The sequence below is a fragment of the Brachybacterium sp. GCM10030268 genome, from assembly GCF_042666305.1.
GTDB lineage: Bacteria > Actinomycetota > Actinomycetes > Actinomycetales > Dermabacteraceae > Brachybacterium.
Genome location: NZ_JBHTCW010000005.1, coordinates 170,585 through 212,907 on the forward strand (window position 1 = coordinate 170,585; position 42,323 = coordinate 212,907).

General features: G+C 71.4%; 43 protein-coding genes and 1 riboswitch (1 of these 44 cut by a window edge). Of the genes, 25 read left to right on the plus strand and 18 right to left on the minus strand.

Translation table 11 applies throughout. From position 1 onward, the window contains the following. On the plus strand, positions 1-823 hold the 3' portion of the coding sequence (locus ACFQRD_RS09780) for an aldo/keto reductase (RefSeq protein WP_377804093.1). The gene continues 173 nt to the left of window position 1, outside the view; only the last 823 of its 996 coding nucleotides appear in the window; its start codon lies beyond the left edge, outside the window; the stop codon is at positions 821-823. 4 nt (positions 824-827) lie between these two features. On the opposite strand, the gene ACFQRD_RS09785 is transcribed toward ACFQRD_RS09780, so the two are convergent. Then, positions 828-1,724 carry an aminodeoxychorismate lyase gene (locus tag ACFQRD_RS09785; RefSeq protein ID WP_377018858.1) on the minus strand — a complete coding sequence of 299 codons (897 nt, stop codon included), beginning with the start codon at positions 1,722-1,724 and terminating at the stop codon, positions 828-830. 56 nt (positions 1,725-1,780) lie between these two features. Next, entirely contained in the window at positions 1,781-2,881 is a 1,101-nt protein-coding gene (locus ACFQRD_RS09790; protein ID WP_377804024.1) for a WXG100 family type VII secretion target, read from the minus strand. Between the two features lie 156 nt (positions 2,882-3,037). On the opposite strand from ACFQRD_RS09790, the gene ACFQRD_RS09795 reads away from it, so the two are divergent. Continuing rightward, a complete protein-coding gene (locus ACFQRD_RS09795) occupies positions 3,038-3,994 on the plus strand; it encodes a DMT family transporter (RefSeq protein ID WP_377804025.1) in 957 nt (318 codons plus the stop codon). 18 nt (positions 3,995-4,012) lie between these two features. Here ACFQRD_RS09795 and ACFQRD_RS09800 read toward each other — a convergent pair whose 3' ends face one another. Genes ACFQRD_RS09800 through ACFQRD_RS09810 form a run of 3 tightly spaced genes read right to left on the minus strand, consistent with a single transcriptional unit; the run spans position 4,013 to position 6,892 of the window. Continuing rightward, positions 4,013-4,792, minus strand: coding sequence for a hypothetical protein (locus ACFQRD_RS09800; RefSeq protein WP_377804026.1), 780 nt, complete (start codon positions 4,790-4,792; stop codon positions 4,013-4,015). 4 nt (positions 4,793-4,796) lie between these two features. Then, the gene (locus tag ACFQRD_RS09805) at positions 4,797-6,059 is read right to left on the minus strand and encodes a galactokinase family protein (protein ID WP_377804027.1); all 1,263 of its coding nucleotides are present in this window, start codon (positions 6,057-6,059) and stop codon (positions 4,797-4,799) included. Then, a complete protein-coding gene (locus ACFQRD_RS09810) occupies positions 6,056-6,892 on the minus strand; it encodes a nucleotidyltransferase family protein (RefSeq protein WP_377804028.1) in 837 nt (278 codons plus the stop codon). The genes ACFQRD_RS09805 and ACFQRD_RS09810 overlap by 4 nt, the downstream gene beginning before the upstream one ends. A 120-nt stretch (positions 6,893-7,012) precedes the next feature. On the opposite strand from ACFQRD_RS09810, the gene ACFQRD_RS09815 reads away from it, so the two are divergent. Beyond that, positions 7,013-8,308: an MFS transporter gene (locus tag ACFQRD_RS09815; protein ID WP_377804030.1), complete on the plus strand. Its 1,296-nt coding sequence runs from the start codon at positions 7,013-7,015 to the stop codon at positions 8,306-8,308. A gap of 94 nt (positions 8,309-8,402) precedes the next feature. Beyond that, a complete protein-coding gene (locus ACFQRD_RS09820; RefSeq protein WP_377804032.1) occupies positions 8,403-9,941 on the plus strand; it encodes an OFA family MFS transporter in 1,539 nt (512 codons plus the stop codon). A gap of 9 nt (positions 9,942-9,950) precedes the next feature. On the opposite strand, the gene ACFQRD_RS09825 is transcribed toward ACFQRD_RS09820, so the two are convergent. Further along, positions 9,951-10,808 carry an alpha/beta fold hydrolase gene (locus tag ACFQRD_RS09825; protein ID WP_377804034.1) on the minus strand — a complete coding sequence of 286 codons (858 nt, stop codon included), beginning with the start codon at positions 10,806-10,808 and terminating at the stop codon, positions 9,951-9,953. A 224-nt stretch (positions 10,809-11,032) separates the two neighbouring features. Between ACFQRD_RS09825 and ACFQRD_RS09830 the strand changes: the two genes are divergently transcribed. Both ACFQRD_RS09830 and ACFQRD_RS09835 read left to right on the plus strand, forming a co-directional pair. Then, positions 11,033-12,529 (plus strand): glutamate-cysteine ligase family protein, encoded by a 1,497-nt coding sequence (locus ACFQRD_RS09830; protein WP_377792316.1) that lies wholly within the window; start codon positions 11,033-11,035, stop codon positions 12,527-12,529. Positions 12,530-12,610: 81 nt separating this feature from the next. Further along, complete coding sequence (locus ACFQRD_RS09835) at positions 12,611-13,603, plus strand: bile acid:sodium symporter family protein (RefSeq protein WP_377804036.1); 993 nt, start codon at positions 12,611-12,613, stop codon at positions 13,601-13,603. Between the two features lie 69 nt (positions 13,604-13,672). On the opposite strand, the gene ACFQRD_RS09840 is transcribed toward ACFQRD_RS09835, so the two are convergent. Beyond that, a complete protein-coding gene (locus ACFQRD_RS09840; RefSeq protein WP_377804038.1) occupies positions 13,673-15,475 on the minus strand; it encodes a BCCT family transporter in 1,803 nt (600 codons plus the stop codon). Between the two features lie 266 nt (positions 15,476-15,741). Between ACFQRD_RS09840 and ACFQRD_RS09845 the strand changes: the two genes are divergently transcribed. Next, entirely contained in the window at positions 15,742-16,374 is a 633-nt protein-coding gene (locus ACFQRD_RS09845) for a hypothetical protein (protein ID WP_377804040.1), read from the plus strand. 30 nt (positions 16,375-16,404) lie between these two features. Here the strand turns inward: ACFQRD_RS09845 and ACFQRD_RS09850 are convergent, their stop codons facing one another. Further along, positions 16,405-16,893, minus strand: a complete 489-nt coding sequence (locus ACFQRD_RS09850) for a DUF2306 domain-containing protein (protein WP_377804042.1) — start codon at positions 16,891-16,893, stop codon at positions 16,405-16,407. 107 nt (positions 16,894-17,000) lie between these two features. On the opposite strand from ACFQRD_RS09850, the gene ACFQRD_RS09855 reads away from it, so the two are divergent. Next, a complete protein-coding gene (locus ACFQRD_RS09855; RefSeq protein WP_377018843.1) occupies positions 17,001-17,630 on the plus strand; it encodes a MerR family transcriptional regulator in 630 nt (209 codons plus the stop codon). 180 nt (positions 17,631-17,810) lie between these two features. Here the strand turns inward: ACFQRD_RS09855 and ACFQRD_RS09860 are convergent, their stop codons facing one another. Beyond that, positions 17,811-18,575, minus strand: a complete 765-nt coding sequence (locus ACFQRD_RS09860) for a hypothetical protein (protein ID WP_377804044.1) — start codon at positions 18,573-18,575, stop codon at positions 17,811-17,813. 140 nt (positions 18,576-18,715) lie between these two features. Here ACFQRD_RS09860 and ACFQRD_RS09865 point away from each other — a divergent pair, with 140 nt between their 5' ends. The 3 genes from ACFQRD_RS09865 (at position 18,716) to ACFQRD_RS09875 (ending at position 22,601) form a co-directional block, all read left to right on the plus strand. Continuing rightward, positions 18,716-19,258: a hypothetical protein gene (locus ACFQRD_RS09865; RefSeq protein ID WP_377804046.1), complete on the plus strand. Its 543-nt coding sequence runs from the start codon at positions 18,716-18,718 to the stop codon at positions 19,256-19,258. A gap of 8 nt (positions 19,259-19,266) precedes the next feature. Further along, a complete protein-coding gene (hrpB, locus tag ACFQRD_RS09870) occupies positions 19,267-21,846 on the plus strand; it encodes an ATP-dependent helicase HrpB (RefSeq protein ID WP_377804048.1) in 2,580 nt (859 codons plus the stop codon). Between the two features lie 137 nt (positions 21,847-21,983). Then, a complete protein-coding gene (locus ACFQRD_RS09875; protein WP_377792323.1) occupies positions 21,984-22,601 on the plus strand; it encodes a flavodoxin family protein in 618 nt (205 codons plus the stop codon). A 33-nt stretch (positions 22,602-22,634) separates the two neighbouring features. On the opposite strand, the gene ACFQRD_RS09880 is transcribed toward ACFQRD_RS09875, so the two are convergent. Then, the gene (locus tag ACFQRD_RS09880; RefSeq protein WP_377804051.1) at positions 22,635-23,288 is read right to left on the minus strand and encodes a GPP34 family phosphoprotein; all 654 of its coding nucleotides are present in this window, start codon (positions 23,286-23,288) and stop codon (positions 22,635-22,637) included. Positions 23,289-23,391: 103 nt separating this feature from the next. Between ACFQRD_RS09880 and ACFQRD_RS09885 the strand changes: the two genes are divergently transcribed. Further along, complete coding sequence (locus ACFQRD_RS09885; protein WP_377018835.1) at positions 23,392-23,871, plus strand: DUF3817 domain-containing protein; 480 nt, start codon at positions 23,392-23,394, stop codon at positions 23,869-23,871. 27 nt (positions 23,872-23,898) lie between these two features. Here the strand turns inward: ACFQRD_RS09885 and ACFQRD_RS09890 are convergent, their stop codons facing one another. Then, the gene (locus tag ACFQRD_RS09890) at positions 23,899-24,903 is read right to left on the minus strand and encodes a hypothetical protein (RefSeq protein ID WP_377804053.1); all 1,005 of its coding nucleotides are present in this window, start codon (positions 24,901-24,903) and stop codon (positions 23,899-23,901) included. A gap of 27 nt (positions 24,904-24,930) precedes the next feature. Continuing rightward, positions 24,931-25,048, minus strand: a riboswitch (SAM riboswitch). Positions 25,049-25,109: 61 nt separating this feature from the next. Here ACFQRD_RS09890 and ACFQRD_RS09895 point away from each other — a divergent pair. The 6 genes from ACFQRD_RS09895 (at position 25,110) to ACFQRD_RS09920 (ending at position 30,175) form a co-directional block, all read left to right on the plus strand. After that, positions 25,110-26,279 (plus strand): methyltransferase domain-containing protein, encoded by a 1,170-nt coding sequence (locus ACFQRD_RS09895; RefSeq protein ID WP_377804055.1) that lies wholly within the window; start codon positions 25,110-25,112, stop codon positions 26,277-26,279. A gap of 38 nt (positions 26,280-26,317) precedes the next feature. Then, the gene (locus ACFQRD_RS09900; protein ID WP_377792328.1) at positions 26,318-26,956 is read left to right on the plus strand and encodes an SRPBCC domain-containing protein; all 639 of its coding nucleotides are present in this window, start codon (positions 26,318-26,320) and stop codon (positions 26,954-26,956) included. Then, a complete protein-coding gene (locus tag ACFQRD_RS09905) occupies positions 26,953-27,939 on the plus strand; it encodes an asparaginase (protein ID WP_377792329.1) in 987 nt (328 codons plus the stop codon). The genes ACFQRD_RS09900 and ACFQRD_RS09905 overlap by 4 nt, the downstream gene beginning before the upstream one ends. Before the next feature lie 573 nt (positions 27,940-28,512). Then, entirely contained in the window at positions 28,513-28,893 is a 381-nt protein-coding gene (locus tag ACFQRD_RS09910; protein WP_377792330.1) for a TIR domain-containing protein, read from the plus strand. Continuing rightward, the gene (locus ACFQRD_RS09915; RefSeq protein ID WP_377792331.1) at positions 28,884-29,177 is read left to right on the plus strand and encodes a hypothetical protein; all 294 of its coding nucleotides are present in this window, start codon (positions 28,884-28,886) and stop codon (positions 29,175-29,177) included. The genes ACFQRD_RS09910 and ACFQRD_RS09915 overlap by 10 nt, the downstream gene beginning before the upstream one ends. 590 nt (positions 29,178-29,767) lie before the next feature. Then, positions 29,768-30,175 carry a (deoxy)nucleoside triphosphate pyrophosphohydrolase gene (locus tag ACFQRD_RS09920; protein WP_377804057.1) on the plus strand — a complete coding sequence of 136 codons (408 nt, stop codon included), beginning with the start codon at positions 29,768-29,770 and terminating at the stop codon, positions 30,173-30,175. On the opposite strand, the gene ACFQRD_RS09925 is transcribed toward ACFQRD_RS09920, so the two are convergent. The 3 genes from ACFQRD_RS09925 to ACFQRD_RS09935 all read right to left on the minus strand — a co-directional run bounded on the left by ACFQRD_RS09925 (position 30,144) and on the right by ACFQRD_RS09935 (position 33,009). Then, the gene (locus ACFQRD_RS09925) at positions 30,144-31,127 is read right to left on the minus strand and encodes an HNH endonuclease (protein ID WP_377804059.1); all 984 of its coding nucleotides are present in this window, start codon (positions 31,125-31,127) and stop codon (positions 30,144-30,146) included. The two genes, ACFQRD_RS09920 and ACFQRD_RS09925, sit on opposite strands and share 32 nt — an antisense overlap. A gap of 21 nt (positions 31,128-31,148) precedes the next feature. Beyond that, positions 31,149-32,462: an alkaline phosphatase family protein gene (locus ACFQRD_RS09930; protein WP_377804061.1), complete on the minus strand. Its 1,314-nt coding sequence runs from the start codon at positions 32,460-32,462 to the stop codon at positions 31,149-31,151. 124 nt (positions 32,463-32,586) lie between these two features. Continuing rightward, positions 32,587-33,009 carry a VOC family protein gene (locus tag ACFQRD_RS09935; RefSeq protein ID WP_377804063.1) on the minus strand — a complete coding sequence of 141 codons (423 nt, stop codon included), beginning with the start codon at positions 33,007-33,009 and terminating at the stop codon, positions 32,587-32,589. A 128-nt stretch (positions 33,010-33,137) separates the two neighbouring features. Between ACFQRD_RS09935 and ACFQRD_RS09940 the strand changes: the two genes are divergently transcribed. Then, the gene (locus ACFQRD_RS09940) at positions 33,138-34,049 is read left to right on the plus strand and encodes a sulfurtransferase (protein WP_377804065.1); all 912 of its coding nucleotides are present in this window, start codon (positions 33,138-33,140) and stop codon (positions 34,047-34,049) included. Further along, positions 34,046-34,507, plus strand: coding sequence for a SufE family protein (locus tag ACFQRD_RS09945; protein WP_377804067.1), 462 nt, complete (start codon positions 34,046-34,048; stop codon positions 34,505-34,507). Before ACFQRD_RS09940 ends, ACFQRD_RS09945 begins: the two co-directional genes overlap by 4 nt. Before the next feature lie 6 nt (positions 34,508-34,513). Here ACFQRD_RS09945 and ACFQRD_RS09950 read toward each other — a convergent pair whose 3' ends face one another. Next, positions 34,514-35,431 (minus strand): hypothetical protein, encoded by a 918-nt coding sequence (locus tag ACFQRD_RS09950; protein WP_377804069.1) that lies wholly within the window; start codon positions 35,429-35,431, stop codon positions 34,514-34,516. A gap of 127 nt (positions 35,432-35,558) precedes the next feature. Between ACFQRD_RS09950 and dps the strand changes: the two genes are divergently transcribed. Continuing rightward, positions 35,559-36,050 (plus strand): DNA starvation/stationary phase protection protein Dps, encoded by a 492-nt coding sequence (gene dps / locus ACFQRD_RS09955; RefSeq protein WP_377804071.1) that lies wholly within the window; start codon positions 35,559-35,561, stop codon positions 36,048-36,050. A gap of 72 nt (positions 36,051-36,122) precedes the next feature. Then, the gene (locus ACFQRD_RS09960) at positions 36,123-37,484 is read left to right on the plus strand and encodes a M20/M25/M40 family metallo-hydrolase (protein ID WP_377804073.1); all 1,362 of its coding nucleotides are present in this window, start codon (positions 36,123-36,125) and stop codon (positions 37,482-37,484) included. Here the strand turns inward: ACFQRD_RS09960 and ACFQRD_RS09965 are convergent, their stop codons facing one another. Continuing rightward, complete coding sequence (locus tag ACFQRD_RS09965; protein ID WP_377804075.1) at positions 37,485-38,165, minus strand: TetR/AcrR family transcriptional regulator; 681 nt, start codon at positions 38,163-38,165, stop codon at positions 37,485-37,487. A gap of 49 nt (positions 38,166-38,214) precedes the next feature. Between ACFQRD_RS09965 and ACFQRD_RS09970 the strand changes: the two genes are divergently transcribed. The 3 genes from ACFQRD_RS09970 to ACFQRD_RS09980 all read left to right on the plus strand — a co-directional run bounded on the left by ACFQRD_RS09970 (position 38,215) and on the right by ACFQRD_RS09980 (position 40,486). Beyond that, the gene (locus ACFQRD_RS09970; protein WP_377804077.1) at positions 38,215-39,051 is read left to right on the plus strand and encodes a hypothetical protein; all 837 of its coding nucleotides are present in this window, start codon (positions 38,215-38,217) and stop codon (positions 39,049-39,051) included. A gap of 241 nt (positions 39,052-39,292) precedes the next feature. Beyond that, positions 39,293-39,565: an HPr family phosphocarrier protein gene (locus ACFQRD_RS09975; RefSeq protein ID WP_377804079.1), complete on the plus strand. Its 273-nt coding sequence runs from the start codon at positions 39,293-39,295 to the stop codon at positions 39,563-39,565. Between the two features lie 57 nt (positions 39,566-39,622). Further along, entirely contained in the window at positions 39,623-40,486 is an 864-nt protein-coding gene (locus ACFQRD_RS09980; RefSeq protein WP_377804081.1) for a helix-turn-helix transcriptional regulator, read from the plus strand. Here ACFQRD_RS09980 and ACFQRD_RS09985 read toward each other — a convergent pair. Beyond that, a complete protein-coding gene (locus ACFQRD_RS09985) occupies positions 40,387-41,601 on the minus strand; it encodes an MFS transporter (protein WP_377804083.1) in 1,215 nt (404 codons plus the stop codon). The two genes, ACFQRD_RS09980 and ACFQRD_RS09985, sit on opposite strands and share 100 nt — an antisense overlap. 108 nt (positions 41,602-41,709) lie before the next feature. Further along, complete coding sequence (locus ACFQRD_RS09990) at positions 41,710-42,096, minus strand: hypothetical protein (protein ID WP_377804085.1); 387 nt, start codon at positions 42,094-42,096, stop codon at positions 41,710-41,712. Between the last annotated feature and the right edge of the window lie 227 nt (positions 42,097-42,323).

Here is a 42,323-nt window from a genome sequence, read left to right on the forward strand (position 1 = left end):
CCCGTTCACCAACGAGAAGCTCGTGGGCGAGGCCATCGCCTCCGCCCCTCTGGCCCGCGATCGGATCCAGCTGGCCACGAAGTTCGGCAACGAACGACGGGCCGACGGCTCCATGGTCGGCATCAACGGCCGTCCCGAGTACGTCCGCGCCGCCTGCGACGCCTCGCTGCAGCGGCTCGGCCTGGACCACATCGACCTGTACTACCAGCACCGGGTGGATCCGCAGGTCCCGATCGAGGAGACCGTCGGAGCGATGAAGGAGCTGGTCGAGGCCGGGAAGGTCCGCCATCTCGGGCTGTCGGAGGCCTCCGCGGCGACGATCCGCCGCGCCCACGCCGTCCACCCCATCACGGCCCTGCAGACCGAATACTCCCTGTTCACCCGCGACATCGAGGACGAGATCCTGCCGACCCTCCGCGACCTCGGGATCGGACTGGTCCCCTACTCCCCGCTGGGCCGCGGCATCCTCACCGGCGCCATCGATCGCTCGACGCTCAAGGACGGCGACAGCCGCGCCGCCGGCCGGTTCCCGCGCTTCGAGGGCTCGGCGCTCGATGCCAACCTGGAGCTGGTCGCGCGAGTGCGGGCGATCGCCGAGCGCGTGGGCTGCACCCCGGGCCAGCTCGCCCTGGCCTGGGTCCTCGCCCAGGGCGAGGACGTGACGCCGATCCCGGGCACGAAGCGTGTGCGCTACCTCGAGGAGAATGTCGGCGCGGCCGACGTGACGCTGGATGCCGCCACGCTGAGGGAGCTCGTCGAGGCCGTGCCGCGGGACGCCGTGGCGGGCGAGCGCTACGGCGACATGTCGACCATCGACCGCTGAGCTCTCAGGCCTGCCCCTTCAGCACCTGCTGGAAGCGGGCGGTGAGCTCGAGATCCACGGGCAGCTGCTGGTCGTCGAGGTGGGAGATCGGCGCGGCCAGGCGGGTGGAGGACAGCAGCCACGCGCCGTCGGCCGAGGTCACGTCGGCAGGGGCCATCAGCTGCTCGCGGGTCTGCGTGCCCTCGCGTTGCAGGACGTCGAAGAGGCTGGTCACGCTGGTGCCGGGCAGCACGCCCGCGCTGACGGGAGTGGTGCTGTAGGTGTCGCCGTGGCGCACCAGCAGCGTGGACGTCGGCCCTTCGAGGACGTAGCCGTCGGTGGAGACGAACAGGACGTCGTCGGCGCCGCGGCGCCGGGCCTCGCGGGTCGCGGCCATATTCACGGCGTAGCTGAGGGTCTTCACGCCCGGCAGCAGCCAGGGACTGGTCTCGGTGACGGTGGTGGACAGGCCGCGGTCCAGCGCGGCGACGCGGATGCCGGCGCGGTACGGCGTCCAGTCGTCCGAGACGCGGGCGTGGATCCAGCAGGTGGGGGTGCCCGTGCCCTCGATGCCGCGCGTGAGCATCACGCGAACGGTCAGCTCGGGCACCGCCGGGTGCTCCGCGATCGCCGCGTCGATCGCCTGGGCGATGGTCTGCTGGTCCGGCTCCGGCAGTTCGGCCAGGGACGCGCTGCGTGCCAGTCGCTCCAGGTGGGGGCCGACGTTGACGGCCTTGCCGTCGAACACGCCGATCGTCTCGAAGACGCCGTCGCCGCGGGTGGCGACCAGGTCCGTGACCGAGAGCTGAGGGGCGTCGGGGTCGGCGAGGACGAAGAGATCGCCGCCGTCGGTCGGGGCCCCGGCGGCGCCGGGAACGAGGACGAGGACCGGGGCGGGAGTGTCCGTGCTGGACGAGGTCATGGCGCTGCTCCTGAGGTGAGGCGACCGGACCTCTCAGGATAGACCCTGCCGGCCCGTCAGCCGCGATGCTCCTGCGTGGAGTGGCCGATGCTCTCGCCGATGGCCGGGCCGCTGCCTTCGCCCGGTCCCATGACGTCGCCGATCATCTCGAGGATCCGGTCCAGGAGGGAGCCGCCCTCGTCGCCACCGGCGATCTCGATGCGTCCGCCCATGGTGGTGGCGCCGCTGGACTCCCCGCCGTCGACGAGACCCTGCATCCCGATCGGCATGCCACCACCGCCCGACGGGCCTCCGCCCTCGGTGCCTGCGGCTTCGGAGCCGAGCGCCTCCCCGGCGCCGCCTCCGGATTCGCCGCCGCCGGCGCCGCCACCGGAGCTTGAGCCGCCGCCGCTGCCTCCGGCTGAGCCGCCGCCCCCGCTGCCGTCGCCCGCGCCGCTGGAGTCGCTGCCGCTGGTGCCGGAGCTGTCGCTGCCGCCCGAAGTGCTGTCGGCAGAGGTGCCGTCGGTGAGCGGGCCGTTGCCGATCACGTTGCCCAGGCCTCCGCCGAGGCCGAGGCCGGTCAGCAGATCCTGCAGACCCATTCCGGAATCGAGAGCGCGATCCAGGATGCCGGACAGCATTCCGCCGGTCAGGCTGCCCAGCAGCCCGCCCTGGAACGCGGCCCGGCCCTCCGGGGTGCTGAGTGCTTCGCGCAGCATCCCCGCCATGCCGTCGTCGCCTCCGAACACGCCTTCTGCCAGGCCCACGCCGGCGCCACCTGGGCCGCCAGAACTGCCGCCGGTCGAGCCGCCCGGACTGCCCGCGCCCGCACCGCCGCCGCTGCCGCCGCCGCTGCCGCTGCCACCCGAACCTCCGGCGCCGCCTCCGCCGCCGCTGGACGTCGGGCCGTCGACAGTGGAGGCTGCCTCCTGCTCGTCGGCATGACCCATCAGACGGCGCGCGTGGTGGCGCAGCTCGACGGAGCAGTCCTGCAGGCCCGGCCGGACCTTGCCGGTCCAGTCGGCGCGGAACGCGTCGGCGTCCTCGCCCACCCACTCGATGGTGTCGATGGTCGAGGACAGCCTCGCCTCCAGATCGGCCAGGAGCTCCGCTCTGCGCACGTAGATGGACCCGACCGACCGCAAGGCCTCGGTGTCCGCCCCCCAGAAGTGATTCATCGGCCCCTCGTCTCCCTCATCCCCACACCACGCCCCGTGATGCTCCCCGTGTGATGGCTCCACCGTATGGCCGTCGCACGATGGCGGCCATGGGGAGGACTACCCATGCCATCGGCAGTTCTCGCGGATCCGCCCGCGGTCGTACAGTGAGCGATCGTGACCGGCACTTCCCCGCAGACCCCCTCCGCGTCCCACGCCCCGTGGTGGGCCGTCCCGGCCGCCGTCGTCGGCGGCGTCATGGGCGCCACCCAGGCACGCATCAACTCCGACCTCGCCGCCGAGCTCGAGGACGGCTTCGTCGCCTCCGTCATCTCCTTCGGCTCCGGTCTCGTGCTGATCCTGGTGCTGGTGGCCCTGATGCCGCGCCTGCGGCGGCTCTCCGGCACGTTCTGGCGGGACCTGCGCACCGGGGCCTTCCCCTGGTACCTCGCGATCGGCGGTCTGGGCGGGGCGACGTACGTGCTGGGACAGTCGTTCTCCGTGGCGCTGCTCGGGGTGGCGCTGTTCATCGTCTGCGTGGTCGCCGGTCAGACGGTGACCGGGCTGGTCGTGGACCGGGTGGGGCTCGGCCCCGGCGGCGTGCGCCACCTGACCCCGATGCGCCTGATCGGTGCCGGCCTGATGGTGGTCTCCGTGATCCTGGCGATGTCGCGCGGGATCAGCACCGAGGCGCCCTGGTATCTGCTCGCGCTGCCGATGGTGGCCGGCGTCGCCATGGGCCTGCAGCAGGCCACCAACGGTCGCGTCACCCAGCACAGCGGCCATTTCATGGTCGCCACGCTGGGCAACTTCGTGGTCGGCACGGCGGCACTGGGTCTGGCCGCGCTGGCGCACGTGCTCGTCGCCGGGCCGCCCGAGGCGCTGCCGGCGAACCCGCTGCTCTACCTGGGCGGCCCGATCGGCGTCGTGTTCATCGCCATGGCGGCCTATCTGGCGGGCCCGCTGGGCGTGCTGACCCTGGCGATGTCGACCATCGCCGGCCAGATCGTGGCCTCGGTCGTCATCGACGCCATCGCCGCGCCCGGGCACCTCACACCGCTGACGATCACCGGCGCCGTGCTGACCCTGGTCGCCGCCGCGGTCACGGCCTCGGCCCGCCGGCCCCGAGCCTGAGGACCGCGCGCCCGCGGGTCAGCCGGCGAGGACCACGATCCGGCCGCGTTCGCGCCAGATGACGTGGAGGTCCAGCGGGTCGCCGGGGACATCGGCGTCGATGAGGTCGACGCGGGCGCCGCGGGGTGCCTCGCGCAGATCCGCCACGGCGACGGCATGTCCGGGCAGGTCGACGATGTCCGTGGTGGCCGGGGCCTGCAAAGGCACCTCGACCGGGTCGGCCGTCTCGTCCATGCCCAGGATCTCGGCGAACAGGTGGCCCTCCATGAGCTGCTCGGCGGCCTCCGTACGGGCCTCGCCCTCGTCGTCGCGCTCGGCGAGGGCGTTCAGCGTGGCCTCGAGGGCATCGGCGAAACGCTCCAGATAGCCGCCCAGGTTCGGTGCGGCCAGGTACAGGGCGAGGTCCTCGCCGATGCCGTAGACGGCGCCGGGCGCTCCGTCGGGATCGATCGTGAGGATCACCGCGGCATCGGGCGTCTCGTACAGCGGGTAGAACGAGGTGGCCTCGCCCAGCAGCGTGTAGGGGCCGACGTCGGTGCGGTCCTCGATCTGCAGGGTCAGGACCCTCTGGCCGCACAGCTCGATGCCGCCGAGCTCATCGGCGACCTGCTCGAGCGCGGGCGGCGGGTCCGCGGCGACCTCCTCCTCGGTCATGGCGAGACCCGGGATCAGGGTGACGTCCTGCTCATGGGTGCGGGCGAGGGAATCGATCCGATCCAGCACCGGCCGTACCGACAGCACGGGCAGGACAGGGGCCTCGGTGGGCCAGGGCAGGGAGTTGTTCATCGGCGTGCTCACGGCCTCAGTCTGTCACCCGATGGGCCGCCGCGCCGGGGCGCGTGATGGCGGCCGACGCCGTCCCGGCCCGCTCGAGGTGCCTCGCCCGGTAGGCCTCCAGCCAGCGACCGGCGAACTGCTCCGCCTCCACGGCGTCGACCAGGGCCCAGACACTCCCGCCGAAGCCCGCTCCGAAGGCGCTCGCGGCGTGGGCACCCAGCTCCCGGGCCAGTCTCTGCAGGGTGATCGTCTCGGGTACCTGGTTGCGCAGGCCCCTCTCGGCGCCGGCCTGGGAGTCGTCGGCCAGGCGCCCGAACTCGGCGAGGTCGCCCTCCTCGAGGGCGAGTGCTGCGGCGGGGACGATCCGCTCGGACTCGGCGAGGAACTGCTCGAGGCGCCCGGCGAGGTAGCCGTCGTCGGCCGCGAGCTCCCGCAGGCGCTGAACGCTCGCGGGCCCGCTGCCGATCGCAGCCGCAAGGGAAGCGTCGTGCCTGCCGGTGTCCTCCTGCCAGCGACGCAGGATCTCGCCCACGGCGAGAGAGACCCGGTTGTAGTCCTCGCGGGCGGCGCCGGTCTTGGCGGCCTCCACCCCGCTGACGGCGATCACCAGGGCGAGCTCGTCCCCCAGAGCCACCGTGCGTTCGTGGCGGACGGGGCAGAAGGAGTACTGGACCAGGGCGCCGGGGACCCCGCAGAGCATCGCGGTGTGGTCCTCGCTGCCGCCGAACGTCCCCACCCCGCGGTGGCCGCTCAGCTCCCCGAAGCTCTGCCCGTTCTCGACCGTGCCGAGGTACTCGCCGAGCTGCTCGGGCGTGGTGATCGCGGTGGCGAAGGCCGGCTCGGCGGCGAGGCCGGAGAGGTCGATCAGCGCGAGGGCGAGGCCGACGACGAGCGCGGAGGAGCTGGACATGCCCGCGGCCAGCGGCAGTGTGGTGGTCACGGTGAGGTCGGCGCCGCGCAGGCGGCCGCGAAAATTCGCCGCGAGCCGGGCGGCGACCGTGCGGACGTAGCCGCCCCAGTGCCCGTCGGCCTCGCCGGTCGGCTCCTCGAGGCGATCGAGATCGAGGGTGACGTTCTCACCGGCCTCCTCGGAGCGCACCCGCAGCAGGCGGTCCGCGCGGGCCGCGGCGGTGACGGTGTGCCCGGCATCGACCGCGGCGAGCAGGGAGCGGCCGCCGGCGTAGTCGGTGTGCTTGCCGAGCACCTCGATGCGGCCGGGCACGAACCAGCGGGTCCGCTGCGGTGCATCGCGGGCGGCTCGAGTCAGCGCGGTCAGCGCGTCGGTCACAGCCGCACCTCGATCCCGGCGAGGGCTTCCTGCATGGAGGCGATGTCGCCGCGGGAGGACATGTCCAGCACCCCGGCGGCCGACGGGACGACGGTGACGCTCTCGCCCTCGCTCACCAGCAGCCGCACGGCGTCGATGATCTCGTACTCCCCGCGCACGGACCGCTCGATGCGCGCGCAGGCGTCGAAGATCGCGGGGGTGAACAGCCAGGCGTTCATGGACACGGGCGCATCCTCACCGTAGGCGGCGAGGGTCTGCTCGTCGGGTTTCTCGACGATGTCGCGCAGGTGGCCGTGCTCGTCGGTGGCGACGAGGGCGAAGGCGCGCACGCGGTCGGCGGGGATGTTGGAGCGCTCGACCATGGCGGCACGATCGAAGCCCACCAGGGCGGTGCCCGGGGCGGCGGCGAGCGCGGCGAGGGCCTCGCGCGGATAGTAGTTGTCGGAGTTGACGACGATGACCCGCTCGTCGCCGGCGAAGCCGCGGGCGGCTGCGACGGCGTCGGCGGTGCCGCGCGGTTCGGCCTGGATGGCGGTGGTCACGGTGACCCGGCCACCGCTGACCGCCGCGGCGTACTCGCGCAGCGCATCGTGCTCGGGGCCGATGACCAGACACACCTCGGTGACGCCGACGTCGGCGAGCGCAGAGATGACGTAGTCGAGGAAGGGGCGGCCCACGTCGATGAGTGCCTTGACGCCGCTGGCGGCCACGGCGGCCTGGGCCGGGTCGAGCTGCGCGGCGTTGTCGGCCCTGCGCATGCGGGTACCGAGGCCGCGCGCGAGGATCACGGCCCGACGGACGGGTGCGGGAACGGTGGTGTCGGTGGCGCTCACCCGGGTGAGTCTAGAGAGCCGATACCGGAGTGTGAGCCCTATCGCGAAGGCGACCACGGAGCCTGCAGGGTTTCTAGGCTGGTCAGCGCCGCGTCCGGTCGCGGCAGGAAGCGAGACCTCATGACCACCACGGCTGCCCCGCAGTCCTCCGCCGCGCGCTCCCCGTGGCGCATCGCCTGGGCCTCCATGGTCGGCACCTCGCTCGAACAGTTCGACTTCTATCTCTACGCCTACTTCTCGGCGTTCTTCGTCGGCCCGCTGTTCTTCGAGCCCCTGGGCCCGGCCGGCTCGACGCTGGCGTCGTTCAGCACCATCGCGGTCTCCTTCGTGATCCGGCCCGTCGGGGCGCTCATCTTCGGGCACCTCGGTGACCGGATCGGGCGGCGCGCCACTCTGCTGTGGACCGTCTCGCTGATGGGCGTGGCCACCGGGCTCATCGGGCTGCTGCCCACGTACGCCCAGGCTGGCTGGTTCGGTGCGATCGGCCTGGTGCTGATGCGCCTGGTCCAGGGCATCTCGCTCGGCGGCGAGTGGGGCGGCTCGGTGCTGCTGGCGACCGAGCACTCCCGCCCGCTGAAGCGCGCCTTCTACGCGGCGATCCCGCAGCTCGGCTCCCCCATCGGCTCGATCCTCTCGGCGGCGGTGTTCATCGTGCTCTCGGTGACGCTGCCCGAATCGGCGATGAGCAGCTGGGGCTGGCGCGTGCCCTTCCTGCTGGCGATCCCGCTGCTGCTGGTCTCGGTCTACCTGCGGCGCCGGGTCGAGGAGACGCCGGTGTTCATGCGGCTGGCGCGGGAGGGCGGCCGCGAACGGATCCCGCTGGCCGAGATGTTCCGCTCCCGGCCGCTGGCCCTGGTCATCGCGATCGGCGCCGCCCAGCTGGGCATCGGCTCCTATGCGCTGATGAACACCTACACGATGAACTACGGCTCGGCAGTGCTGGGCTACCCGTATCTGCAACTGCTGACCGCGGCCACCATCGGAGCCCTCCTGCAGCTGGTGACGATCCCGCTGTTCGGGGCGCTCGCGGCGCGCATCGGCTCGGCGCTGGTGGTGGGCCTCGGAGCGGCCGGCACGGCGCTGATCGCCTTCCCGATGTACCTCCTGCTGCAGTCGGCCGGATTCGGGGTGCTGGTGGCGATGATGGTCATCGGCGGCATTCTGCCCACCATGTCCTGGGCGGCGCTCGGCGGGCTCATGAGCGACCTCTTCCCGGCCCGGTTCCGCCTGTCGGCGCTGTCGCTGAGCTACGCCGCGGCCGCGACGGTCAGCGGGCTCGTGCCGCTGGCGACCGCGGGCCTGGGCGCCTGGACGGCGCAGGCGTGGTGGCATCCCGGCGTCGTGCTGGTGGCGCTGTCCGCGGTCACGCTGGTCGCGGCGATCGCGGCGGGCCGTCACGCCGCGCGGTCCGACTGACCGGTCCCGGGGACGTATCGTGGGCGCCGCGTCAGGCAGCACCTCAGCCGCGCGGCATCACCGCTGATGCCGGCCCTGTCCCCGGAGGCTCCTCATGTCCGTTCTCGATCGCAGCGCGATCATCGCGCCCGTCCGCTTCAATCGCTGGCTGATCCCGCCGGCGGCGCTGGCCATCCACCTCTCGATCGGCCAGGTCTATGCCTTCAGCGTCTTCAAGTCGCCGCTGCAGGGCCGCTTCGACGTCGGCGAGGTCGCCGTCGGCTGGATCTTCTCCCTGGCCATCGCGATGCTCGGCATCTCCTCGGCGGTGCTGGGCACGTGGGTCGAGCGCGTCGGCCCGCGCATGGCGATGGTCGCCGCGGGCGGGTTCTGGGTCGCCGGTTTCCTGGTCTCCTCCCTCGGCATCTCCACCGGCCAGCTGTGGCTGGTCTACCTCGGGTACGGGGTGATCGGCGGGATCGGCCTGGGCATCGGGTACATCGCGCCGGTCTCGACGCTGATGAAGTGGTTCCCCGACCGGCCCGGCCTGGCCACCGGACTGGCGATCATGGGATTCGGCGGCGGCGCGCTCATCGCCAGCCCCGCCTCGAACCGGCTGATGGCGCTGTACGGGGGCGGCCCCGAGGCCGAGAACCTCGTCGCGGGACTCACGCCGACCTTCGTGACCCTGGCCGTGTGCTACCTGATCGTCATCGCGGCCGGGGCCTACGTGGTCCGCCTGCCCCACCCGGACTGGAAGCCGACGGGCTGGAGCCCCGAGCAGGCCAGCGCCCATGCGGCGCAGACCCGCGGCGCGGTCTCGGCGAAGCAGGCCATCCGCACCCCGCAGTTCTGGTTCCTGTGGATCGTGCTGTTCACCAACGTCACCGCCGGCATCGGCATCCTCGAGAACGCCTCGCCCATGGTCCAGGACGGGTTCGGCATCGGTGCCGCGGCGGCGGCCGGGTTCGTCGGCCTGCTGTCGATCGCCAACATGGCCGGCCGGTTCATCTGGTCCACCACCTCGGACTATCTGGGACGCAAGGTCAACTACGCCCTGTACCTCTCCGTCGGCGCCGCGCTGTACCTGGTGCTGGCGACCGTCGGCTCGACCTCGCTGGCGATCTTCGTGATCTCGGCGCTGGTGATCATCTCCTTCTACGGCGGCGGCTTCGCCACGGTCCCCGCGTATCTCAAGGACCTGTTCGGTGTGTACCAGGTCGGCGCGATCCACGGCCGGCTGCTGACGGCATGGTCCGCGGCCGGCATCGCCGGGCCGCTGATCGTCAACAGCATCGTCGAATCGCAGGCCGCCGCCGGCCACGACGGCATGGACCTGTACCGCCTGTCCATGTGGGTCATGGTGGGCGTGCTGGTGGTGGGCTTCGTGGCGAACCTGCTGATCCGCGCCATGAGCTCCACGCACTTCGAGGACGAGAGCGTGGTCGCCGAGAAGGCCCGCGCCGACCGCGCCGGAGCCACGGAGGCGAAGACCGGCAGCGGCGCCGGTGGGGCGAGCGGAGGCGCCGCACGCGAGTCCAGCACTCCGGCGGAGACCGCGGCGGCCGTGTTCCTCGCCGTCGCCGTGGTGATCGCCCTGGCCTACGGCCTGTTCCAGACCGCCATCCGCGCCGCGGAGCTGTTCACCGGCTGACCGGGCCGGTCACCGGCAGCTGCCGGGGTAGCGGGCGAGGAAGTCCAGCAGCGCGCCGTTGAACGCGGCGGCGTGGCTGAGGTGGATGCCGTGGGGTCCGCCGCGGATCACGTGGATCTCGCTGTGGGCGACGGCGTCGTACGTGCGCTTCGCGGAACCGTCGCAGGGGACGGTCCGGTCGCCGTCCCCGTGCAGGATGAGGGTGGGCACGGTGACCTGCTCGAGGTCCTTGCGGAAGTCCGTGCGCCCGAAGGCGTCCATGGTCGCCAGCGCGGCCGGCCGGGTCGCCTGGTGGCACATCGCCAGCGCATCGGCCAGCTGCTGCTCGGTGACCTGAAGTCCGTCGGCCGTGGAGAAGACCTCGCGCAGGAACGAGTCGTAGAAGCCGGGCGGGTCCAGTGCGAGATCCTTGGCCATCCCGGCGGCCTGCGCCGGGGGCAGCGGCCCGTCGGGATTGCCGGGGGTGCGAAGCATCATCGGCGTCACCGCGGAGGCCAGCACGATGCTGCGCAGGCGGTCCCCCCCGTGCCGGCGGATGTAGCGGACCACCTCTCCCCCGCCCATGGAGAACCCCACCAGGCTGACCTCGCGCAGGTCGAGCTCCTCCAGGACCGCCGCCAGGTCGTCGGCGAGCGTGTCGTAGCCGTAGCCGGTGGCCGGCTTGCTGCTGCGCCCGAACCCGCGGCGGTCGTAGGCGATCACGCGGTAGCCGGCCCGTCGCAGGATGGGCACCTGCCGGACCCAGGAGGCCGAGGACAGCGGCCAGCCGTGCAGCAGCACGACGGGTCTGCCATGGTCCCCGGTGTCCTCCACGTGCAGCGAGACCTCCCCGAGCAGCTTCCCCGGGGTGGAGATCGTGCCGGCCATGGGAGTTCCTCCTTCAGCGCCCGCCACCGGGACTGTGACGGCGACCACTATCCGGCGGCTCGGTCTCCACCGCAAGCACAGGATTCCGGCCCCCAGCGTTCGCCCAGGCCCGTCCGTCGCCGCCCCGCTGACCGCTCGGTCTCGATCCGCGTCGGCGACCGCGCACCGCGCACGCGGCCATGCTTGGATGAGCCGCAGCATCCACCCCCGGCCGGGAGGTCACCATGGGACGCGAAGTCGGCTCGACCGAGTTCACGCGCAGTCAGCGCACCTTCTACCGGCGCGTCCTGCGCCGCAACCTCGACGTCTTCGAGTCCTTCCTGGACTCGGCGGAGTTCATCGACGAGGGCACCGTCGGCGTCGAGCTCGAGATGAACCTCGCCGACGCCGAGGACTTCAGCCCCGCGCTGCTCGCGGACACCGTGCTCGAGGAGCTCGGCGACGAGGACTTCGTCCACGAGGTGGGCCGGTTCAACGTCGAGACGAACCTGCCCGTCACCCACCCCGGCGGCCCGGGCCTGCGCGAGCTCGAGGAGGCGCTGTCCGCCCGCATCGAGCGCGCGGATCGCACCGCGACCGCCCACGGCGCGCGCATCGTGCCGATCGGGCACCTGCCCACGATCACCGAGGATCTGTTCGCCGACGACTCCTGGCGCGCCCCCGGGGCCCGGTACGAGGTGCTCGAGGCGAGCGTCATGGAGGCGCGCGGCGAGGAGATCCAGCTGCGCATCGAGGGCGAGGGCAAGGGGCTGGACGCCACCTTCGACTCCGTCGGCCCCGAGGCGGCGTGCACCTCCCTGCAGCTGCACCTGCAGATCCCGCCGGAGGATTTCGCCGACGCCTGGAACGCGGCCCAGGCCGTGGCCGGCCCGCAGGTGGCGCTGGCGGCGAACTCGCCGTTCCTGATGGGCAAGCGGCTGTGGCACGAGACCCGCATCCCGGTGTTCATGCAGTCGATGGACACGCGCCCGCCGGAGTACGCGGACCAGGGCGTGCGCCCGCGCGTGTGGTTCGGCGAGCGCTGGATCACCTCGATGTTCGACCTGTTCGAGGAGAACGTGCGCCTGTTCCCGGCGCTGATCCCGGAATCGCGCGACATGGCCGACGAACCGCTGCTGACCGAGGGCTCCTCGCCGCGCCTGCACGAGCTGATGCTGCACAACAGCACGGTGTGGCGCTGGAACCGCCCCATCTACGACCCCGGCACGGACGTCCCCCACCTGCGGCTGGAGAACCGCATCCTGCCGGCGGGGCCGACGGCCGCGGACATGGCCGCCAATGCCGCCTTCTTCTACGGGCTCATGCACGCTCTCGTCCACGAGCGCCGGCCGCTGTGGTCGCGGATGAGCTTCGAGCAGGCCGACGAGACCTTCCAGCAGTGCGCCCGCTGGGGTCTGGAGGCGCGCGTGCGCTGGCCCAAGGTGGGCCGGGTCCGGGTCGCCGATCTGCTGCAGGAGCACCTGATCCCCCAGGCCATGGACGGGCTGCGCGACCTCGGGGCCGACGGGGACGTGGTCGACCACTACGGCGAGCTGCTCGCCGCGCGCGCCCGCACCGGCCGCAACGGCGCCCGCTGGCAGATCGACACCGTCACCTCGCTCGAGGTGCGCGGAGCGAGCCGCCCCGAGGCGCTCTCGGAGATGACGCGCCTGTACCGAAAGGCCGTGGAGACCGGGGAGCCGGTGCACGCCTGGCCGGTGCCGGCGCGGCAGCGGACCTGAGCCGGGCCTCCGCCGGGGGCACGCGACCACCTGACGTCCACATCTCAGGATGACGTCTCACTGGGCGGTACATTGCCTCGCATGAGTACCAAGATCCCGAACTCTCCCCCCGCGGACGCCGCCCGCACCTCCGAGGACCGCTCCGCACGCCTCGCGGTCACCGTCTTCCCCGCCCTCGTCGTCCTCGCCGCGCTGTTCGCCTTCCTCGTGCCCAGCGCGGGCCAGGCGATCGCGCCGCTGATCAGCTTGTTCCTGGGCATCATCATGTTCGCGATGGGGCTGACCCTCACGATCCCCGATTTCACGCTGGTCGCCCGGCGGCCGCTGCCCATCCTGATCGGCATCCTCGCCCAGTTCGTGATCATGCCGCTGGTGGGGCTGGGGATCGCGCTGCTGCTGCAGCTGCCGCCCGAGCTCGCCGTCGGCGTCATCCTGGTCGGCTGCGCACCGGGCGGGACCAGCTCGAACGTGATCGCCTACCTCTCCAAGGCGGACACCGCCCTCTCGGTCACGATGACCTCGATCTCCACGCTGCTCGCGCCGGTCTTCACCCCACTGCTGACGCTGTGGCTGGCCGGCTCGTACCTGCCGGTCGCCGCGGGGGACATGGCGCTGTCCATCGTCCAGATCGTGCTGATCCCCGTCGTCGCCGGCGTCGTGATCCGGCTGCTGCTGAGCCGCCTCGTGGACCGGGTGCTGCCGGCGCTGCCGTGGGTGAGCGTCGCCGGCATCTCCGTGGTGGTCCTGGCCGTGGTCAGCGGCAGCACCGAGACGATCATCTCCGCGGGCGCGCTGGTGCTGCTCGCCGTCGTGCTGCACAACGCCGTCGGCTACCTCGCCGGGTACTGGCTGGCCCGCGCCCTGAAGCAGGGAGAGCGCGCCGCGCGGACCACCTCCATCGAGGTGGGGATGCAGAACTCCGGGCTGGCTGCAACGCTCGCCGCGAGCGCCTTCAGCCCGGCCGCGGCCCTGCCCGGCGCGGTGTTCTCGATCTGGCACAACCTCTCGGGCGCGCTGCTGGCGGTCTACTACCGCCGCAGCGCCGAGAGGAAGGCCCCGGCCACGGAGCGCTGACCCCTCCCCGAGCAACGTTCGCCCTCGCTCCGGTCTCGAACCAGGGCGGGGGCGAACAGTGTTATGGGCTCAGCGACCCTCGGGCCGGCCGTGCTCGGGCAGCTCGGCCCGGCCGCTGCCGGTGCGGGCCGGCAGGGTGGCGGGGCCGTCGACCGGCTCGACGTCCTCGCCGTTGCCGTCCTCCTCGTAGGGATCGCGCATGACCGGGGCCTCGCCCATCGCCTCGGGCTCGACCACCATCTCGTCGGTGTCGTAGTCGTCGTCGTCCTCGCGACGCTCGTACTCCTCCGGCGGCAGCACCTGCTTCCATTCGCGGGTGCGCATCCGCGGCAGCTCGCCGGCGTCCTCCTGCAGCGCTCGGTACAGGGCGTACATCTGGAAGTAGCCCATGACGAAGAACGGCAGGCCGACAAGGATGATCGTGGACTGCAGGGCCTCGAGGCCCCCGGTGCCGGAGAAGACCAGCAGCGTCGCGGTGACCAGGCCGATCGCCACGCCCCAGAAGATGCGCTGGCCGAGCGGGTTGTAGTCCTCGTGGCCGTTGGCCATCGAGTCCGTGATCAGTGCGGCGGAGTCCACCGAGGTCACGAAGAAGACGATCACCAGCACGATGGCGACGGCGGAGACGAAGGTCGCCAGCGGGTAGTGGCTGAGGAAGGAGAACAGCGCGCCGGGCACGTCGCCGTTGTCCACCACGGTCTCGACCAGGCCGCCGTCACCGTTGAGCTCGATGTTGAACGAGGAGAAGCCGAAGATGCCGAACCAGACGACCGAGAAGGCGGAGGGCACGGCGAGCACGCCGGAGACGAATTGGCGGATGGTGCGGCCCTTGGAGATGCGGGCGATGAAGATGCCCACGAACGGCGACCAGGTGATGGTCCAGGCCCAGTAGAAGACCGTCCAGGTGTTCTGCCAGCCGGTGTTGGCGAAGGTGTCGTTCCACAGGGCCAGCTCGGGCAGGGCGACGAGGTAATTGCCGAACGACTCGATGGTCCCCTTGAGCACGAACAGGGTCGCGCCGCCGGCGAACAGCACGAAGATCAGCAGCAGCACGGCGGTGACGATGTTGATGTTCGAGAGGATCTTGATGCCCCGGTCCAGGCCGAGGGAGACGGAGATGAGGGCCAGGCCGCTGACGACGCCGATGATGATCAGCTGCCAGCCGGCGTTCTCCGGCATCCCGAACAGCTGGTGCAGGCCGCCATTGATCTGCAGGGTGCCCAGACCGATGGAGACGGCGATGCCGAACACGGTGCCGATGATCGCGACGATGTCGATGAGCTTGCCGATGGGGCCGTGGATGCCCTCGCCCAGGACGGGCTGGAAGATCGAGCTCACGCGCGGCGGCAGGTTGCGCTTGTGGATGAAGTACGCGAAGCACAGGGCCGGCAGCGTGAAGATCGTCCAGGTGTGCAGCGTGAAGTGGTAGTACGTGAAGTTCATGGCGTCACGGGCGGCCTCGACGGTGCCGCCCTCGATGCCGAGGTCCGAGGCGCGCGGCGGGTCGCCGAAGTGGCTGATCGGCTCCGCGACGCCCCAGAACATGAGGATCGAGCCGATGCCGGCGGCGAACAGCATCGCGAACCAGGCGCCTCCGGAGTGCTCCGGCGGCTCCTCGTCCGGGCCCAGCTTGACGCGGCCGAAGCGGCCCAGGGCGATGAAGATCAGGAACGCCAGGAAGACGCTGACGCCGAGGATGTAGAACCAGCCGAGGTTCGTCATCAGCCACGTCGAGGCCGCGGAGGTCGCAGCACCGAGCGGATCGGTGAAGAAGATCGTCCCCAGCACGAAGGCGATGATGATCGCCGCCGAGCTGAAGAAGATCACCGGCGATGTGCGCAGGTGCAGGGCGTCGTGCAATCGATTGAGCAATGCTCTCGACTCCTCATGGTCCCGACCTGCGGATCGATGTCGGGGACGTCTCGGTCCGCCCGGCGGGGCGTCGTCTCGATGGTGATGCGTGGCGACAGTCAACCACGCGTTCCGCGCACGGGTGCATATTTCCCCGCGACGACCCGCCCCGATTCGGTCTGCGGCGCCTCCCGGTGGGGACTCCTCCCCATGGCCCCGGTGGTGCCGGCCAGATAGCGTGAGCCCGAGTCGCCCGATTCCTCACGCCCCACACCGGAGGTCCTCCGTTGAGCAGCCCCTACGGCATGCCGAGCTCGCCGCACGCCAAGAGACGCACCCCGCTGTACATCGCGCTCGGGTGCGGCTGCCTGCTGCTCGCGCTCGTGCTGATCGCCCTCGCCGGAGGTGGGTTCTGGCTGCTCCAGCGCGAGCCGGACGATCCGGCGACGGACGAGCCGACGACCGCCACCGAGTCGACCGACGAGCCCACGGATGAGCCCTCCGTGGATTCGACGACCGAGCCGACGGAGGACCAGACCACCGAACCGTCGGAGGAGCCCAGTGCCGAGCCCACCGTCTCGCTGAGCGTCACAAACAGCGGAGAGGTGCCCGACATCCAGACCGACGCGGGAACCGAGGAACCGGTCAACGGCGTGTTCTTCGGGGTCACGGTCGAGATCGCCAATGAGGCCGACGAGGACCTCGACCTCAGCACCACCGACTTCACGCTCTACGACGACGTGGGCACCCCCAACCACGTCGCCGTGGGCAGCACGCCCGATGGCACCAACACGGTCCCCGCAGGCGGGAGCCTCGCGGTCACCTTGTACGCCGACGTCGCCGAGGGCACGGAAATCACCTCCGTCGGCTACATGGACTACACCGCGACCGGCGGCGAGGAGATGGAGGTCGAGGTCTGACTGGACCGGCCGGGCGACCGGTCCGGGGCCTCAGGCTGCGGTGACCTTCGGGCGCGGCGTCGGCTTCGCCGGCGCACTGCGGATCGTCAGCGCCGCGAACAGGGCGACCGCCGCGGCGACCGCGAGCACCGTCGCGGCGACCACGAGCGGTTCACTGCGCAGCAGGTGCGGGATCAGCCGGCTGGGCACCAGGGCCGCGAAAGCGAATGCGCCGAGTGTGCCCAGGTAGGAGCCGACCATGAACCCGCGGTGGGTGGGGACGTTGTGCAGGCGGATCGCGCCGATCGCCAGCACCAGGCAGATGAGCGTCCAGATCGACAGCCCGTGCAGCCACGAGAAGCCGTCGTGCATGATGCCGAAGCTGGAGACGCACACGACCACCATCGCGACCACCCAGGACGTGCCGAGCATGCGGTGGGCCCGGTCGCGGCGCCGTCGCAGGATCTGCAGCGGGCCGAGCAGGAGCACGTACAGGGCGGCGACGGCGTGCACGGCGATGACCGGGGTGAGAGTGTCCACGACGCTCACGATAGTGTGGCTATCCAACGCGGCGCCATCAAGATAGTCGGCGCTGATCCCACTATCCATAGGCGGGCGGAGGAATGTTCCTGCAGGAGCTCGCGGCCGTGAGCGGCTGCAGCGCGGCGTCGATCAAGTACTACCGGCGCGAGGGCCTGCTGCCCGCCGGCGAGCGCGTGACCGCCACCCGGCAGGAGTACGGCCCCCGCCACCTCGAGCGTCTGCAGCTGATCCAGGTGCTCCGCGAGGTGGCCGATGCGCCCATCGCCCGCATCCGCCGGCTGACCGCGATGCTCGATGACCCCGATCGCCCGCTGCTCGACGCCCTCGAGGAGGCCCAGGCGATCGCCCTCGGCGCCGCCCCGGAGGCGCTGGAGGCGGCGTCGCAGCGTCCCGAGCACCCGTCGGTGGCCGTCGTGCTGGAGCGTCTGGGCTGGCCGGATGTCGATTCGATCCCCCGGCGCGCCCTGGACGATCTGCTGCGCACCCTGGAGGGATGGGAGATGCCGACCGACGTGGATCTGCTGATGCGCTACGCCGAGCCGATGGCGCAGATCGCGCGGGAGGACGTGATCTCCATGCGCGGCGCGGAGGACGGCGAGGACGCCCCCTCCCACGACGTGGTGGTGCTGCGTGTGGTGGCCGGCACGATCGGCTTCGATCGGCTGGTCCGGCTGCTGCGCGCCCTCGGTCACGTCTCCCTGAGTGTGCAGGCCAGCGCCCCTCCCAGGGAATGAACAGCGCTGTTGCAGTGCATTTTCCAGGAGAGCGTGTGTACTCGTTCCCAACGCGTCACCGGAGGAACCGCTGACTGAGGAGGAGGCGGATTCCGCTCGTCCGGGACGCGGGGGAAAGGGATGGCCCCGGCCCGTGGGGACGGGCCGGGGCACTTTCTTCTCCGGGATCCCTGCAGAGACCTAGCGCCGCAGGTCGATCCCGAACACGCGCCGGATCTGGGCCACGGCGTGCCGCGTGAAGCGGCGGTCCGACGGGGTCGAGGCGAAGGGGACGAACAGGCCCGGATGATCCGGATGGCTCACCCGCCCGTGCCCCGCGCCGGGCGTGACCACGAATCCGGCCGCTTCCATCCGCCGCAGCAGCTCCCGCCGCGTCGTGGGGTGGCGCGTGCCCTTGCCGCCGCGCGCGCCGGGACCGGCGGCCTCCTCGGCGATGTCCAGGGCCGGCTCGTAGTCCTCGGGCCGCACCGAGAGCGCGTACCGGGCGCTGAACACGCCGATCACGGCGTTGTCGGCGCGCCGCACCTGGACCACCAGGTCCCCGCGCAGGAAGTGGTCGCTGGTGCCGGCGTCGGCCGTCCAGGCGTCCTCGGGATCGGCGACCACGTGGACGATGCGTTCCGTGGTGATGTCCCGGATGCCGACGCTGCGGATGTCCTCCTCCGCGATCCGCAGCGGGCGCGGCAGCGGCCGCGGGTCCTCGGCCCGGAGGGTGTGGACGGCGTCCGGTGGCGGCGGAGGGGCCTGGCGGGGCGGCTCGATGGTCCGGGGCCTGCGGCGGGGCTCGGGGGCCCGGCGCGGTGCAGGGTCGCGGCGAGGCTCGGGGGCGCGGCGACCGGTGGCGGTGTAGTCGACGGGCCGCACCGTGCGGGCGGGGTCCTTCAACCCGCGCAGCGCCTTCGGGGTCGGCGCCTTCGGGGTCGGCGGCCTCTTCTTCTGCCCCATGTCTGCTGTCCTCCTCTCCGGTGACCGTGTCGGGCGCCTGCCCCGGTCAGCGGCGCTTCCCACCCCCAGATGGTGGCATGCGCTGGGCGGTCCAGTAGCGTGGGCGCCGTCAGCCAGGATCGCTCCCCGGAGGTGCACGCGTGCCCACCAGCGCCACGTCGTCCCGTTCGTCCCGCGCCCGTCTCGCCGGGGCCCTGCTCGCCTTCTCGCTGTTCGCGGCGGGATGCAGCGGTGGGGAGAGCCCGGCACCCGAGGATCCTCCGGCGGCGTCCGACGGCGGCGGCTCCGCCTCCGATGGCGGTTCGGTGTCCGACGGCGGCTCCGAGGCCCCCGACGGCGGCGGGCAGACGGAAGCCGCCATCCCCGTCGAGGCCTACCCCGTCACCCCGGCCCCGGACGGCTTCGAGCCGCCCGCGGCCTGCAACGGCGAGGGCACCTACCTCGCAGAGGTCGGCACCGCCGCCACGCCCGAGCTGCCCGAGCGGGCCGGTGAATCCGTGACCATCGAGCTCACCGGGATCGAGGGGGACGACGCCCAGCTCACCGCGGCCGTCGGCGACGGAGAGCCGCGACCCGTCGAGGACATCGCCCTCGGCGAGACCGTCACGATCGACCTGTGGACGATCGCGGTGACCAGCGTCTGCAGCGACACGGAGCAGGTCGAGTTCGACCTCATCGACTGACCGCCCACGTGACGCCCTCCCCGCACCGCTTCGACCTCCAGAGCATCGGCGCCGGCCTCCCGGTCACCGGGGCCCGGGACCAGCTCGAGGCGGCCGCACGCACCGGGGCGATGGTCGTCACCGCCCCGCCGGGCACCGGCAAGACGACGCTGGTTCCGCCGCTGGTGGCGAACCTGTCCGGCGGCCTCACCCTGGTCACCCAGCCGCGGCGGGTCGCCGTGCGCGCCGCGGCCCGGCGGATCGCGTCGCTGGACGGCAGCGCACCGGGCGGACCCGTCGGCTTCACCGTGCGCGGCCAGCGGCAGGTGGGCGAGGCGACCCGGCTGGAGCTGCTGACCCCGGGCGTGCTGCTGCGGCGCCTGCTGGCCGAGCCGGAGCTGCCCGGGGTCGCCGCCGTCGTGCTCGACGAGGTCCACGAGCGCTCCCTGGAGACCGACCTGCTGCTGGGCATGCTCTCCGAGGCCCGGCAGCTGCGGGAGGATCTGCTGGTCGGCGCGATGTCCGCGACGCTCGACGCGCAGGCGGTGGCCGGGGTGCTCGACGGCGCCGCCGTGGTCGACGTCCCCAGCGCCCTGCACCCGCTCAGCGTGGAGTACGCCCCCTCCCCTGCGCCGCGGCTGGACGCGCGCGGCGTCACCCGCGACTACCTCGATCATCTGGCCCGCACGGCCGTGAGAGCCCAGGCCGGTTCCGGGGCCGACGCGCTGGTGTTCGTCCCGGGCGCCCGCGAGGTCGACGAGCTGGTCTCGCGGCTCGAGGGGCTCATCGGCCACGGAGGCGGGGACGAGGTCGAGGTGCTGGCGCTGCACGGTCGGCTGCCGGCCGCCGCGCAGGACCGCGCCACCGGTGGCCGGCGCCCCGGCGAGCCGCCCCGGATCGTGGTCTCCACCTCGATCGCGGAGAGCTCCCTGACCGTGCCGGGCGTCCACCTGGTGGTCGATGCGGGCCTCTCGCGCGAGGTGCGCCGCGACCGGGGCCGGGACATGACGGGCCTGGTCACCGTCAGCGCCTCCCGCGCAGCCGCCGATCAGCGGGCCGGCCGCGCCGCTCGGCTCGGACCGGGACGCGCCGTGCGGGTCTTCGCCGAGTCGGACCTGGTCGGGATGCCTGCCCAGTCCCCGCCGGAGATCACCAGCACCGACCTCACCGACGCCGCCCTGTGGCTGGCCTGCTGGGGCACCCCGCGCGGCAAGGGCCTGCCGCTGCTGACTCCCCCGCCGCCCGCCGAGATCGCCGCCGCGGAGTCGACGCTGCACGCTCTCGGCCTGGTCGAGGAGGACGGCCGCCCGACGGCACGGGGCCGACGGGTGGCGCGGCTGCCGGTCGGGGTGCGCGAGGCGCGGGCACTGCTCGACGGGGCTCGTGCGCTGCCGGGGCGGGAGGCCGCGCGGCAGGCTGCCGAGATCGTCGCCGCGGTCTCCGACGACCACCGTCCCGTCGGCGCGGACCTCCCCCGTCTGCTGCAGGAGCTGCGCTCCGGCCGCGCGCCCGGCGCCGATCGCTGGGCACGGGAACGGGACCGGCTGGCCCGGATCGCCCGCGAGGCGCGCACCCCTGCGGCCGACGGCGAGCCGGTGCCCTCGTTCACGGGCGTCTCGCCCGCCGAGAAGGCCGGCGCAGTGCTGGCCCTCGCCCGTCCCGAGCGCCTTGCCCGCCGGATCGCGGAGGGTTCTCGCTCGTACCTGTTGGCCTCCGGCACTCGCGCCGCACTGCCCGAGGGCAGCGGCCTGCTGGGAAGCGACTGGCTGGCGGTGTGGGAGGTCCAGCGGGCCGACGGCCGCGCGGCCGACGGGACCGGGGCCGTGATCCGCACCGCCGCCCCGCTGACCGAGGAGGATGCCCTCGCCGCCGGAGCGGACTTGCTGGTCACCGAGCGCTCCGCGACCCTCGACTCCGGCACCGTCCGGGCCCGCCGGCGCCGCCGGCTGGGCGCGATCGAGCTGGCCTCCACCCCGGTGACGGCCACGACTGAGGACGCCGTCCCCGCTGTCCTGGACCACGTGCGCTCCAGAGGCCTGGAGGCGCTGGAGGCGTCGGAGTCCGCAGGGCGGCTGCGGGCGCGGCTGGCGCTGGTGCGCCGCGAGCTGGGCGATCCGTGGCCCGCCATGGACGAGAAGTCTCTACTGGCACGGCTGGAGACGTGGCTCGCGCCGCAGGTCTCCGCGCGCACCACCACGCTCTCCGCTGTCGATGCCACCAGTGGCCTGCGGCTGCTGCTGCCGTGGCCGGAGGCCTCCGAGCTCGATGACCTGGCCCCCGAGCGCCTCGCCGTCCCGTCGGGCTCGACCGCCCGGATCGAGTACCCGCCGCCCGAGGCCGAGGACGGCCGTCCCGTGGTCGCGGTGAAGCTGCAGGAGCTGTTCGGGCTGGCCGAGACCCCGCGCCTGGTGCGGGGGCGGGTGCCGGTGCTGTTCCATCTGCTCTCCCCGGCGCGCCGCCCGCTCGCGATCACCGATGACCTGCGCTCCTTCTGGGACGGCCCCTACCGGGAGGTGCGCAAGGAGATGCGCGGGCGCTACCCCAAGCATCCGTGGCCCGAGGATCCGTGGGAGGCCCCGGCCACGGCGCGCACCACGCGGCGCCGGTGAGACCCGACCGACCGACCGATCGGCGCAGCGGACGCGCTCCTGAGCGGGTGCGTAGAGTCCCGGTGTCCGGTGGAGAACACCGGGGACCGACGACCGCCCGCCTCTCGCGAGGCGCACGAGATGAGGAGGGTGCACGCATGAACAGGACACTGGAAGCGATCGCGCTGGTCTGCACGCTGAAGCCGTCCCCGAGCGATTCCAGCAGCGACGTGATGGCCAAGCATGTGCTCGACGAGCTCGGCACCCATGGCGTCACGGGGGACGCCGTGCGCGTAGTCGACTACGACGTCCGTCCCGGCGTCCAGGCCGACATGGGTGAGGGTGATCAGTGGCCGCAGATCCTCGAGCGCATCAAGGCCGCCGACATCCTGGTGCTCTCGACCCCGACGTGGCTGGGCCACATGTCCAGCGTCGCCCAGCGGGTGCTCGAACGGCTCGACGCGGAGCTGTCCGACCTCGACGAGCAGCAGCGGCCGCGGATGTTCGGGAAGGTGGCCGTGACCGCCGTGGTGGGCAACGAGGACGGGGCCCACAAGATCATCGCCGATACGTTCCAGGCCCTGAACGACATCGGGTTCACCATCCCCGCGCAGGGCGGGACGTACTGGAACGGCGAGGCCATGACCCCGGGCGACTACAAGGACCTCGAGAAGGTCCCCGATGCGGTCGCCTCCACCAACAGCACGCTGGCCGCCAACGCGGCCCACCTCGCCCAGCTGCTCAGCGAGAGGCAGTACCCCGGCAGCCGGTCGTGACGCGACCCCACGTCACGGCCCGCCCGAGGCGTCTCAGGTGATCACCGTCGTGGTCGCCGCGGTGGTCGCGATCATCACGGCGGTCATGTCGTCCATGGCCCGCTTCACCGCTCGCGCCGCCGGGTGATCGACCGCCAGGCCCTGGATCGCGCGATCGAGGTCGCGACGGGACATGCCCGCGATGTCGTCCTTCAGGATCCGGTGGGCGATGCCCAGGGCGCGCAGCAGCTCGAGCAGGATCGCGTCCTGCAGGCTGGCCTTCGAGGGGTCGGCCACGGCGGCGCCGAGCCGGGCGCGCAGTCCGGTCTCGAGGGTGTCGTCGTGCGCGGGCCAGGTGGTGGTGAACCAGCCGTCCTTGCGTCGCAGCGCGCCGGCGGCGACGAGCCCTTCGCCGGTGACCTCGGTGAGGTCCATCCACCGGTGCGAGATCACCGATCGCAGCCGGCCGGGTGCCAGCTCGGTGAGGGCGCCGAGGGCCTGGTCGATGACCGGGATCCCCGTGGAGCTGGTGTCCGTGACCTGCACACGCGGCTGCTTCTCCTCGCTGAGCTGGACCCTCTCGCGCAGCATCAGCTCGGCGACCGCCGCGGCGGCCACGGCCTCCTTCCGCGATGAGGTCGCCTCCTGGCGGCCGGCGTCATCGGTGAGCAGGAGGAACAGTTCTCCGGGGATGGTGGTGGTCGTCATGGCCCCAGCCTCGCGGGCGGCGACGCGGTGACGGATCCGCCGAAAGTCGACGGCCGTGCCCGCCTTCGGCGGAGGCTCAGCACCGCCTGGCACCATGTCGGCCATGACCGCCACGACCTCCGCAGCCCCGTCCGTCCTCAGCCCGTCGCGACTGTTCCGCATCGTCGCCGTCGCCGAAGCGGTGACGTGGGCCCTGCTGCTGGCGGGGATGTTCCTGAAGTACGTCGTGCGCAGCACGGAGCTGCTGGTGAGCATCGGCGGCGGCCTGCACGGCTTCGTCTTCCTCGCCTTCCTGCTGACCCTGGTGCTGGTCGCGGTCGATCAGCGCTGGCGGGTGGGGCAGGTCGTGCTCGGTGTCGTCTCGGCCATCATCCCCTTCGCCACCGTGCCCTTCGAGCTGTGGGCGGAGCGCCGCGGGCTGCTGGGGACCACGTGGCGCCTGCGCCAGGAACCCGGCCGGTCCGCGCCGACGAAGCTCATCTCGCTCGCCCTGCGCCGGCCGCTGCCGGCCGCCGTGATCGCGATCGCCGTGGTGGCGGTCGTGTTCGTCGTGCTGCTGATCGTGGGCCCGCCCGTCGGCTGAGCCGCCCGACGGAGCACGGCCGGCGCTCTATCGCAGCGGATCGATCCGCACCTCCTCGCCGCTGCGCAGGTGGAGCCGGTCGATGAACGGGACCGGCGTCCGCAGCGCCAGGCGCGGCAGCTGGGGCTGATCCGGCTCTGGTGGCAGCGCCTCGCCGAAGCAGACCCCGCACTCCTGCACGGCCAGCGCTTGGGACCGCCGCGCTTCCCAGCTCACCTGGGCGCGCTGCGCGGCCTCGATCCACGGGCCGCCGTGGGGCCGGCACGGCTCGGCGTCATCGGTGCCCCGCAGCGGGCACCGGGGCGGCCTCGCCGTGACCAGCACGTCGATCGCCTCCAGGTGCGGCACCCGCGGATCGGCCCCGGTGGGGATCACGTCCAGGCCCGCCGGCCCGAGGCGGATCACGGCGGCCTGGCCGTGCTCGCGCGCCACGTTCAGCGCGACCTCGAGCGCCTGATCGGGGTGGGCGGCCAGCAGGTCCACGCGGGCGGCGACGGCCGGTTCGAACCATTCCCGGCCCGATCCCACGAGAGCGCCGTGCCCGGCCATGGTTCCGCGGACGCGCAGCGCCGCGGCGACTGACGGGACGCGATACCACCAGTGCTCCCGAGAGCTGCGCGCCGGCTTTCTGACCCCGGGCTCGCGACCGGGCACGCCCGGGCGGAGCTCGCCAGGCGACGTGCATCCGCTGAGATCTGCCACGATCATCCCCTCGCTCTGCTGCGTGGGCAGCACCGGGCCGAGCGCCGGGACCACGAGCCAGGTGTGCTCGAGCTCGAGCGGTGGCCTGGCCTGGAGGGTGGCGCGGACCTGCCCGGGATCCGGCGGGGTGGTCGGCTCGCGGCGGCGGAAGCCCTCGTCGGGCTCGGCCCGGGGTTCAGGGTCGGGGTCCTGGAACAGGCGCGGATCCGCGCAGGCGGTGATCGCGCCGACACCGGGCAGGACCAGCTCGATCTGCTGGTCGCGCCAGGTCGCGGCGATGTCCGCGGGCTCATCCTGCGGGTGCGGGCGGTGGGAGTGGTGAGTGTCCATGCCAGTGCCTTCCGAGTCCGGCCCTGGTGGGCCTGCTTGCCGGAGGTGCGGGCGCACTCCGGCCAGGTCTTCCTCGACGGGCACCGGGTTCGGTTCCGGTTGCCGCGCGGCCTCTGCCGAGGAAGTCCGGCCGCGTCTCCTGACCTGACCGTGAGGCTAGTCGCTAGGCCCGACGGACGACGCGCGCCGCCTCGTAGACTTCTGCGGTGCGGTGCCATCATTTCGACTCCGGCGAGTGCCGTTCGTGCACTCTGCTGGACCTCCCCCGCCCTCGGCAGATCACCGAGGGCCGCGCTCGCGTCGAGGCCCTGCTGGCCCCGTATCTCGCATCGGGCGCCGAGTGGGGCGAGCCGATCGTCGGCCCCGAGGCCGGGTTCCGGGCGCGCGGGAAGATGGCCGTGGGCGGCACGGCCCAGGATCCGATCCTCTCCCTGCCCCGCGCGGCCGGCGGCGCCCCGGGCGCCGACCTCTGCGACTGCCCGCTGTATCCCTCCGGGGTCGAGGAGGTGCTCGAGGGGGTCAAGGCGCTGATCCGTCGGGCGCAGGTGCCGCCGTACGACGTCGCCCGTCGCCGCGGCGAGATCAAGAACGTCCTGATCACCGCCTCCCCGGATGGTGAGCACCTGCTGCGCCTGGTGCTGCGCTCCGAACAGGCGCTGGGGCGGATCCGCGAGCACCTTCCGCGACTGCTGCAGGCGCATCCGTCGATCGTCGCGGTCAGCGCGAACATCCATCCCGAGCACACCACCCGTGTCGAGGGCGAGCAGGAGATCCACCTCGCCGGGGCGCCGTCGATCGCCGTGCGCACCGGGGACGTCACGCTGCATGCGGCCCCGCAGTCCTTCCTGCAGACCAACACCGAGGTCGCCGGCCAGCTGTACCGCCAGGGCGCAGCGTGGATCACCGAGATCGCCGCCGAGCACGATGCGGCCCCGCGGATCTGGGACCTGTACTGCGGGCTCGGCGGCTTCGCGCTGCACGCCGCCCGGGCCGTGCCCCATGCCCGCGTCACCGGCGTCGAGGCCTCCGCGCGGGCCATCGACGGGGCTCGGGCCGCGGCGGAGGGCGCCGCGCTGCCGGTCGCCTTCCTCGCCGACGACGCCACCGCCTGGGCCCGGCGCGAGGCCGAGGGTTCCGCCGGCCCGCCCGACGTGGTCATCGTGAACCCGCCCCGCCGCGGCATCGGCCCTGACCTCGCCGCCTGGCTGGAGGGATCGGGTGTGCGCGACGTCGTCTACTCCAGCTGCAATCCCGCCACCCTGGCCACCGACCTCTCCGCGATGAGTTCGCTGCGGATCGTCGCCGGGCGCTGGGTGGACATGTTTCCCCACACCGAGCACGCCGAGGTCATCGTGCGCCTGCGACGCACCACCTGACAGAGTGGACCTCGACGTCCCCCGACGAAGGAGCCCCCATGGCCACCCCCACCCCCCAGAGCCAGCTGACCGAGGTCACCCGCACGGTGATCCCCGCCCCGCACGGGCACGTCATCTCCCTCGCGCAGGACCTCCCCGCGCCGCCCGCCGAGGTGTGGGCCGCCCTCACCAGCGCCGATCGCCTCGCCCTCTGGTTCGGCCGGGCCGACGGGGAGTTGCAGGACGGCGGCCGCTTCGAGCTGCCGGACATGGAGACCCAGGGCACCGTCCTCAGCGCCGAGGAGCCCCACCGGCTCAAGCTGACCTGGGAGTTCGGTGGCTCCACGAGCGAGATGGAACTGCTGATCTCCGAGGCCGAGAGCGGCGGCTCCCGCTTCGAGCTGCGGCACACGGTGCCCGTCGACGCGCACTGGGGCACCTTCGGGCCCGCCGCCACGGGCTGCGGCTGGGACGGCGCGCTGTACGCCCTCGCCCTGCACCTCGAGAACCCCTCGACCGATCTGCTCACGGAGCTGGGCGGCTTCGCCGCCTCCGACGAGGGCGCGGACTTCACCCGAGCCACGGCCGATGCGTGGGCTGCCGCGCACGTCGCCTCCGGCGCGGACCGCAAGCCCGCCCGCAAGGCCGCCGTGCGCACCGCCGCGTTCTACCTGGGTGAGGAGCCGGACCTGTCGTGAGCTCGGTGAGCCTGCTGTCGCTCGGCGGCACCATCTTCATGTCGCAGGATGCGGCCGGGCTGGGCGCCGCCCCGGACGGATCCGCGGGAGCGTCGCTGACACCGTCGGTCATCGACGGCGTGGCCGTCACCCATCGGGAGATCACGAACGTCGGCTCCCCGTCGGTGCGCCCCGAGCACCTGCGCGACGTGCTCCGAAACGCCCGCGAGGCCGTCGATCACGGCGCGACGGGCGTGGTGGTCAGCCACGGCACCGACACCCTCGAGGAATCCGCGTTCCTGCTGAACCTCTACTGGGACCGGGACGCGCCGCTCGTGCTGACCGGCGCCATGCGACCCAGCAACGCCCCGGGGGCCGACGGGCCGGCGAACATCCGCGACGCCGTGCGCACCGCGGTTGCCCCGTCCGCACGAGGACTCGGCGTGCTGGCCGTCTTCGATGCCTCCGTGCACCTCGCCGAGCAGGTCACCAAGACGTCCTCCCGCTCGATCGACGCCTTCACCTCGGAGCCCTCGGGCCCGGTGGCGCTCGTGGGTGAGCATGACGTGCGCCTGCTGTACCGGCCGCTGGAGCGGTCGGCCGCGCGGCATGGCGAGCTGCCGGCCAAGCTGCCGAACGTGCCGATCCTGATGGGCGGCGTCGGCGAGGACTTCACGTTGCTGGACGCACTGCCTGCGGGAACGCTCGACGGGCTCGTCGTCGCCGGCGTCGGGATGGGCCACGTCGCGGCCGACGCGGTGCCGCGCCTGGCGGCACTGGTCGATGCCGGCACGCCCGTCGTGGTCGCGACCCGTATACCCAGTGGCGGCACCTCGGATCGGCACTACGACTACCCCGGCAGCGAGAAGGACCTGATCTCGCGCGGAGTGGTCATGGCCGGGGCGCTGTCGCCGCAGAAGGCTCGGTTGTTGTTGCAGGTGTTGCTCGCCGACGGAGCGCATAGCGACAAGTTTCAATCGACGTTCGCGAGGTACGCGCACTGAGACCGGAGTCGGGCTCGGCTACCCGTGGCGCCCCGCGAAGGATGGGTATGCCGCCACCTCATGAGCAGTCCGGTGGCCGAGAATGTGGTTGCTCGGCCCGTTGTCGCATTATCGTGACGAATGCCGCGTAGGGGAAATACTAGTTGCGGCACTGCGTGTTCATCAACCGGTCGCACGCCAGCATAAGAGTCACTACGAGGCGGCGTGCGGGCCACGCCACCGGGACGGCATTCCCAACGGCGAGCATGTCTCCAGTCAAGGCATCGTGATGGACAAGGACTGGCGCAGGCACCCGGCACGTGCCGGACAGACCCGCCAACGACACTCTGCAGGGGTTGGACACTTCAAGAGTCTCGACGGGCATCTGCTACGACCCCAACACTGCCAGCCAGCCTCGGGGCGGCCGCCACAAGCGCTCAAAACATTCGTAGTCGTGCGATGCAACAAGGATGCGGTGTGTCGAGGGCGCCTGCACGCCCTTCGCTGGCATGATTGGCGATAATGTGTCGTGACTGAGTAGCGAACTGTGCATCTCGACAGGTGTGCCGCTCCTCCACACTGAGAGGAAAAGAGATGGCTCCACGAGCGTTCATCAGTTTCGAGATGGAAGATCGCTGGGCCCGCGACTTCTTAGTTCGGCACGCAAAAGACAGGCGGAATGACATCCAATTTGTCGACTATTCCGTTCAAGACCCTTGGGATAGCTCATGGAAAACAAAGTGTCGCGAACGAATGGGGCTCACTAAGGGGACTATCGTTCTAATCGGCCCAACAACCCATAGGTCGGATGCTGTCCTCTGGGAGATTGCAGAAACCTCCCGCCAGGGCCATTATATTTTCGGGATCCAGATTAGCTCCGAGAACACATACCAGGTTCCTCGCGGCTTGCCAGCGGGGAACGTTGTCCGCTGGGACTTTGCTCAGATTACCAAGTGGCTGGCGACATGGACCTGAACTACCTCGACAACATCGCGCTGCAGATCCGGGCGAGAGTGCCGGCTTCCAACCTTCCCGATGACGACGTGCGGGGCCTGTTTCGCATTTACGCCGTCCTGCTGCTCGCCAAAGGGGTGGCAGTGGCGCCGGAAGACGTGCACAACGCGTGGGCGGCATGGATGATCGAGAAGGATTCGACACACGAGGCCATCGTGCCATTCTCTGCGCTGCCCAGGGACGTTGCCCTAGAGGACACCCTGTACGCTGAAGCGATTCGCATAGCCGCGGAGATGATGTCATGAACAATGACTCTCAAAGAATTGACAAAGCACTCTTCCCAAACGGACGACCCGCCTCCGAGGCGGATCTTGCGCTCACCCTCGAGTTGTATAAGCTCATGGTGAATAGCTCGGAGAGCTTAGTGGCACGAAGGCAGGGTGTCAACACATTCTTTCTCACCATTAACGGCGTGATTCTGACAGCCATGAGCCTCCTGATTGGAAATCAACCTAATGCGCATCTCCAGGCGGTCGGCCTGGCGGTGCTAACTATTACTGGGGCAATACTTGCCCTAGCTTGGCGAAGCCTCATCCGGTCCTTCGGCCAGCTTAATACCGGGAAGTTTGCCGTGATCAATAGGATCGAGCGGGTACTCCCAGCCTCGGTCTATTTCGCCGAGTGGCAGGCACTCGACCAAGGGCGCAATCCCAGAAAGTATAGAACGTTTACGTCGCGTGAGGTTTGGACGCCTTGGACCTTCTTTTCGGTCTACTGCATCTCTGCGCTTTGTTGCATTTTAGTGGCAAGTGGTTGCGTAACGTTGACATAGAGATGCTAGCGGTCACACAGTAGCTCTTCGTTGAAGAGCACCCCCGGATAAGGAGCCGCCCGAGTGGACACGACAATAGAGGTTGTCGGCGCGATCCTGCACCGAGATGAACAGATCTTCGCAGCTCGGCGAAATCCTGACCGAAGCGCTGGAGGGCTCTGGGAATTCCCGGGCGGAAAGATCTCTCCTGGAGAGAGTCCGACCGATGCCTTGCGTCGAGAACTCCATGAGGAGCTGGCCATCACCGTCAGCGTCGGCGAACTCGCAGGCCGGGCAACCACGCAGGTCGGCCATGCAATGATCGATCTGGCGTGCTACTGGGCCTCGCTGGACGGCCCTGAACCGGCGACCAGCACCGATCACGATGCCATGGGGTGGTTCGCGATCCCGGACTTGCTGGGACTGACGTGGTCCCCAGCAGACGTTCCGGTGCTGCGAGTCATTGAGGAACGGTTCGATCGCCCGCTGTGAGTCCCGGGAAGCCGATGTCGATTCGCGGCGCGGCTGCTGAAGGAGCTCTTACGAACTCCTCGTAGTGCACGGCAAGCAGGTCCCTGTCTGGGCGATCGGAACGCCGCTTCGGCACCTTCCGGAGCTCCTCACCGTGAAGACGTTTGAGGCCGTGCTCCAAGATGGGGCCATCAACCTCGTCCAAAATATCCTCGCGGACCTCGATTTTCAGGTCCGGGGTGACGGCCAGGATGCCCGCGTCATACGCAGCATGGTGAATCTTGCAGAGAGCCAGGCCGTTCCTCACCGCTGCGATGCCCCGCTCATCTCGGTCCGGGACGATATGGGCTGCGTCCAACAGGGCGCTGTGCCGCAGATTACACATAGCACAGCGGGTCTCATACGCCTGCATGACAAGCCCGCGGAAAACCGGCTGGTGGATTCGTCGCTTAGTCTTCGACTCTGCGTATTCACGGAAGGCTTCCTCGCCCCCAAGACCGCTCGACTCGAAATTCTGGAGTCCGTCGGTCGCCACGACAAACTGGTGCAGTTCCGGCTCCTCAGCGACCAAGTACACCGGGAAGATCGGCTTGTACAGTCCAGGCGCAATGCCCCAGAACCAAATCAGGGGCAAGCCGCGCGCCATCGCCTCACGCAGCCCCCGGTTATGCGCATGGTTTGGATCGGTCTTGTGCCACTTGTAACGAAGGAGTCCGTCAGGGCCCGGGGCGTCATCATAAGGACGTTCTTTGCCTTCGGCGCGATATGTCGTGGTTATCGACAAAGCAGTCTCGAGCACGGCCGGCTTGCAGATCCCAGCCTGCCTGTCTTTGAGCGCGCGCCGCTCGCCACGGAAGTAGAAGTCCTGCAAGAGATCTTCATACCCGATCGGGTTCAATCCGTCCTGGGTCCGCACTTCGAGCCAAGTCATGGCCGCATTGCGGAGCTCGAGATCCTCCTGGCGGGTCAGCATGTCCGCATCATGGCACACATATCAGGCCACGACGCCCACGTACTCGTCCAAAATCCCCGACACCACCACCCCGTCGGCCTCCGGGAACTCCAGCCCCAGCAGGTGCGCGAACGTCGCGGCTTCGTCGGTCACGCTGCAGCGGGCGAACTTGGTCCCCTCCGCGATGCCCGGCCCGGCCATGGCGAACACGGCCTGGATGTCCTGCTCGGGCAGGTGGCCGTGCTGGCTGATGAGGAACGCGTAGTCCTCGTCGAAGCGGTTGTACAGCGCACGCCCTTCCCACACGTTCTGGAAGTTGGTACCGCTGGTGCCCTCGAGCACCCCGGCGAAGGGCCCGGAGTAGCCGTAGTCCTCGCCCATCTCGGCCAGCGGGTGGAAGTGTGCGATCGGCATCTCGGGGTCCTGGACCCAGTCTTCGACCAGGGCGAGCACGCGCTCGCGGGTGTCGGCGTCGGCCGTCGGGTTCAGGTGCAGCTGGCCGGTCAGCCCGCAGCCGTGCACCCAGGCGTCCCACTCGGCGACCTCGCCGTCGGCATCGAGGCGGATTAGTCCTTCCTCGACCAGCACCCGGTTGGCGCGGAAGCAGCGCCCCACCTCGACGTGCCCGTGGTCGGAGACGATCGCGACGTTGGTCTCCTCGGCCACGCCGGCCTCCTCCAGCGCATCGAGGATCTCGCCGATCCAGCCGTCGACCCGCTCGAACGCCTCGCGCACCTCAGGCGTGTAGCGCCCGGTGCTGTGGCGGGCGCCGTCGACGTCGACGATATGGGCGAACAGCACGTCGGGCGCCTCGGTGCGGATGATGTCGGCCGTCACGGAGGTGACGAAGCGGCCGAAGCGGTGCTTGGAGTCCCAGCGGATATCGCCGGCGTGGGCATCCACGTACTCCCGGCCCCGCTCGCTGGCGGCCTCCCGCACGAGCGTCTTCGTCTGCTCGAGGCCGGCGACGTCCCAGATCTCCGGCACGGCGATGTCGATCGACGGGGACCAGCCGGTGACCGGCCAGCCCACGCTCGCGCTGGTCAGGCCCGCGTCCTTGGCGAGGTCGAAGATCGTGGGGCAGGCGATGTCGCGGGCGTCCCAGAACCAGTCGGGCCGGCGCACCCCGGGCTGGACCTTCTCGTTGGCGTAGATCCCGTGCCCGGCCGCGGTGCGCGCAGTGGTCTGGGCGGTGTGGTTGGGGTAGGTCACCGTCGGGTAGATCGCCTCCGCGCTCCCCCATCCCCCGGCGAGGATCCGGGAGAAGTTCGGCAGGGTGCGGGCGAAGGGGACGTCGACCACGCTCATGGCGTCGATCGAGAGGACCACGAGGCGGTGGCGGGCGGACGGGGACACGGGCGACTCCTCGGTGCAGCGTGCGTGGTAGCGCTCCCACGCTAGGAGTGCCCGGTCACGGACCAGCGGCGAGAGGGTGAACCGCACGAGAACTCATCGTGCGGATCCGTTCATGGCCGGCCCGTCAGGCGCTGCGGATGAAGCAGAACGGGTGCCCGGCCGGGTCGAGATACACGCGGAAGCTGCCGCTCTCGGAGGGCTGGTGCTCGTGCACAGTGCCGCCGGCGGCGAGCACCTGCGGCTCGGCCTCGTCGATGTCGGGCACGGAGAGGTCGAGGTGGAACTGCTGGGGGTGGGCACCGCCGGGCCAGGTGGGCCGCTGGTAGTCGTCGATCCGCTGGAAGGCGAGGGTGGCCTCCCCGTCGGGGTTCTCCGGAGTGATGCCGCCGCGCGGCGGGGCGAGGGTCGCCCAGTCGCGATCGGATCCTTCCTCCAGCCGCCAGGTCAGCAGCTTCGAGTAGAAGGTGGCCAGCTCCATCGCGTCGGGGCAGTCGAGAATGATCAGGTCGAGCTTCGGGACGATGCGTTCCTGCTCCAGGTTCTCCATTGGGCCACCGTATGAGCCCGGGCGGTGTGGGGGAAGCAACCGCGCCGACGCCACGCTGACGACCTCCCCATCCCACCGCGGGCAGTGACAGACTGGAGGGGTACTTTCCACCCTCGAAAGGTGATCTCATGAGCGTTGCTTCTGATCCCACTCCTGGCCTGCAGGAGTTCGCCCACCCCGAGAAGCTCGTGACCACGCAGTGGTTCGCCGACAATCTGGGCTCCGTGGGCACAGAAGATCTGGCGGTCGTCGAGTCCGACGAGGACGTGCTGCTGTACGAGACCGGCCACATCCCCGGCGCGGTGAAGATCGACTGGCACCTCGACCTCAACGACCCCGTCACCCGCGACTACGTCGACGGCGAGGGCTTCGCGAAGCTGATGGACGCCTCCGGCATCACCCGCGAGACCACCGTGGTGATCTACGGCGACAAGTCCAACTGGTGGGCCGCCTACGCCCTGTGGGTCTTCGAGCTGTTCGGCCACCCCGACGTGCGCCTGCTCGACGGCGGCCGCAACGCGTGGCAGGCCGAGAACCGCGAGCTGACCACCGACGCCCCGGACATCACCCCGACCTCCGGCTACCCCGTCGTCGAGCGCGAGGACGCCCCCATCCGCGCCTACCGCGAGGACGTCCTGGGCTTCCTGGGCGGTCAGCTGATCGACGTGCGCTCCCCGCAGGAGTACTCCGGCGAGCGCACCCACATGCCCGACTACCCGCAGGAGGGCACCGTCCGCGGCGGGCACATCCCCTCGGCCCGGTCGGTGCCGTGGGCCCGCGCCGCCCAGGAGGACGGCCGCTTCAAGCCCCGCGCGGAGCTCGAGCAGATCTACCGCGAGGAACTCGGCTTCGACACGTCCGCCCCGGTGATCGCCTACTGCCGGATCGGCGAGCGCTCCGCCCACACCTGGTTCGTGCTGACGTACCTGCTGGGCTTCGAGAACGTGCGCAACTACGACGGCTCCTGGACCGAATGGGGCAATGCCGTGCGTCTGCCGATCGCCGTCGGCACCGAACCCGGCGAGGTGCCCTCCCGATGACCGCCGCGACGGACGGACCCGCGCTGCCGGAGGCGTTCGCCGAGATCGCCGAGGACTTCCACGCCCTCGGCGGGAAGGACCGCCTGCAGCTGCTGCTGGAGTTCTCCCAGTCCCTGCCCGAGCTGCCCGAGCGCTACGCGGACCATCCTGAGCTGCTCGAGCCGGTCCCGGAGTGCCAGTCGCCGATCTTCCTGGCCACCGAGGTCGACGGCACCGGCCGGGAGGCCACGACGCGGCTGTTCTTCTCGGCCCCGGCGGAGGCGCCCACCACGCGCGGGTTCGCCTCGATCCTCGCCGAGGCCCTCGACGGTCGCACCGTCGGCGAAGTGCTGGACACCCCGGAGGCGGTGACCGGCCAGCTCGGCCTCGCCGAGGTGGTCAGCCCGCTGCGGCTGAACGGCATGGCCGGGATGCTGGTGCGCATCAAGCGCCAGGTGGCGCAGAAGGCGGAGCTGTAGGGCTCCTCAGCCCGTCGGCGGGCGCTTCGTCCCGGTGGTCTTGTCGCTGGACTTGTCGCTGCCGGAGGTCTTGCCCCCGGCGGGCCGCTGGCCGTACATCTCGTAGGCCCGCTCGGCGCCGCTGCGCAGCATGCTGAACGCGGCCCGGCCTGCCTCGGACTGCGCGAAGTCGTAGGCCGCCTGGGCGCGCTGGGCGAAGCTGCGGCGCTCCTCCTCGGTGGCGTCGGTGTCCCCGGGGCCGCCGGCCTGCGAGGTGAAATCCTCCGCATCGAGCACCGGATCCGGCTCGCCGCCCTCGATCCGCTCGTGCCGGTCCAGTGCCACCTTCAGCTCCAGCGGCACCCGCACCTGGCGGATCAGGGCGCCGCGCACGTCCTCGCGGATCCGGGTCGCGTGGGCGGCGAAGAACTCGTCCTCCGGCTCCGGCTCCGGCTCCTGCTCGTCGGCCGCCGTCAGTTCCCGGGCCAGGGCCAGCAGGTAGGAGGCGAGGTCGGAGGCGACCTCCGGGGAGAGCCCGTACCCGTCCGACGAGGTGGGCGCATCGCGCAGCTCGAGAGCGTCGTCCCGCTCCAGCGAGCTGGGGGCGATGTCGATCGCCGCGAGCGTCTCCTCCACGAACGCGTGGAAGCTGGCATCGCCGGGGACATCGGCTCTGCGCAGCTCGGTGCGTCCCCAACCTTCCGGTAGACGCACCTGCCGCACGCCCTCCCGGGCGAACTCGTCCTGGGCGGCCCGTCGGACGAGTCGGCGGGCGGCGCGGACCAGGTGGCCGGCGTCGGCGTCGCGCGGGATGTCCGGGACCAGCGCCCGCGCGTCGGCGACGATCTTCGCGCTGGTCGCAGCGGAACCGGAGCGCCGGCGCACGGCGCCGGGGACCCGGGCGAGCCGTGCCGTCCGCTCGCGGATCGTGGCTATCGGTCTCACGCGCGCACCTCCTGCCTCGGGGATCTGCCCCCATCGTACGGACGCCGCCGGTGATCGTCGCTGGCCGGAGGCGGCGATGGTCGCTAGCCTGCCATCACCAGCACGACGCGACATCTGAGGAGACGACATGGCTGACCTCTCGTACACCGTTCCCGGACTCGGCACCGAGGACTCCGTCCGCCTCGTGGAGGCCCTGCAGGACCGTCTCCACGCGATGAACGACCTCCACCTCACGCTCAAGCACGCGCACTGGAACGTCGTCGGCCCGCGTTTCATCGCCGTCCACGAGATGCTCGACCCCCAGGTCGACGAGGTGCGCGGCTACACCGACGACCTCGCCGAGCGCATCGCGCAGCTGGGCGCCTCCCCCGTCGGCACGCCCGGCCGCATCGTCAGCGAGCGCAGCTGGTCGGACTACACCCTCGGCAAGGCCGACACCCAGGAGCACCTCAAGGCCCTCGACGAGGTCTACACCGGCATCATCGCCTCGAACCGCAAGGCGATCACCCTGGCCGGCGAGCTCGACCCGATGTCCGAGGACATCCTCATCGAGCAGACCCGCGGCCTGGAGAAGTTCCAGTGGTTCCTGCGCGCCCACCTGGAGGGCTCCCAGGCCTGACCGGCCCCTCCCCACCGGGCGTCCGGGCCGCGGCGAGTACCGTGGCCCGGACCGACCCCGAGGAGGACCCGCATGCCCATCGCCGTTCCGACCGCCGACGAACTCGCCCTGCTGCAGGACGAGGCGGTGGCCTTCACCCGTGACCTGATCAGGATCGACACCACCAACTTCGGGGGCAACGATCCGGCGACCTGGGGCCGCGGGGAGACGGAGGCGGCGGAGTACGTCGTGGCGAAGCTGCGCGAGGTGGGGCTGGACCCGGAGGTCCACGAATCCGCCCCGGGCCGGCCCAGCGTGTTCGTGCGCGTGGACGGCGAGGACCGCGAGCGCGGCGGCCTGATCCTCCACGGCCACCTCGATGTGGTCCCCGCCCGCGCCGAGGACTGGTCCGTGGACCCCTTCGGCGCCGAGATCCACGACGGCATGATCTACGGCCGCGGCGCGGTGGACATGAAGGACATGGTCGCCATGATCCTGGCGCTGGCCCGGCACCTCGCCCGCACCGGGCAGCGCCCGCCCCGCGACCTGCTGTTCGTGTTCTTCGCCGACGAGGAGAACGGCGGCGTGTGGGGCTCGGAATGGATGAGCCGGCACCGCCCGGAGCTGTTCGCGGGGATGAGCGAGGCGATCAGCGAGGTCGGCGGCTACTCGATCACCCTGCCCGAGAAGGACACCGGCGAGGACGTGCGCGCCTACCTCGTCCAGACGGCCGAGAAGGGCCTGATCTGGGGTCGCCTGCGCGCCACCGGCCGCGCCGGCCACGGCTCCGTCCCCAACCACGAGAGCGCGATCGTGCGCCTGGCCCAGGCGATCACCGCCCTGGACGAGCACGTCTTCCCGTTCGAGTTCATCGCCGCCGTGCGCGCCCTGTTCGACGGGGTCACCGAGATCACCGGTATCGGCTGGGACGAGGAGACCATCCGCGAGACCCTGCCGCTGATGGGCGGGGCCCGCCAGTTCGTCGCCGGCACCCTCGGCGACTCCGTGAACCTCACGATGCTGGAGGCCGGGTACAAGGGCAACGTGATCCCGCAGACGGCCGAGGCGACGTTCGACGCCCGCTTCCTGCCCGGGCACCAAGACGAGCTGCTGGCGCTGCTCGACGAGCTCACCGGCGAACACGTCGAGGTGGTCATCGACCACATCGGCAACTCCGTGGACTCCCCGCGCGATGCGCCGCTGGTCGCGACGATGACCGAGTCCGTGCAGGCAGAGGATCCCGGCGCCCGGGTGCTGCCCTACTGCCTCAGCGGCGGCACGGACAACAAGGCGCTGTTCCGCATGCTCGGCATCACCGGCTACGGCTTCGCCCCGCTGCAGCTGCCCAAGGGCCTGGACTTCGCGCCCCTGTTCCACGGCATCGACGAGCGCGTGCCGATCGAGGCGGTGCGCTTCGGGGCGCGGGTGCTGCTGCGGCTCGTCCGCGACTGCTGATCAGCTCTCGTCGGCCGACGGGGCCGGGCCTGCCGAGCTGGTCGAGACGTCGGCCGGCGGGATCGGGTCCTCGGGCTGCAGGCCGGTGTACCAGCTGGGCAGGATCCGCAGCAGCGCCTCCCTGACCTCGGAGGCGTCGAGCTCCGCCCCCGCGGCGGCCTCCTCGTCGGTGTCCACCAGCCACTGGATCAGCACGTCGGCCGTGCCGCCGGCGAAGAACCGGGCAGTGCGGGGCACGGGGAGGTAAGAGGGCACCTCGTCGCGCAGGCTGCGCAGCGCGACCTCATGCAGCTCGGACAGACGCCGCACCACGTACAGGTACGTGCGGTGGGCGAACTTCCAGTCCAGCGCCCCGCGCAGGAAGGCGTGGTGGCGCACCAGGTAGACCACCAGGGACGTGATCGTCGTCTGGACCATCTCGTGCGTGGAGCGGCCCTGCCCCACCAGATCGGACTCGAGCTTCTGCTGCTCGTCGAACATCTCGGCGAGCATCGCGCCGATCAGGTCGTCGAGACCGGAGAAGTGGCTGTAGAACGCGGCCCGACTGACACCCGCCCGCTGCACGAGGGCGTTGACGGTGACCTCACCGTCGGACGCACTGAGATCGCGGGCGGCGGCAAAGATCGCCGCTCTGGTCCGCGCGGGGCGAGGGTCGGGCGCACGGCCGCATGAGCTGGGCATTCTTCCATAGTAGCCGCGATCTCGGCCGACCATGGAGGAGGATGAACGCATGCTTCCATTTATGTCCGGCCTGCCGGGAATGTCCCGCAGACAGCAGCCGCAGCGCCACCCGCTGCTGGATGACCTCGTCGGTCAGACCGTCATCCACACCCGCGTGGCCGCCCGCGGCACCTGGACGGTCACGGCCCGCGGCTGGGTGCTGCACTCGCGCATCCAGCAGCTCGACGACGCACCCGTCGGCCTCCGGGACCCGCGGCTTCTGGCGGCCACCGTGAACGGCGCGGAGATGCTGCCCGACGGGCACCTCACCCTCGCCCTCACCACGCCGACGGGCCCGCAGCGACTGACGACCGTGCCCCGCTGGGAGGTGCGCGGCCCTCGCGGAGCCCGGCTGCGGGCCGACGAGAAGGGCGTGATCACCGCGGACCCGCCCGGGCCGCCGGTCCATGCGACACCGGAGGCACTGGCCGCGTTCGCGGCGTCCCGGCCCGGCGCCCTCGAGCAGCGGCTGCAGGATCTCGGCCGACGGACCTGGCTGCACCCCGGCCACGTGGTGGAGGTGATGACGGCCGCGGGAGCCCTCGACGACCAGGAGTTCGAGCGTCGGGGGCCGACGCTGCTGGCCCGCATGCTCGCGCGCGGGGAGATCCGGGCGGGGTTCGTCACCGACGGCCGCTTCGCCCCCTGGGATCTCCCGCTCGCCGACGTCATCGAGCACATCTTCACCGTCTGGCAGGCGGTCGGAGGCAGCGCTCCCGGCCAGGACATGATCGCCTGGTTCGAGCTGACCACCGGCCGCGACACGTCCGGACCGACCAGCGCCCAGGCCATGCCTCCCGGCATGTCCGGCTACGACAGCCCCGGCGTCGTCGGCGGATTCCGCTGAACCCGCTGAGCGCTCCCCCTCCCTGCATCACGCCACCCCTGACGGATCCGGATGCACGCTACCCCGAACCGGTGCATTTCGGAAAGCTCTTCTGGGCACGTGTCCGGTTTCTCTCGGGTAATCGGACCAGCCGGTGAACGCTCGATGAACTCTCCGGGACGCCGGTCGTCGAGCCGGCGCTCGTTCGCACGGCCCGGGCGAGGCTACGCTGGGGGCCGACACGTCGAGAAAGGCGTTTGAGATGCCAGAACGTACCGTGAGGATCGCGAGCACGAGCGGGCTCCATGCCCGCCCGGCGGCGATCTTCTCCCAGGCGGCCAGCGAACAGCCCGCAGCCGTGACGATCGAGAAGCCCGGTGGGAAGGCGGTGCCCGCCTCGAGCATCCTGATGCTCCTGACCATCGGCGCCGACCATGGCGACGAGGTGACGCTGCGCGCCGACGGCGACGGGGCCGAGGACTCGCTCACCGCCCTCGCCGACCTGCTGGAGAAGAACCTCGACGAGGACCTCTGAGTCGACGCGACGGTGGCTCGCGGGAATGCCCGGGACCGGCGGACGGTTGGCCCTGACATGAGCGCAGTCCCGAGCACCTGGCGCATCGCCCTCTCCACGACGGTGGAGCTGCCCGCCCGTTCCCCCGTCGCCCCGCGCCGCTCCTCCCTCTGGCTGCACGTGCGCTCCGGCGCCGTGTCCCTCGGCGCCGGGTACGAGGCGCGGCGCCTCGAGGCCGGGGACGCCGCCTACCTCCACCACGCCCAGCTGCACCCGGCCACGACCCTGGAGCCCTCCACCCTCCAACTGGCCGACCTCCGTCACCTCGGCCCCGAGCCGCCGCGGGACCCGCTGATCGTGCCGGGCTTCGACCGGCGACAGGCCGGCGTGCTCGGGCTGCTGGCCCAGTGCCCGCTGGACGGATCCACCACCGTCGAACGCCCCGACGTCGCCCGCGCCTACGGCGAGCTGATCGGCGCCGCCATGCTCAGCGAGGCGAGCATCGATGCCGGTCAGAGTCGGGGTCGGGAGCGGGAGGCGGACCCTGTCGTCGCTCGCGTCGTCGCCCGGATGGCGGCCGCGCCGTGCCGCTCGTGGACGCTCACGGACCTGGCGGCCTCGGCCCACGTCGGCACGACGGCGCTGGTGGACCGGTTCCGCCGCGCCACCGGCCACTCCCCCATGCAGTACCTGCGCCGGCTGCGCATGGGATGGGCGATGAGCGAGCTCGCCGGCTCCGACGCACCGATCTCTGCCATCGCCCACGACGCCGGATACGGATCGGCGGAGGCCTTCGTCCGCGCCTTCCGCGCCCACACCGGGACCACTCCGGGCCGCTGGCGTCAGACCTCCCGCGGGCGCACCTTGATCGAGGCGAACCCGATCGCAGCGACGGCGGAGACGACGGCTCCGAGCGCCATGGCCGCTGCCGGGCCCTGGTGATCCACCAGCACCCCGCCCACGGCGGACCCGGCCATGATCGCCACCTGGAACGCGGTGACCTGCAGCGAGATCGCTGATTCGACGCGGCGGGGCTCGACCGCGGAGACCCACAGCTGCGTGGTCACCGGCACCATGTTGAAGCCCAGGCCCCAGGCGATCACGACGACGACCAGCACACCCGTCTGCTCCGTCGTGGCCATCCCGAACAGCGCGACGGCGAGGATCGCCGGGCCCGCCGTGGCGGCCCAGCGCATCCAGCGCGAGAGGTATCCGCCGGCGAGGTTGCCGAGCACTCCGCCGAGACCCCAGATCAGCAGCAGCGCGGCGACCGCCGAGGCATCGACCGCCTCGATCGCGACCCGGATGTAGGGGTAGGCGGTGAAGTTGGCGAAGGCGGCGACCGCGATCACCGCGACGCCCACCACCAGGCGGCGGTTGCCGAGCGCCTCCCGCATCATGGCCAGGCCCGCACCGGGCTGTGCGGGCACGGCCGGCAGCAGCCGCCACAGCACGGCGGCCGCCACCAGCGTGAGGGCGCTCATCACGAGGAACACCGCACGCCAGCCGATGATGTCACCGAGCACCGAGGCGACCGGGATGCCGATGATGGTCGCGGTGCTCGTGCCGAGGGCCACCGTGGTCGAGACCAGGGCGGCGCGACCGGTCACCTGGACGCCCACGGACAGGGCGAAGGACCAGAACCCCGCGATCGCCGCCCCCAGCAGGACGCGGGCGATGAGCACCACCGCGAGCGACGGGGCGAGGGCCACCACGAGGTTGGAGAGGATCGCCAGGCCCAGCAGGGACAGCAGCACGGTGCGCCGGTCGGTGCGCGGCAGGATCGAGGCGATGGTCGGCGCGGTCAGCGCTCCGGCCAGGGCCGTCGCCGCCACGGTGAGCCCGGCGCGGCCCTCGGTCACGGAGAGGTCCACGGCCATGCCGGGGAGGACGCCCGCCGGGATGAATTCGGCGCCGACCAGAGCGGCCGTGCCGGCCGAGAGCGCGAGAGCCGTCACCACGGGGTGATGGGCGCGGGCGGGACCTCCACTGGGGTCGCTGGGGTCCGTGGTCGCGGGGCCACGCCGGGACGTGGTCTCGGGTGAGGAGGAAGTCATGACTCCAGCATCGGTCACCGGGAGGGGTTCCGGCTGATCCGACCACCGGAGCGATTGATCACGCGGCCGGAGGAACCGGCCGCCGCCGTGCCAGCTCCTCCGGATCCGCTAGCTCCCGGCGAGCAGCGCGACCGTGATCGCGAAGACCACGCCCGCGCCGACGAGCGCCCCGAGGGACCCGATGAGCACGCCCGGCCAGGGGGTGCGCCGCAGCAGCAGGACGCTCAGCCCTCCGCCGAGCAGCAGCAGTCCGCCCAGGGTCGGCGCGCCCAGCAGCAGCCCCACGAAGACCACCGTGTCCCGCGGGGTGAGGGCACACCCGAAACCGATCCCCTCGCAGCGCCCGTCGGGATTCTCGTCCGGAGCGATCGCGAGACCCAGCGCGTACAGGACGAGCAGCAGCGCCCAGGCCAGCAACGTCAGCAGCACGGAGAGACCGCGCCGTCGAGGCGACTGCTCCGAGGGCGGCGAGGTCGGGTGCGGGGCCGGTTCCATGGACGGTCAATCTACGGCAGGGCGCCTGCTCGCTGCCGTTGCCCGCGGGCATCTGCACCCACGAATGCACTGAGCCGCGACACCGTCTGTCAACGATGTCGCGGCTCAGGGAAAAGGGCGGTAGCGATCGTTGACCGGTGAGTCGCGACATCGTTGACGCCCGGACGCGGCCGAGGATGCCGCATGAGTTCCCTGAGTCAACCTCTAGGCCGTGAGAGCGCTGCTGT

Bases quoted from the DNA above. Each gene is read 5' to 3' on its own strand.
- ACFQRD_RS09815 (WP_377804030.1), top strand. From the start codon at position 7,013: ATGACCACCACGGCTGCCCCGCAGTCCTCCGCCGCGCGCTCCCCGTGG.
- ACFQRD_RS09790 (WP_377804024.1), bottom strand. From the start codon at position 2,881: ATGAATCACTTCTGGGGGGCGGACACCGAGGCCTTGCGGTCGGTCGGG.
- ACFQRD_RS09925 (WP_377804059.1), bottom strand. From the start codon at position 31,127: ATGCTGACCCGCCAGGAGGATCTCGAGCTCCGCAATGCGGCCATGACT.
- ACFQRD_RS09825 (WP_377804034.1), bottom strand. From the start codon at position 10,808: ATGGCCGGCACGATCTCCACCCCGGGGAAGCTGCTCGGGGAGGTCTCG.
- ACFQRD_RS09860 (WP_377804044.1), bottom strand. From the start codon at position 18,575: ATGGGGCAGAAGAAGAGGCCGCCGACCCCGAAGGCGCCGACCCCGAAG.
- ACFQRD_RS09985 (WP_377804083.1), bottom strand. From the start codon at position 41,601: ATGACTTCCTCCTCACCCGAGACCACGTCCCGGCGTGGCCCCGCGACC.
- ACFQRD_RS09980 (WP_377804081.1), top strand. From the start codon at position 39,623: ATGAGCGCAGTCCCGAGCACCTGGCGCATCGCCCTCTCCACGACGGTG.
- ACFQRD_RS09830 (WP_377792316.1), top strand. From the start codon at position 11,033: ATGGGACGCGAAGTCGGCTCGACCGAGTTCACGCGCAGTCAGCGCACC.
- ACFQRD_RS09945 (WP_377804067.1), top strand. From the start codon at position 34,046: ATGACCGCCGCGACGGACGGACCCGCGCTGCCGGAGGCGTTCGCCGAG.
- ACFQRD_RS09820 (WP_377804032.1), top strand. From the start codon at position 8,403: ATGTCCGTTCTCGATCGCAGCGCGATCATCGCGCCCGTCCGCTTCAAT.
- ACFQRD_RS09960 (WP_377804073.1), top strand. From the start codon at position 36,123: ATGCCCATCGCCGTTCCGACCGCCGACGAACTCGCCCTGCTGCAGGAC.
- ACFQRD_RS09785 (WP_377018858.1), bottom strand. From the start codon at position 1,724: ATGACCTCGTCCAGCACGGACACTCCCGCCCCGGTCCTCGTCCTCGTT.
- ACFQRD_RS09875 (WP_377792323.1), top strand. From the start codon at position 21,984: ATGAACAGGACACTGGAAGCGATCGCGCTGGTCTGCACGCTGAAGCCG.
- ACFQRD_RS09970 (WP_377804077.1), top strand. From the start codon at position 38,215: ATGCTTCCATTTATGTCCGGCCTGCCGGGAATGTCCCGCAGACAGCAG.
- ACFQRD_RS09900 (WP_377792328.1), top strand. From the start codon at position 26,318: ATGGCCACCCCCACCCCCCAGAGCCAGCTGACCGAGGTCACCCGCACG.
- ACFQRD_RS09965 (WP_377804075.1), bottom strand. From the start codon at position 38,165: ATGCCCAGCTCATGCGGCCGTGCGCCCGACCCTCGCCCCGCGCGGACC.
- ACFQRD_RS09990 (WP_377804085.1), bottom strand. From the start codon at position 42,096: ATGGAACCGGCCCCGCACCCGACCTCGCCGCCCTCGGAGCAGTCGCCT.
- ACFQRD_RS09915 (WP_377792331.1), top strand. From the start codon at position 28,884: ATGGACCTGAACTACCTCGACAACATCGCGCTGCAGATCCGGGCGAGA.
- ACFQRD_RS09975 (WP_377804079.1), top strand. From the start codon at position 39,293: ATGCCAGAACGTACCGTGAGGATCGCGAGCACGAGCGGGCTCCATGCC.
- ACFQRD_RS09885 (WP_377018835.1), top strand. From the start codon at position 23,392: ATGACCGCCACGACCTCCGCAGCCCCGTCCGTCCTCAGCCCGTCGCGA.
- ACFQRD_RS09910 (WP_377792330.1), top strand. From the start codon at position 28,513: ATGGCTCCACGAGCGTTCATCAGTTTCGAGATGGAAGATCGCTGGGCC.
- dps (WP_377804071.1), top strand. From the start codon at position 35,559: ATGGCTGACCTCTCGTACACCGTTCCCGGACTCGGCACCGAGGACTCC.
- ACFQRD_RS09935 (WP_377804063.1), bottom strand. From the start codon at position 33,009: ATGGAGAACCTGGAGCAGGAACGCATCGTCCCGAAGCTCGACCTGATC.
- ACFQRD_RS09835 (WP_377804036.1), top strand. From the start codon at position 12,611: ATGAGTACCAAGATCCCGAACTCTCCCCCCGCGGACGCCGCCCGCACC.
- ACFQRD_RS09890 (WP_377804053.1), bottom strand. From the start codon at position 24,903: ATGGACACTCACCACTCCCACCGCCCGCACCCGCAGGATGAGCCCGCG.
- ACFQRD_RS09880 (WP_377804051.1), bottom strand. From the start codon at position 23,288: ATGACGACCACCACCATCCCCGGAGAACTGTTCCTCCTGCTCACCGAT.
- ACFQRD_RS09940 (WP_377804065.1), top strand. From the start codon at position 33,138: ATGAGCGTTGCTTCTGATCCCACTCCTGGCCTGCAGGAGTTCGCCCAC.